The following is a 40,523-nucleotide window of genomic DNA, read 5'->3' as shown; positions in this document are numbered from 1 at the left end:
CGCCGTCCCTCGCGCTTGGACAGGTGGTGCAGGTCCGCCATGAGGAGCATGTTCTCCTCGCCGGTGATCAGCCCGTCGACCGCGGAGAACTGCCCGGTCACACCGATCGCCGCACGTACGCCGTCCGGTGACGTGGCGAGGTCGTGTCCCGCGACCTGTGCCTGCCCGCCGTCGGCGCCGATGAGGGTGGAGAGGATCTTCACGACGGTGGTCTTGCCGGCGCCGTTCGGTCCGAGCAGTGCGAATACGGACCCGGCCGGGATGTGCAGATCGATGCCGTCGAGGACGGTCTTGTCGCCGTACGACTTGCGCAGACCGATCGCGGAGACGGCGGCGGGCGGCGGGGCGCCATCCCCCCGCCTGGACGTGGGCATGACAGAAGAAGGCATGTGGTCCTCCCGTTCGAAGGCTGAAGCGGCTGGGGGGCGGGTGAGCTGGGGCCGGTACTTCGGGGGTCAGTCCTTGGCGCGGCGGACGTCGATGTTGCCGTACCGGGTGCGGGCGCGGACCTGGACGGTGTCCTCGGTCTCCTCCGGGGCTTCGGACGAGGCGAGCGAGTTGCGCACCTGGCCGGAGCCTGAGCCGACGTCGAGCCAGGCGGCCGTTCCCTTGCGGATGCCGACCTCGATGGAACCGTAGGAGGTCTCCAACTGGACGTTTCCACGGGCCACTTCGCCCACGCGCAGGGTTCCGTGGGCAGTAGTGGCGGTGACCGAGTCCTCGGCGCGCCGGATCTCGATGTCGCCATTGGCGCCGCTCACGCGCAGCTCGCCGGTCGCGGCGCCGACGGTCGTGGTGCCGTGCGAGTTCTTCAGGACGGCGGAGCCGTCGACGACTCCGACGCGCAGGCTGCCGGAGCTGGTGGTGATCTCGGCCCTGCCCTCGACCCGGTCGACGCCGATCGAGCCGTGCGACGTGGTCAGTTTCAGCGGGCCGGTCACGTCGAAGCGGACGTCGCCCGTGGAGGTCTTCACGCGGACCTCTCCGAGCTTGCCCTCGCCGATCACATGGGCCCAGGAGCCCGTCAGGTCGATGCGTGAACCCGTGGGCAGTTCGACCGTCACGTCGACGGCGCCGGTGCGTCCGAGGCCGAGCAGGTTGGACTTGGGCGTCCTGACGGTCAGTTCGCCGTTCGCGTACGTGACCTCGGTCTGGTCGGCGGTCCGTACGTCCCGGTCCTTCCTGGGGTCGCGGGGCCGCACCTCGACGACGGTGTCGCGACGGTCGGTCGCGGTGAACTGGATGGAACCGGCCTCCACGTGCGCCGTGGCCGATACCGGTTCGGGAGTGTCGTAAGAAGGCATGGCTGTGCTGTCCTCCTGGGTCTGCAGGGCGTCCCCGCTGGTGGGACGTGGTGTGGATGAAGGGAGTCGGGCGCGGGCCGGGCGGGCTGGCTAGCGCACCCAGCCCGTGAAGCTCTGTCCGACGGTGCGGGTCCTCTCCGTCGCGCGCGGCTGGGCGCCGCCGTCGACCGCGGCGGACACGGCTCGCACGAGCCACGCGTTGACCGACAGGCCCTCGCGGCTCGCGGACTCCTCCGCGCGCGCCTTGAGCTGGGCCGGCAGACGCAGGTTGATCCGGGCCGTGCCGCCTTCGTCGGCGTCGGAGGGCGCCTGCACCACGGGCGGTTCGGCGGGCGGGGCGGCCGCTTCGACGGTGCCGCTGTCGGCGGGCGGCAGCGTCACGACGAAGTCGGGGTCGAGCCCGCGAAGCCGTACGTCGACGGAACCGGGGGCGAGTTCGCGGGTGATCTCGTCCATCGCGGCGGAGAGCACGTTGAGCATGGTCAGACGGGTCGCCGACTCGAGGGGGGCGGTGAGCCGCTCTGCCAGCTCGCGTGCTGCTTCGCCACCGGCTTCGGCGGCCACCGCGAGTTCGCGGCGGAGGTTGTTGACATACGGCGTGAGGTCCATGACATCAGTATGGTGCCACTTTGGCGCCATGGGCAAACATCGAGGCGGTCTTTTTGTGTCGGCAGCGGATGAGAAGGCTCTGAACTGCTGAAATGCAAGGGTGCCCGAGTCCTTCGGTTCGCCGCCACACGCCTTCGTGCGCCGCCGGGGGTGGGCAGTGACGCCGTTCGGCGCCAAGTGGTGCCACATGGTGCCACCCGGTGCCGAAGGTGCCGCGGGTGCGGCGGAGCGGCCCTTGGGAGCGGGAGCGGTCCGGGGTCGTCGATAAATGCTTCGACACCGGTCCCGGTGATCGGGGACGCTTCGCGCGATGACCAGAACCGATGACACGCCAACCGCGTGGGACGAGCGCACCCAGCTCACCACGTTCCTCGACTACGCACGTGACACCGCCCGCGCCAAGTGTGAGGGCGTCTCCGCCGGCGACGCGCGCAAGGCGCTCCTGCCGGGCTCGCCGCTGATGACCCTGAGCGGCCTGATCAACCACCTCCGCTGGGTCGAGTACTACTGGTTCCAGGTGGTCTTCCTCGGCGAGGAGGACGGGGGTCCGTGGACCCGGGAGGACCCCGACCGCGAGATGCGCATCGCCGTCGACTTCCCGCTGGCGCAACTGCTCGACGAATACGCTGAACAGAGCTCCCGCTACCGCGAACTGGTCGCCGGGAGCGCACTGGACGAGAAGGCGCAGCGAGCCGTCCGGGACGGCGTCCACGTCGACCTGCGCTGGATCCTCCTCCACCTCACCGAAGAGACGGCCCGCCACAACGGCCACCTGGACATCCTGCGCGAGATGCTCGACGGCACGACCGGCGGGTAGTTCCGGCCGCCGCGGCGCGGCCGACGCTTGGGCATTGCCTTCATTTCTCAATCATTGCAACGCGTCGTTGCATTCAGATTCAGTCCATTGCACTGATTCAGGTCATCTGGCCTGCGTAAATGTAGATCAGTGGATTGACCGAATTCTGAATGCAACGTAGCTTTCGGCTCACGTTGAACATGTGGTGCCGCGAGATGAGGAATGGTCATGAGTGAATCCGTCCACACCGTCACGGAACTTCCGGCGGAGCGCCGGCCGGGCTGCCCCTTCGATCCGCCGGCAGAGCTGATCGACGCCCGTGCGCACAGCCCCATCAGCCGCTACACCCACCCCGGCGGAAAGCCCGGCTGGCTGATCACCGGATACGACCTGGTCAGGTCGGTCCTGGCCGACCCGCGGTTCAGCTCGCGCAAAGAGCTCCTGAACGTGGTCGACTTCGAGATCCCGCCCGCGCCCCCCGGTGAGTTCCTCCTCATGGACGAACCGCAGCACGGGCGCTACCGCAAGCCGCTGGTGGGCAAGTTCACCGCGCGACGGATGCGGCTGCTCGCCGAGCGCATCGAGGAGATCACCACCGGCTGCCTGGACGCGATGGAGAAGGCGGGGCCGTCGGCCGACCTGGTCACCGCGTTCGCCAAGCCCATCCCCACCATCGTCATCTGCGAGCTCCTGGGGGTCCCGTACGAGGACCGGGCCTCCTTCCAGGAGCAGATCGACAAGTTCATGAACGGGGAGACGGGCGACGAGGAGCTCCTGGCGGCCTACACCGCGACCCAGGAGTACCTCGCGCAGCTCGTGGCCGCCAAGCGCGCGAACCCCACCGACGACGTGCTCAGCGAACTCACGGACAGCGACCTGACCGAGGAGGAGCTGAAGGGCATCGCCCTGATCCTGCTCGCGGCCGGTTTCGACACCACCGCGAACATGCTCTCCCTCGGGGTCTTCGCGCTGCTGCAGAACCCGGAGCAACTGGCCGCGCTGCGCGACGATCCCGCGCTCATCGACACGGCCGTCGAGGAGCTGCTGCGGTACCTGAGCGTCGCCAAGTCGTTCATGAGGACGGCGCTGGAGGACGTCGAGGTGGGCGGGCAGACCATCGAGGCCGGCACGACGGTCGTCCTGTCGTACAACACCGCCAACCGCGACCCCGAGCGCTTCCCCGCTCCCCACGAGCTCGACCTCCGCAGGGAGGACGGTGGGCACCTGGCCTTCGGCCACGGCATCCACCTGTGCCTGGGCGCGCAGCTGGCCCGCATCGAAATGCGGGTCGCCGTGAACGCGCTGCTGCAACGATTCCCGACGCTGCGCCTGGCCGTACCGGCCGAAGAGGTGTCCCTGCGCCCCGAGAGCGCGGACATCTACGGGGTCAAGAGCCTCCCGGTCACCTGGGACGCGTGACCCGGCTCCGGCCGTCCCGTCAGTACACGAGCTTGTACGTCACGTCCTTGGACACCGGTGCCGGTGCGGTGTCGGTGTACAGGAGCCGGATCGTGGAGTACCGCTGGACGCCGGGGTGATCGGGCCAAACCTGCGGGTTGCTCAGGGTCACCGACACCGGGTACGGGCGGAAACGGCCGGCCGCACAGTAGGGGCGGCAGTCGTTGACCATGTCGACCCCGGTGGCCGTCGCGGTCTTCGCCCCCCAGCTGTCCCAGCGCAGACCGACGAGGCGGTTGTTGCCGTCGCCACAGGCCAGGATGTATTCCTCGGGGCGGATCTGGGGCTGCGAGGAGCAGTCGACGACCACGACGGGGGCCGCCGGATCCAGCGGCCGGGGGGCCGCAGGGCCGGCGGTGTGCGCCGACGCCGGGACCACGGTGGCGGCCAGGGCCGCCGCCGTGCACAGCAGGGTGGCCGTCCGCACCCCGCGCCGGACTGCGCGCGTGGAGCGGTCGGCTGCTGGAACGTTCACGGAAGACCTGCCTCCCCGCCATCGGTGTTGCGGCCATACCCAGCTTCCCCCATCCGTGTGGAGCGCGCACCCGCAGCCGGCCGCGGCCCGCCGGGGCGGGCGGGCCCGGATGCCTCCTGCCCTCCGGGCGTGGGGCTCGTCCCTTAGGGTGGCCACCGGACGGACCGTGCACCGCAGGTCCGCGGACAGGCGTGGGGGACGGGGGAGTTGGTGGATCTTTTGCGGCCGGGGGACCCGCCGGAGATCGGGGGCTACCGCCTGCTGGCGCGCCTCGGTTCGGGAGGGATGGGCGAGGTGTTCCTGGCCCGGACGGCCTCCGGCCGGCCGCTGGCCCTGAAGACCGTGCACCGGGAGCTGAGCCTGGATCCGGACTTCGCCGGGCGGTTCGCCCGCGAGATACACACCAACGACCGGGTGCGCAGTGCATGGACGGTCTCGGTGGTGGATTTCAGCCCGTCGGGGGAGCTGCCGCAGTGGCTGGCGACGGAGTACATCGCCGCGCCGACGCTGGGGGACTGGGTCCAGCGGTACGGGCCCCTCGCCGCGCCGGCCGTGACGTGCCTGGCGCGGGAGCTGGCGGCCGCGCTGGTCACCGTACGGGCGACCGGGGTGGTCCACCGGGACATCAAGCCGGCCAACGTGCTGCTCGGTCCGGAGCGGCCCTTCCTCATCGATTTCGGCATCGCCCGCGCGGTGCGCGACCCGCGCCACACGCAGACGGGCACGGTCATCGGCACGCCGGGCTACCTCGCGCCTGAGCAGGCGACGGGCGCCGTGGCGTCGGCTCCGGCGGACGTCTTCTCCCTGGCCGCCGTCCTCGTGTACGCCGCCACCGGCCGCAGTCCGTTCCTGGCAGCCGGCGAGGACCTGGGCCTGCCGGCCCTCCTGTACCGGATCGTCCACGACGAGCCGGTCCTCGACGGCCTGCCGGAGCCGCTGCTGCCCCTGGTACGGCAGTGTCTGGAGAAGGATCCGGAGCGGCGCCCGACGGCCGAGGAGGTGCGGGCGCGGCTCGGCGAACCGGCCGAGGAGGAGTGGGCCGGCGTGGTGCCGGCGGCGCTGGTGGCGGACGTCGGCCGCCGGGAGACCGAACTGCGGCGGCTCCTGGCCGCATCGCAGCCGCCCGTCCAGGCCCCTGCGGGGACCGCCGCTTCGCCGGTTCCCCCGCTCCCGCCGCAGCCCGCCCCCTTCGGGCCGGCGGTCCCGTCCACCGCGCCCGCGGCTCCCCGGGCCGTGCCCGGCCACCCGCCGGGCCCGAGGGGGCGGGCCTCCCGCCGGTCCCTGGTGATCGGCGCGGCCGCCGGTGCCGCGGTCCTCGCGGTGGTCGTCACGCTGGTGGTCCGGTACGCGGGAGGCGGCGACGGCGGCGCCGGGGCCGCTCCCTCCGCCCGTTCGTCCGGACCGTCGTCGCCCGGAGCGTCGTCCGGGCAGTCGTCGGCGCAGCCGTCGTCCGCGGCGGCGTTGCCCGAGTCGTGGGCCGGCACCTGGTCCGGCACCGGGCCCGGGACGCCGGAGGCGGACGGCATCTCGCGTGCGAGAACAGGTGAGTTCGCCGTCACCGTCACCCTGCACGCCGGGGTGGTGGGCGAACTCGTGGGACGGCAGGTCAGCGACGTCAAGGAGGTCTCCACCGGGCGGAACCTGGGGTGCACGGAGGCCCTCGAGCTGCGGCAGATCGGCCGCGACACCGCGGTCTTCGCGGCGGTGACCAGCCACCCGACCGATCGCACGGCCACCTTCGACTGCCCCCAGGGCAACCTCTACGTGCTGAGCCTGGCGGCGCCGGACCGGCTGACCCTCGAGTCGGAGGGAGCGCAGTCGGCCGGCGCTCCCGCCTCCCTCACCCGCCGGCCCTGAACCACCGGCCCGCCCGCTGCGCGGCGGGCGGGGACCGGTGTCGTGGGTCCGGCCGGAGCGGCGTCCGCCCTTCCGGGGGCCGTGTGCCCTCCGGGGGACCGCCCGCCTCAGGGGGCGTTCGCCCTCCGCGGGCCGTCAGCCGGTGCAGCCCGGGACCGCCCCGGCCGGGCTGCAGTTGTTCGGCTGGTTGTCGCGGATGGCGTCGCCGTTCACGGTGAGGGCGCCGGAGGCCTTGAAGATGCCGCCGCCGTCGCCCGCCCTGTTGTGGGTGACGGTGTTCGCCTCCAGCGCGGTGGTGCCCAGCCCGGTGGTGCCCCCGGCGAGGTAGAGGCCGCCGCCCTGGGCCGTGCCGTCCTTCGCGGCGACGGTGTTCCGCAGGACCTCGTTGCGCCGGGCGGTCAGGGTGCCGCCGTCTGGGTTGTCGATGCCGCCGCCCTGGGCCGTGCCCTTCGGTGCGCTGACGGTGTTGCCGACGATGTGGCTGTCGTTCAGGTCGAGGGTGCCGAAGGGGCCCACGCGGACGCCGCCGCCGCGCGCGGTGCCGCCCTCGGCTACGGCCCGGTTGCCGCTGATCCGCACCTTGCTCACGGTCATCAGGGCGTTGTTCGCGATGCCACCGCCCTGGGCGGTGCCGTGCGGAGAGTCCGACGTGTTGTCCGTGATGGCGCCGCCGGTCACGGTCAGCCTCCCGGGCAGCGGGATGCCGTTGGAGACGGCGGCACGTGCGAAGCCGCCCGGGGCGAAGGAACGGTTCCTGCTGATGACCGTGGACTCGATCGTCGTCGGGGCGAAGCTGATGATGCCGGCCCCGAAGGCGAAGCTCTGCGTGTCCGCGGTGACCGTCGCGGTGTTCCCGGTGAGCCGCGAGCGGGTGACCGTCATCGGGCCGTCGTTCACGATGGCGGCGCCCGCGGCGCCACCACCGTTCTCGCTCCCGCTGTAGACCACGCGGTTCCCGGCCACCTCGGTCTCGCTGATGCTTCCCGGCGGGATCCGTCCGGGGCGGGCGGACAACCCGTCCGGGTGGGCGGACGACCCGTCCGGCCGAGAGGGCGACCCGTTCGGGCGGGAGCGCAGCCCGTCGGGGCGGGCGGGGTCCTGCACGGAGCCGGTTCCCGATTGCGTTTCCTAGGACCATTAGGTTAAAACTAGAGCTACTAGGATCTTGAGGAGGGCGCATGGCGCGGGCAGGGCTGACGGCGGAGCGGGTGACGGTCGCGGGCGCCGAGCTGGCGGACGAGGTCGGGCTGGACCGGGTGACCATGTCGCAGGTGGCGCGCCGGCTCGGCGTGAAGGACGCCAGCCTCTACACGCACGTCCGAGGCCTGGAGGACCTGCGCGGACGGATCGCTCTGCTGGCGGCGGACGAGAAGACCATCCGCATCGCGGAGGCGACCTCCGGACGGGCCGGCAAGGACGCGCTGGTCGCGTTCGCCGATGCCTGGCGGGAGTACGCCCACGCGCACCCGGGCCGCTACGCGGCGACGCAGACCCCGATCCGGATCGACCCCGTACTGGCCGCCGACGCTCCCGGACCACGGCGGGCCGTCGAGCTGACCTACGGCATGCTCCGCGGCTACGGACTGGCCGAGCCCGACCTGACCGACGCCGTCCGGCTGCTGCGCAGCACGTTCCACGGGTTCGTCGCCCTCGAGGCCGCGGGCGGCTTCGCCCGCGAGCGTTCGCCCCAGCAGTCCTGGGTCCGCGCCCTCGACGCCCTCCACACGCTCCTGGAGCACTGGCCCCCGTCCCGAGAAGGAGACCCCGCATGACCGCCCCGACCACCGGCCGCCTGCGCGTGAACGGCGCGACCCTCCACTACGAAGTGCGCGGCCACGGCCCGCTCCTGCTGCTGATCCCCGGCGGGTCGGGCGGCGCGGCCTCCTTCGACGGCATCGCCGACCTCCTGGCCGCCGACCACACGGTCGCCTCGTACGATCCGCGCGGCATGTCCGGCAGCACGCTCGACGACCCCCGGGCCGAGCAGCACGTGGCCGAGCACGCCGACGACGCCCTGCGAATACTGGACCTGCTCTCGCCCGGTGAACCGGCACGCGTCTTCGGCTCCAGCTCGGGTGCGATCGCCGCCCTGCACCTGCTCACCGCCCGTCCCGAACGCGTCGAACGCCTCGTGGCCCACGAGCCGCCGGTGGTGGAGGTCCTGCCGGACGCCCCCGCACACCGCGCGCTCGTCGCGCGCGTGCAGGCGACGTTCCACGCGGAGGGGCTCATGCCGGCGATGGCCGTCTTCGCCGAGGGGCTCAGGAAGGACGGCGCCACCGCCGGGCAGAAGGCCGAGGCCGGCCTTCCGTCCCAGGCGGCGGCGCGGGCCGAGCGCACGATGGCCAACCTGCCCTACTTCGTCGGGCGCATCGTGCCGGGCTTCATGTCCTACGTCCCCGACACCGACCGGCTGGCGGCCCTGTCGGACCGGCTCGTGCTCGCCTGCGGCCAGGACTCGCGCGGTGAACTGGCCTACCGCCCGGCCGCCTTGCTGGCCGAGCGGTTCGGCCGGGAACTCGTCCACTTCCCCGGCGGGCACACCGGCCTGACCACGCACCCCACCGAGTTCGGCGAGCTCCTCCGGAAGACCCTCGACGCCTGACGTGCGGTGCGCGGCAGGCGATCAGCCGGCCACGAGCGCGTCCCACTGGTCGCGGGTCGGGCCGTCGGGCTCGGGCGAGAAGTCCGGGCGGGCCGCCAGCCAGGCCGTGACGCGTCCGTCCACTTCCTCCGAGCCGTAGGCCTCCTGGGCCGGCCGCAGGAGGTGGCGCACCTGGGCCCGGGCCCGCATGACGACCGGATCCTCGAAGGCGCACACGGCCAGCGCCGCGGCCCGCCGGTCCGAGAGGGGCGAACTCTCCGCCAGGCGCCGCTCGTTCGCGCGGTCGGCCGTCACCTGCGCGTCGTACCACGGCCGGAGGTCCTCCGCCGTCCAGGAGTGGTAGACGGCGGGGTCCGCGGCGATCAGGTCGGCATGCGCGGCGAGGTGCTGGGCGGCGCGCAGGCCGAGGGCCACGCCGTGACCGAGGGTGGGGTTGGTGTGGATGAGGCTGTCCCCGGCGTTGACCAGGCCGGTGACGACGGGTCCGTCGGCGTCGGTGAGGGAGGTCCAGCGGTTGTCCAGCCCGGCCATCGCCAGTACTGCGGACCGTGGTTCGGGATCCAGGTCGAGCCAGGCGGCGGTGGCGGGGAAGCGGCGGGCGGCGGCCTCGAACACCTCGGGATCGGTGAGCGCGCCTCGGGTCGGATCGCCCGTGGAGAGTACGAGGTGCAGCGCGAAGGTGTCGTTGTCGGACGGGAAGACGCCCGCCAGCGCGAACGGCGAGGCGGAGCCGGTCTTCACCCGCCCGGGGTCGCGCGGGCCGTCGGCGCGCAGCCGGTACCAGCGGCACAGGTACGCGATCCCGGCGCGGTGGCTGTCGACCACGGGCGGCCGACAGCCGGCTCCGACCAGCCAGGCGGGCACCGGCGAGCGGCGGCCGGAGGCGTCGACGACGAGGTCCGCCGGATGCGTCTGCCCATCCGCCTGCACACCGGTGACCCGGGCGGGACGGCCCTCCTCGATCGCGAGACCGTGCACCCGGCAGCCGCGCCGGACGTCCACGCCGGGTTCGCGCCGCACGGCCGCCGTCAAAGAGGCCTCCAGCACGATCCTGCGGGTGCGCAGGGTCACCAGCTCCTCGTCGCCGTCCCGGTGCGGCGGGTGCTCGCCGAACCAGTCGAAGTCGTGGTACTCCCGGGCCCCGCGTGCCAGGAGGTCCTCGTAGACGTCGGGGGTTTCGGTGAGCAGCACCGTGCGTACGGGTGCGAGGAAGGAATGGGGCTGGAGGGCCTGCGGAACCCGGGGCCGCTTCCAGTCGTAGAAGTCCTCGTCCAGGTCGTCTCCGGCCTGCCGCGCGTCCTGCTCGAACAACGTGACCGTGTGGTCCCGCCGACCGAGCATGAGCGCTGTTGCCAGCCCGCTGATACCGCCACCGATGATCGCAACCCGCGCCACTCGATCTCCTCTTCGCGTCGTGTTGCGGGACGAGCCTACTGCCTGATGATCTCCGCTCGTCAACCGGAGCCGTCCGTCGCGGTGTTGAAAGCGCCACACTGTGTTCCGGGCCGCAGTTCCGGCGTTGCCCCTCCCCGATCGGCATGTACCTGGCAGCATCGGCACCACCGGACAAGGGGGGTCCCATGCGGGTGCGTGCCCGATTGCTCACTGCCGTCACCACAGCCGCCGTCACCGGGGCGCTGCTCACGGGGTGCGGATCGACCCCGGCGGAGGAGCTGGAGGACTGGTGGTCCGGGGGTGGTGAGAGCAGGATCAAGGCCCTCACAGACACCGCGGGCCGGGTCAACGAGGTGAGCATGCGCCCGATGGACACCTGGGGCACCGCCTGCCAGGAGCTGCTGGCAGAGGTGGCGAAGGCCAAGAAGCTGGACACCCTGCCGAGCGACAACGCCCGGGGCTTCTGGAAGGAAGCCCTGACCGCCTTCGAGCACGGCGGCAGCGAATGCGCCGACGGGGCGGGCGAGAAGGACCAGCCCCGTGCATCCGCGGGTATCCGCGAGGTGCAGACGGGCATCAGCCGGCTGGCGTCCACCGTGTCCATGATCAGGAACGACCTGAAGGCCAAGTGACCGCGCGGCCGGATGACCGGGCGCCCGGTCGGTCGGGCGCCCGGCTGACCGGCTGCCGGGCTGACCGACTGGCCGACCGGCCGACCGGCCCCGCGGGATCACCGCCGCGGGGACAGGAACTCCCGGAACACCTGCGCGGAGCGCGGGTTCTCGCCGCACTGCCACACGCCGTGCGGGCAGTAGTCGGTGATGCTGTGGTACAGCGGTTCGTGCTCGGCGATCCATGCCAGCATGCGCCGCACGTACTCGGGGTTGTCGCCGTTGCGGAACAGCCCCCATTCGGGGTACGAGATCCGCTTGCGGTGCGCCTTCGCGAAGTCGACCTGCTGCTGGAGCCCGTACGGCTGGTGGACCTGTTCGTCGAAGTCGTCGCCGGGCGGCTGGTCGTAGCTGTCCATGCCGACGACGTCGACCACGTCGTCGCCGGGGTAGCAGCTGGTCCAGGCGATCGCGTCGCCGCCGCGGTTGGGGGCGAAGTCGAACCGGAACCGCTGGCCCTTCACCGAACGCATGGCACCCACGATGCGCCGCCAGTACCTCTTCCAGTTCTCGGGGTCGGGCCGGCAGCGGTGGGTGTAGTTGAAGCCGTTCATCTCCCAGCCGAGCACGATCACCGTGTCCGGCACCCCGAGCCCGACCAGCCGCTCGGCGAGCCGTCGGAAGTGGAGGTCGTACTCGCCCCGCGCGCCGGCCCGGATCAGCTCGGCGACCCGGCCGTCGGGGACGCCCGCCTCGTTGCGCTCCAGCATGGGCACGTTCAGGACGAACAGCCGGTCGGCCCGCGCCTTGCGCCACTGCGCCCAGGTGCGCAGGGAATCGGGCGCCCCCTCGATGTTCTCCCAGGTGTCCCCGGGCAGGTAGGTGTGCCCGGCGCGCAGTTCCGTGCCGCCGAGCCAGCGCGAGAACTCCTGCATCCTCTCGACGCCGGGCGAGCCGTAGTGCAGGTAGGCGCCCACCGCGACCTCGCTTCCGGCACTCCCGCCCGAGCCCTCGCGCGGCCGCGCCGCGTGGGAGCACCCGGCCACGAGCAGACCGGCGGCGACCGTACTCGCACAGGCGCGCACCAGCCGGCGGCCCCGACGGGACATGGCGCCTCCACACGCTTCGCGGACCGACGTACCTGGCTGCGACGTTAGCCACCCGGCCGCCTCCCGGCCTGCCCGGTGCCCCCGCGCTGAGCCATTGGCGGCACCCGATCACCCCGGCTTGGCCCGACCGGGCGAAGGCCGCGACGCTCATGTCCGAGCGGCAGCAGGCCTCGACGCCGCCCCTCCTCGCGACGGCTCGGTCAGGGGCCGGTGTGCACGTCCGAGGCCGGGGCCGGCTCGGCCCGGGCGGCGATCAGGGGGCCGAGCAGGCGGGTGCCCGGTCCTGCCTGGCCGCCGGGGCCGGGCAGTTGTGTCGTACCGGCCACCGTGAGCGGTTCCCGGCAGGCGTCGCAGGTCACGACCGGCGTGGCGAGGTGCCCGCAGGCGTCGTGGCGGACGAGGGCGGGAATACCTGCGGCGGGTGCTCTCGGAGCTGGGCCTCGCAGCGGCCGGCAGCCGGGCGCTCGTCGTCGGCAGCGGGCGCGGCCTGCCGGCCCGGGGTCTCGCCCGGCTCGGATTCGAGGTCGTCGCCGCCGACCCGTCCCCCGCCGCGACGGCCCTCGCCCAGGACGCGGACGACGGTCTCGGCCTCACGTACGTGACCTCGCCCGCGGAGCAACTCGCTCTGCCGGACGGCTCCTTCGACCTCGTGCACTGCGCCGACACCCTCGAGATCACCGAACGGCCGGACGCGGTCCTCGCGGAGGCGGCGCGCGTACTGCGGCCCGGCGGGGCCTTCGTCTACGACACGGTGAACCGCACCCCCGTGGCCCGCCTCATCTACCTCGGCGCCTTCCAGGCCTTCCCGGGCACCCGGATCATGCCCCGTGGGCGCTACGCCGCCGACCGGCTGCGCCGCCCCGAGGAGCTCGCCCGGGCCCTCGACCGGGCAGGGCTGTCCGCTCAGGACGTCTCCTCGTTCAAACCGCGCGACGTACGCAGTCTCGTCCGCGCGACGCGCGGGCGCAGGCGCGGCACCCTGACCGACGAGCAACTGCCGGACCTGGTCCACATGGTGCTGGTCCCGGGAGGCAGCCCGGTGATGACGTACCTGGGGTACGCGGTCCACCGGGGCTGACCCGCACGCCGGCCCCGCCCTCCCCGGGGCGGCTCAGAACCAGTGCAGGCAGAACGGCGAGCGTTCGGTCCGGAACAGGGCGTCGGCGAGGGCGGCCGCGCCCGGCCGGTGGGCCCGGACGTGTCCGGCACGTACGAGGGTGCTCGGGGCGGTCCCGCCGAGGTAGACGGAGCCCAGGTCGCTCACGTCCAGGGACAGATCGGGCTCCCGGTCCGTCGGAACGCACTCGGCCTTGCCGTCCCGGACGGTCAGCAGGTAACGGCCGTGCTCGTCGAGGAACCGGTCCTCGACGTCGAGGACGATCTCGCCGTCCGTGAACCAGCCGCGCGCGGTCAGCGCACGCGGGACGTCGAGCAGCCGTACCCAGAGCCAGTCGCCGACTCCCGTCACCTCGCCGCCGCGGAAGTCCTCGAGCTGCCAGCGCAGCGGGTGATCGGTCGGCACGTGCTTGAACGAGACCTGGCCGACGAGGTCGTGCTCGAGCAGGAACCGGGCCAGGGCCGTGTAGACGGCGTCGTCGGCGGCGATGACCTCGTCGACCTTCATGGTCCTCGTGCCTCCGGACTCGATCGTGTAGCTGGCGTACCCGTCCGGGACGCCGTCGGCGTCCCGGTGGACGGCGACGTACCGCGGCGTGGGGGAGATCGGGGGCTGTCCCGCGCGCAGCGACCACCAGCGGTGCGGGCGGGAGAGCGCGCCCGGCTGCGTACGGCGGTACCGGTCGTAGACGTCCTCCATGACCTCGCCGCAGTCGGAACTCCGCACCACCTCGATCGGACCGGCGGCCGCGCCCGGGGCCCGGTCGTCGGAGGCCGCCCGCGCCCGGGGAAGGGCGAGGGCCGCCCGATGACGCTGCACCGTCAGCCCGGCCGTGTACGTCGCCGGGCCGTAGCCGAACCTGCGGTAGATCAGGGCCTCGGAGGCCAGCAGCACGGAGAGGAACTCGCCGCGGGCGCGCAGCCCGGTGAGCTGATGCCGCATCATCGCGCTGAGCACGCCCCGGCGCCGGTGCGAGGGCAGGACGCCGACGGCGGTCACCCCGGAGACCGGGACGAGGGTGTCACCGGGCAGGGTCAGCTCGAAGGAGTACGCACTCGCCGTGCCGACGGGCTTCCCGTCGGCCGTCACGGCGAACAGGCCGCGGTCCTCCTCGAGCGCCGACCACCACTGTCCGCCCCCGTCGACCGGGGGTTCCGGGAAGAGGCCGAACGCGGTGAGCATCGTGCTGACGAAGACATCGAAGTCCTGGTCGGTCGTGGGACGAATGTCCATCGCTGCCGCTGCCTCCCTGAATCGGGACACCACGCCCCGTGGTGTCCCGCCACAGTGCAGCGCCGACCCGCGACCGGGTCAACCGAATTACGCCCCGTCGGGGATCGGAACGTGGGGTCCGGCACCGGCGCGCCGTCCGGGTCCAGCAGCTCGGGCATCTCCGCGCCCTCTCCCCGCATTCCGCGGGCATGACCCGCTCGGCGATGCAGGAGGCCTCGCGCAGACTGGTGGCCGAGTTCGCCCGCCACATCGAGGAGAACGGCATCACCTTCGGCGCTCCCCGCTGACCGCAGGACGCTCAGCTGCCCTCCGGCCCCGTCCGGCAGGGGAGTTCGACCCGGACGGTGAGACCGCCGCCGGGGCGAGGGGTCGCGGTGACGGTGCCGTGGTGGTTGAGGGTGATCGCGCGGACCACCGCGAGGCCCAGCCCGGAGCCCCTGCCGTGGGGGTGCGGGCCGCGGCGGAACGGCTCGAAGAGGGCGGGGACCTCCGCCCGGTCGAGGACCGGCCCGGTGCTGACGACCTCGGCGAAGGCCACGGGGAGGGCGGCGCCGGGGACCGTGGCCGTGCCGGGGGTGATCGTGGCGCTGCCGCCGGGGTGGTTGTGGCGTACGGCGTTGGCCAGCAGGTTCAGCACGGTCTGCCGCAGCAGTGCGGGACCGCCCGTGACCGGTGCGGCCTCCGCCCGTACGGTGACCCGTACGCGCGCGGTACGGGCCTCCTCGGCGAGGTCGTCGGTGGCGCCGACGGCGGCGTCCGCGAGGTCGAAGGGCTGCGCCGCGAGCTCCTCGCTCTCGCTCCGGGCCAGCGTGAGCAACGCCCCGACGAGCTGCTCGGTACGGGCGTTGGCCTCCAGCGCCCGGTGCAGGGCGGGCTCCAGGCCGTCCGGTACCCGGCCCTGGGCCAGGGGGATCTCCAGGGCGGTGCGCTGCACGGTCAGGGGGGGTGCGCAGCTCGTGGGAGGCGTGGGCGGTGAACTGGCGCTGGGCGGTGAAGCTGCGGTCCAGGCGGTCGAGCATGGCGTCGAAGGTGTCGCCGAGCTCGCGCACCTCGTCGTGCGGCCCGGTGAGGGCGAGCCGCTCCTCCAGCGTGCTGCCCGCCCCGATCCGCTGCGCCGCCGCGGTGACCTGGGTGAGGCGGTGCAGCGAGCGGCGGGCGGCCCACCAGGCGAGCAGCGCGGCGAGCGCGGTCAGGGCGGCCAGCAGGAGCGAGGAGCGCAGCAGCAGTTCGGACAGGACCCGGTCCTGGAAGTCGGCGAACGCCTCGGCGGCGGGCGTGGTCTCCATGGCGGGCAGCGAGCTCTCCGGCTGCAGGGGCTCGGGGGTCGGCAGGGGCGCGGACGTCGCGGGCTCCAGCACCGACGCGTCGAGCACGAGGTGGCGGTTGCGCTCGATGAGCTGACGCGAGCCGAGCCAGTTCAGCAGGAGCAGCGCCGCGCGTGCGACGGCCGAGGGCCCGCAGGCGGGCGATCAGCTCCAGGTACGAGGAGGGCTTGGCCATGTAGTCGTCCGCGCCCTGGCCGAGCCGCCCCTCCGAGCTGCTGACGGCGCGCAGCGAGGCGAAGGGCGCACTGACGGGCCTCGTCCTCGCGCTCGCCGCGGTCGCCCTGCTGGTGGGCGGCGTCGGCATCGCCAACACCATGGCGGTGGGGGTGATGGAGCGCCGCGGCGAGATCGGGCTGCGCCGGGCACTCGGCGCGCGGGGCGGGCAGATCGCCGCGCAATTCCTGCTGGAGGCCGCCCTGATGGGCTTCGTCGGCGGCCTCGCCGGGCTGGCTGCGGGTGCCCTCACGGTCTACACCTACGCCCTCGCCCAGGGTTGGCCGCCCTCGATCCCGTTGCACATCCTCGTCGCAGGCCCCGTGGTCTCGGTCCTGGTTGCCGCACTGGCGGGCATCCACCCGGCCACCCGAGCAGCCCGGGCCTCCCCGACGGAACCCCTCCGCTCGGCCTGACGCCACCGGCGGCGAACCGATGACGGCGGGCTGGGGCGCCATGACGGTTCCGAAACTTCCGAATGAACGCTCGGCTGGGGATTCCCGGCCGAGCGTTCTGCGTGGGCGGGCCGTGTGGTCCGGTGGCCGGGGCGCCGTGAGGCATGATGTTCGCCATGACGACTTGAAGAGCACCGGCCGGGCGTCGCTGGGACTGGCGGAAGGTCGTGAATTGGGACACGGTTCCCGACGGCGATCGACGGGTCTGCGTCGCCTGCGGAACGCCCGCCCGCTCGTACCAGTACCGCTTCCATCCGCCGGAGTCCTTCCTGTTCGAGCGCTGCATCGGGCTCGCCTGGTGCTCCGCCTGCCGGATCTACACCACCAACCTGGTGTACGTCCCGCGCAAGCGAGTCCTGGCCGACTCCCTCGCAGCGCTTCCCGCTGAGCAGCAAGAGCGCCTTCTGCGTTCGGAAACGCGATTGGTCGACTTCCTGGACCGCCGGGCACGAGGCGGCGGCGGTGGCTCGACTGCGGCCGCCCCGAGGCGGGAAGGCGGGATCCGTTGAACAGCGAGCAGGAGCGGGGCTGTCCGGGAGGACGCACCACGTGCATCAATCGTTGATGCTGCGCGTTCCCTGCTCGGGGGCCGGTTCGGGCGTGGCGGCGGTCGCGGCGCGCGGGGTTCGGGCGGGCACGCGCGGGGCCTCGTCGGGGTCGTAGGTGTGACGGTAGAGGCCGGAGTACAGGCGGGTTTCGACGTCGCGGCCGGCTTCCTTGTTGCGGTGCTCGACCGTCCACTCGACCCACTGCATGAACTCGACGTCGTGCATGGGCTGCGTGACCGTCCTGTCCGTCCACTCGCCGGCCGGACAGTCCCATTCGCCGACCTTGACCGGGTCACGGCCCGCCGGCCGCATGGTGACCTTGACCTGGCCCCCGCCGGCGTTGGCCCACGTCAGCAGCCTGATCTCGGCGACTGCATGCGTGGCGGGACCGTAGCCCCACCAGGCGGGCTGGTATGCCGTGTGCGCGGTGTTCTGCCGCTCGGTGGGGTGGAGCTGGATCGGCAGCACCGGCCTGCCGAGAAAGCGGTCGCTGAACGCGTCGTCCATGACGAGGACACGGTCGGGGGCGCCGAGGTCGCGCGACCACATGCGGATCATCTGGTCGCCTTCGAGGATGTCGTCGCCGACACTCAGGGCGCGGGTTCCGGTGGCGCGCCGGACGACCACTCCCCAGTCGCCTTCGGGGGTCTGCCCGACCTTGAAGGTCTCGGCGCCCGTCGGGGTCTGGGCTATGAGCTGTCCGCCCTCGCCGATGGTGATGTCGCCGTGCAGGATCGTGTCGAGCGCGGGCCGGATGTTGGCGCGGCCGGTGAGCTGCTTCACCTGCCGTTCGAGCTGGGCGATGCGGTCGAGTACGTCCTGTGGAACGTGGGGCATTGCGGAATCTCCAGGTAGAGCCGCGCGGTCGTCGGGCTTCCGCGCTCGGGGGTTGATGACATGCCGACCAGCCGGCCACGCGAGGGCGGGCGCGAAGGGGGAGGGCCGGGTGCTGCGGGTCGCGGGGGCGGGTGCGCGTGCGCTCGCGCCGCCCAGGCGCCCGGAGCGCCTGTTTCCGGGCATGCCGGGGTCGGACCCGACCCTAGGTCACGGAAAGGTAACGAGGCAAGTGGGGGTGTGCGGTGCGGCGGTGCGCGGTGTGTGCGGACGGTCCGTCGTCGCGTCCTGACGTGCCCGGCGAGCCCGCCCCGGCGCTCGACCCTGACCGGCCCTCTGGCCTGGGGTGACCGCTCGGCCGTGCGCGCGGGCGCGGGACGGCGGGACCGGTCGGCACGTCGTGTCGCTCGGGGCTCGGTCAGCCGGTGGTACGGGCGGCAGCGGCTCCCGGCCCGGCCGGGGCCAGGACGGCCGAAGCGAGGTGTTCGCGGAACCAACGGTGCCCCGGGTCGGCCGAGTTGCGGGGGTGCCAGGCCATCCCGAGGTCCAGCGGTTCCAGGTCGAGGGGGACGGGGAACGTCCGCAGGCCCATGGCCGCGATGGTGTCCGGGAGCCAGTCGGTCAGGCTGAGCGCGACGAGGTCCGTCTCCCGGGCGAGCATCATCGCGCTCGTGTGGCTGGGCACGACGACCGCGGTGCGGCGGCGCAGGCCGAGTGCCGCGAGGGCGGTGTCGATCGGACCCAGGCGCTTGCCGAGCCGGGAGATGCCGATGTGGTCGGCTTCGGCGAACCGGCGGGCGTCGATCGGCCCGTCGAAGAGGGGATGCCCGCTGCGGGCGATGCCGACCAGCGGTATCCGGGTGAGCGCCCGGGTCCGGATCTCCGGGTCCAGATGTCCCAGGACGCCCAGTTCGACGTCGACCCAGCCCTGCCGCAGCCCGGGCCCGCCCTCCACCGCCTCCGGCAGGAAGACGACGTCCACCTGCGGGGCCTCGGCATGGATCCGCTCGGTCAGGGTCCCGGCCACGCCCACCAGGAGCAGGTCGGTGGCCTGCACCGTGAACGTGCGCTGGAGGTGCGCGGCGTCGAACCCGGCACCGGGCCGCAGGACGTTGTCGCAGCCGCGCAGCAACGCGCCGACCTCCTCCCGGAGTTCGGTGGCGCGCGGGGTGGGGACCAGCCCCTGGCCGGCCCGGACCAGCAGCGGGTCGCCGACGGTGCGGCGGAGGCGGGCCAGGGTGCGGCTGACGGCCGCCGGCGAGGTGCCCAGGCGCTCCGCGGCGCGCGTCACGCTGTTCTCCTGGAGCAGGGCGTCAAGAACGCGCAGCAGGTTGAGGTCCATCGATGTCCATCTCCTGAACTGCAGTTTTGCGTTTGCGGCAATGATTGGCTGTCAATCTTTGCATTGCTGTCGCAGTCACCGGAACCGGAGAGTGGAGATGCCCGCGAAGCCGCGTGGCTTTCCCGTTCCGCCCCTTTCAAGGAGCCGCTGTGCAGCAGTCCCCCCGTGCCGGCCGAGAAGGCGACGTGCTCGCCGTCGTCAGCCAGAGCGGACCGACCGTCTCGTTCTTCGACGCCGCCACCGACCGTCACCTCGGCGACGTACACGTCCCCGCCGAGCCGCACGAGTTGTGCTACGACCCCACGCAGCGCCTGCTGTGGTGCACGCTCACGTACCACTCGGGCTACTACCACGCGAACGCCGGCCGCCGCACCGAGCTGGCCGTCATCGACCCCGACAGCCGCCGTATCGTCGAGGTCGTCGACCTCGCCCCGGAGCACGGGCCGCACGGGCTCGCGCTGGACACGGCGCGCGGGCGGCTCTACGTCAGCGTGGAGAGCGGCGAGGACCGGCCCGGCGGTGTCGTGGTGATCGACACGGCTACCCGTCGGCCCCTCGGCAGGATCGACACGGACGCGCCCGGCCCGCACTGGTTCGCGATCGATCCGGAGGGGCGGACGGGGTACGCCACCAACAAGGAAGCGCCGTTCGTGTCCGTCGTCGACCTCGAGCGGGGGGTCCTCACCGCGAAGGTCGAGGTCCCGGGCAGCGAGGGGCTCGCGGTCTCCGCCGACGGCGCGTACGCCTTCGTCGCCGCTCCGTACGGCAACTTCTCCGGCGGCTCCGGGGAGCAGCCGGCTCCCGGTATCCGCGTCATCGACCCGCGGACGGCGTCCGTCGTCGACACCCTGCCCACGGAGAACGTCATCCTGCCGGTGCACATGACGTCGACGGGCAAGTTGCTGGCCGGAGAGCTGCGCATGACGGCCGAGCCGGGTGCGCAGCTCGGACGCCACGCGCCGGGCCGCCTCACCGTGTTCTGTGCCGACACGCGCAAGCGGCTGGGCGAGGTGGAGGTCGGGCTGTTCCCGCTGACCATCACCTCGTCCCCGGACGGCCGTCTCGGCTACGTGGCCTGCGTCGTCTCCTCCACCGTCGACGTCATCGACCTCGAAACGCTGGAGCGCGTGGCCCGGCTGGACATCGCCAAGGGCGGCGAAGCCGGCGCCCACGGCATGGCGTACGTCCCGCGCCGCGCCTGACCCCCGGGGCGACTGACCGCGCCGCGACGGGCCGCGGGGCAACCGTGGGCGTGCAACTCGCCGGTCTCGTGACGGTCATCCGTCGAAGCGGAGCCAGTCGATGGGCAGGCCGGCCAGTGGGTCCAACGCGCTTCGATGGCTGGCACCGGCCCAGGCGTCGAACTCGACGCCGTTCTCGCTGCCCACCCGCATCACCAGGCCGGGTGCCACGTAGAACTGCGTGGGAACCCAGGGCCAGAAGGGGCGCAGCGGAACGGGGTGGAGGGCTTGGGTGAGCTGCTCGACCTGCGGTGCATCAAGTCTGCGGGGCAGAGCCAGGTACTTGGCGCCCATGCAGGCCTCGAAGAGGGAGAACTGGATCAGGAAGCCGCTGAGCGGTTCCTGCTCGGCGATCGGTTCCTGATCGAACTCACCGAACCAGACCGTTGGGTCGGCTTCCGGTTCGTCCAGGGTCCAGAGGAGCGACCAGGAGAATCCTCCTTGGCACTCGTCGCCGAAGACCCGCATCTCCCCCCGCAGGTCGGTGCGCCGGCTGGTTTCGGACAGGATCCTGTTCTGCACGCCCAGGACGTCCGGGCGCCGCTCGGCGAGCCGGTGCAGTTGCCTGAGTCCGTCGGGCAGGTGTGGGGCGGTGCGGGTCGTGGCGCGTCGGGCCCCGTCGCTCTCAGACGTGGTGAGGGGCGGGTACCAGCCGGTGATGAAGTCCTCGAGCGCCGCCGACCGGTCGCCGTTGACCTGCCTCAGCCACTCCAGGCCCGGCAGGTCATCCGGGGGGAGCGGCGGACGGACCCGGTCGAGGAGGTCCCTGCTCAGCGGGGAATCCAGGCGGAGTTCGCAGTCGGTGAGCACGCCGTCGGCCGTGCCGCCCCGACCCACCCGGCCCGTGCCCAGGTGGACGGTGTCGCCCTCCACATCGACCGCGATGTGGATCGGAAGGAGGCTCCCGTCGTCGGCGCGAGAGGAACCCATGAGCCGCTCGGTGACCGCCGCCGGCGCGGGCCCCAGCAGGCGAACCTCCGCCGCGTTCCACACGCCGCTCCGGCCGGGATCGTCTCCCGCCTTCACGACGACCGCCATTCCGGCCGGGCCCATGACGACGTCGGCACCGCCCACGGTGAAGCGCGTGACGGGCGCCGGGCTGCCGACGAGCACGGGTATGCGCTCCTCGAACAACAGCGAGGGGGTGGAGTAGGGGGCCTGACCGGTCATCACGTCACCATCTTCGATCATTCCTGATCTCGCCCGGTGCGCCCCCCGGCCGCGGCCGCCACAAGATCACGTCAACTGGACGCACTACGCCTTCTACGGCGCCGACAGACGGCACACGGCCCTGGACTGGCTCGTCGACCAGATCAGGGAGATCGCGCGAATCCCGGCTCCGGACGCCGACGGAGACCGCATCAGGAGGTTGTTCCTCGCCAGCCACGAGACCGACGGCACCGCCGAATGGCAGGTCCGTGGGGGCCGGCCTCGACGACCGTCACTTCCCAGCCGATGAGGTGCAGCCCGCACGGCGTGACGGACGTCGAGTGCGCTAGTCGGCGAGGCCGTCTCGTGTGTTCACGCCCGTCAGTGCGCCCGGGCGTCGACTGACGGAGCCGGAGCCAGGGGCGGTGGGGGCAGGGACGGCGTGGACGGCTGCTTCGGGTCGGACAGTGCTCCGGCGAGGACGAGGCCGAAGCCGACCAGGTGGAAGGGGAGTGCCATCGCCGCGATCACGTGCGGCGCCATGTACGGCCCCAAGGCGTCCATGAGTGGTCCCAGGCCCACGAGCATGCCGAGCGTGGACACGACGGGCCCGGGCAGCATGACCAGGCAGCCCACCATGGCGAGGCGGGCGTTGCGGCCCCGTCGGCGGATCGCCAGGGCGGCCATGACGGCCCCCGCCACGGGCGTGAGGACCGCGATGGCCATGAGGAGCAGGCCGACGAGACCGGCGACCATCTGGTTGTCGTGCAAGGGGCTCCATCCAGGATCGTGCGTACGCGGACGCCGTGCGGCGCGAAGATATCCGACCGGCTGCCGGTGCGGACAGCGGATTACCGGCCGGAGCCGGGCCGGCCGTCACCGTCGCCCCTGAAACACATCAGGAGAGCACCCATCGGGGCGGGTGTCCCGGGTCGGTCGGGCAGGTGAAGACGTGGAGGTCCCGGTCACGCCCGAAGCGCAGCCGCGCGGGCTGTGCGACGGACCGGCCGCCCCGGATCGAGGCCATCCCCTCCAGGGACGGATCGCGGTCTTCCAGCGGCATCCAGCTGTGCGAGTCTGGGTCCATCTCGTCGCCCCCGGCTGTCAGCAGGAGCCGCATCGGGGCTGCACAGGACGCGCACGTGATGTCCATCGGGCCCGTCGACGCCCAGCTGGGAAAGCCGCCGACCCGCCAGCCGGGCGGGATCGAGAGGGCGCCCTGGTAGGTGGGTGCGTCCCGGCTGCTCTCCGCCGCCCGGGCATCCTCCCAGGCGTCGATGCGGGCGATCAGAGCCGCGGGCAGCACGTCGTCCTCGGCCCATGGATACGTGTCCACCTCCTCGGGGTGCACGACACAGGGTTCGGGGAGCTCGTCCTCCCACCGGAGCAACGGGATTTCGGGCGCGGCGGCAAGGAAGTGGCCCGCGCGCTCGGTCTGCGCGGCGCGCCGCCACTGCAGGAGGTAGCGGCGTTCCGCGGATCTCCTGCGGTGCGTATCCCTCGGCCTCGGGCTCGTGCGGCTCCCGGCAGACGGGCCACGGCTCGTCGCCCGGCCACAGCAACGGCCCGCCGACATGGCTGTCGTGCCGCCCGGGCCGCCCCGGCCGCGGGTGCAGACGTGTCGTCCGCCCCCGATAGGCGGCCAGTTCGGGGAACACGGCCTCCACGTCGACCGGCCTGGCCGGCGTTGTCCTGGTCATAGGCGGAACGTACGTCGGCCCGCGGGCGGCGCGCGAACGGTTTGCCGTGCCCCCGCCAGGAATTCGCCGCGGCGCGTCAGAAGATCGGATAGCGTGCCGGGCCATGGGTGAGCTGATGGTGATCAGGCACGGGCAGACCGAGTGGAGCATGTCAGGACAGCATGCCGGCCGGACCGACGTGCGGCTGACCGATGCCGGTGAGACGGCGGCCAGGGCTCTGGCGCCGAGGCTGGTGCACCGCCGGCTGGCCGCCGTGTTCAGCAGTCCGCTGAGCCGCGCCATGCGGACGGCCGAGCTGGCAGGGCTGATGGGCGCCGAGCCCGATCCCGACCTGCTGGAATGGGATTACGGCGGCTACGAGGGCCTGACGGCCGATCAGATCCGCGCATCGAGGCCGGGCTGGGACCTGTGGCGGGACGGCGTGGTGCCCGGCGATGCCGATCACCCCGGCGAACGGCTCGAGGAGGTGGCCGCGCGTGCGGATGCGGTGCTGGACCGCGTTCGTCCGCTGCTGGGCGAGGGCGACGTCGCCGTCGTCGCGCACGGCCATCTCGCGCGCGTGCTCACCGTCCGCTGGCTCGGACTCGACGCGTCGGCGAGTCGACTGCTCGGACACCCGCATCCCGGCACCCTCAGCGTCCTGGCAGTGGAGGACGGGCAGCCGTGCATCTCCGCCTGGAACGTTCCGTAGCGCAGTCCCCGTAGAACCGGGGTGACCGGCGGGTAATCCGGGGAGACCCCGGGCCCGGAAGAAATCTTCGAGGGAGATGTCGAGAATCCGGTGTCGGCTCCGTCCCAGGTGTGAGCGCGGCCAGAATGGACGCGTCGGAACGGATCGAGGAGAACCGTCATGGCCAAGTACCTGCTGCTGAAGCACTACCGCGGCGCCCCGGCCCCGAGCAACGACGTCCCCATGGACCGGTGGACCCCGGAGGAGGTTTCGGCCCACATCCAGTACATGCGCGACTTCGCGGCGAAGCTGGAGCAGACCGGCGAGTTCGTCGACGCGCAGGCGCTGGCGCCCGAGGGCACGTGGGTCCGGTACGACGGGGAGGGGCGCCCGCCCGTCACCGACGGCCCGTTCGCCGAGACCAAGGACCTGATCGCCGGCTGGATGGTGATCGACGTGGACACCTACGACCGGGCCCTGGAGCTCGCGGCCGAGCTGTCGGCGGCCCCGGGCGCCGGCGGCGCGCCGATCCACGAGTGGCTGGAGCTGCGCCCCTTCATGGCCGAGCCGCCCACGATCACGGAGTGACCGGCCCCCGATGACCGGCCCCCACCGCGGCTCCCGCCCGGAACCCCACCCCGGCTCCCGCCCCGCCCCGGACCCCGTGGTCCCGGGCGGGGCGCCGGAGCCCTCGTCGCCCGGGCCCGCATCCGCCGTCGACGAGGCCCTGCTGCGGGAGCTCACCCCGGCCGTTCTCGGCGTCCTCGTCCGGCGCGGCGCCGACTTCGCGGCGGCCGAGGACGCCGTGCAGGACGCCCTCCTCGACGCCGTCCGCGTCTGGCCCGCCGATCCGCCCCGCGACCCGCGGGGGTGGCTCGTCACCGCCTCCTGGCGGCGCTTCCTCGACGCGGCCCGCGCCGACGCGGCCCGCCGGCGCCGCGAGGACCTCGTCGACCGGGAGCCGGAGCCGGGCCCTGCTCCCGACGCCGACGACACCCTCAGCCTCTACTTCCTGTGCGCGCACCCCACCCTGTCCCCGTCCTCGGCCGTCGCGCTCACGCTGCGGGCCGTCGGCGGGCTCACCACCCGCCAGATCGCCCGCGCCTACCTCGTACCCGAGGCGACCATGGCGCAGCGCATCAGCCGTGCCAAGCGGACCGTCTCCGGGGTCCGGCTCGACCGGCCCGGCGACGTCGGAACCGTGCTGCGCGTCCTCTACCTCGTCTTCAACGAGGGCTACTCGGGTGACGTGGACCTCGCCGCCGAGGCCATCCGCCTCACCCGCAGGCTCGCAGCCTCCGTCGACCACCCGGAGCCGGCCGGACTGCTCGCGCTGATGCTCCTCCACCACGCCCGCCGCGCCGCCCGGACCGCCTCCGACGGCAGCCTGGTCCCGCTCGCCGAACAGGACCGCAGCCGCTGGGACACGGCGGCCATCGCCGAGGGCATCGGGATCCTGCACGGCGCGCTGGCCCGCGACCGGCTCGGCGAGTACCAGGCACAGGCCGCCATCGCCGCCCTGCACGCGGACGCCCGCACCGCCGAGGAGACCGACTGGCCGCAGATCGTGGAGTGGTACGACGAACTCGTCGGCCTCACCGGCAGCCCCGTCGCCCGCCTCAACCGGGCCGTGGCCGTCGGGGAGGCCGACGGGCCTCGCGCCGGCCTCGCCGCGCTGGCCGGACTCGACCCGGACCTGCCCCGGTACACCGCCGTCGCCGCCTGGCTGCACGAACGGGACGGAGACCGCGCCGGCGCTGCCCGCCTCTACGCGGAGGCCGCCCACAAGGCACCGACCCTGGCCGAACGGACCCACCTCACCCGGCAGGCGGCCCGCCTCAACGCCGAGGCGACCGGTCCCCGGTGAAGCGGGCCCGCGAGGGCCGGGGCGTACGCGCCGCGCCGACGTGAGGATCAGTCCGTGAGCGCGGAAGGTATGTAGTGGGCGGCGTAGGCGCGCAGTTGGGGGTCGCTCAGGCTGTCGTCGCCTCCCGTGCCGTTCACGACGTGCCACAGGCGGTTCTCCAGCCAGTACCGGTGCGCGAACGCCTCGAACGACGGGGCGCACCAGCGGATCTCCGCCCGGTGGGCCTCCACGTCGACCGGCTCGTCCCCGGGCAGGGCCCGGGTCTCGTACTCGTACTCGTAGTCCAGCGGGGAGACCACGACGAAGGCATCGCCCGAGGGACGCAGGTAGAGGTACCAGAACAGGCAGTCCTGCTGGTCCCGCAGGAAGCGGACGAGGAAGGCCCCCGGCTCGACCGGGCTGGGCAGCGGTTCGGAGATGCTGGTCCAGCAGGCGGTCACCGAGACCTCGTCGAGCACGAGGTGGTGCGGGCTGCTCTGGAAGGCGGTGAAGTCCGAGGGCAGGCCCAGCCCGTGCGCGGCGAGGGCCTCCGCCGCCGTCCGCAGCGGCGCGGCCTGTTCGGGCAGCGGGCCGCCCGCACCCTCACCCTCGGTGAGGCCGCCGAGCCACTCGAAGGCGCCGGTGTACCGGGACGGGTCGAGCGGCGGGAGGGTGTCGTGCGCGTAGTGGTCGTAGGTGTGGTCGCCCGGGCGATATTCGCCGAGGTCGGTGGCGTACCACCCCTCCTCGAACCCGCCCGTTGCCGCTGATGCGGACACGCCCTGGCTGCCGGCCATGTGAACCCCCTGTTGGTGACCGTGTGTGAGACTGATGCCAGCATTGCACCCGCCACTGACAGAGCGGCCTGGCCGCGTCCGCCATCCGGGCCGTGCACGAGCCCACCGTTGACCGGCTGCGCGAGACCGGCGTGCCGGCTCGTCAGGACTGTCCCAACACCCTGCGTCTGCGCTCGGCCGGAGTCTCCCCGCCGCGCACGTACTTCCACTCACGCACCAGCTCGGCCGTGTCGATCCTGCACAGGACGCCCCTGTGGTCGATTCCCTGCCAGCGGTGGTCTTCTTCGTGGCCATGGCGGGTCTCGGCCTCCACGAGGACGTCGGAGGCAGCGGGGGATGGGACTTCAGGGGCTGGTCGAGGCGCAGATCGGCGGCGATGGCCTCGGCCTCGGCGTGGGGCACGGTGAAGGACAGGAGACAGCTGTCGGCGTCCCAGCCGTCCACGCCCGCCCCCTTCACGTCCTGGGCGTCCGCCGGAATCTGCACCCGCAGGTCCGCAGCAGCTTCCTTCCCGCCCACGCCCTCCAGCCACTTCGGGGCGACGGCCCGGTCGTCCTTCGGCTCCGGCACCCGGCCGACGGCGATGCCCACCCCTACGGCTGTCATGGCCGTCACTGCGACCCCGACCACGGCCGTTCTGCGTTTCACCGGTTCTCCTCTCGGCCGGCGCGCCGCGGTCAGGCCTGCACGGTCGGGCGGACGACGATCTCGCTGATGTCCACGCCGTCGGGCTGTTCGATGGCGTAGCCGATGGCGGAGGCTATCGCCGAAGGCGGCATGGCGATTTCGTCGCGCTGCCGGGTCATCGCGGCCGCGACGTCGGGGGCGGCCCCCTTGCCGATGCCCTCGGTGTTGGTGAAGCCGGGTGAGACGAGGGTGACGCGCAGGTCGGGTCCCGATTCCTGGCGCAGACCCTCGGTGAGCACCTTCACCGCCGTCTTGGTGGCGGCGTAGACCGCCTGAGGGCTCTTGACGACGTAGGCCGCGGTGGAGCCGACATTGACGAACTGGCCGAAGCGCTGTCGGCGGAAGACGGGCAGCGCCGCCGCGATGCCGTTGAGGAGGCCGGTGATGTGGGTGGAGACCATGGCGTCCCAGTCGTCCTGGCGGAGGTCGTCGAACGGCGAGACGGCCATCGTTCCCGCATTGGAGACGAGGACGTCCAGCCGGCCGTACCGGTCCACCGCCGTGTCCGTGAGGCGGTGGAGGTCTTCGCGGCGGGCGACGTCGACGATGACACCGGTGGCGGTGCCGCCCTTCGCCTTGATGCCGTTCACGACGGCGTTCAGCCGCGCCTCCCGCCGGGCCCCGAGCACGAGTCGGGCGCCCCTCTCGGCGAGGTGGGCCGCGGTCGCCTCGCCGATACCGCTGCTGGCGCCTGTGATCGCGATGACCTTGCCCTGAATGCCCGACATGACCGGCTTCCTTTCGCGGGGTGCGTGCGGTGAGCGATGCGAGTGCGGTGGCCTACAGTCAAAGCGGAGGCGTCCCCGTTTGGCTCAACGCTAAGTGGAGGCGTCTCCGGTTGGCAAGCGGGCAGGATGCCGCGACGGGAATGGCAAGAGGGAATGGCACGAGGGGATGGCACGAGGGGATGGCGAGTACCGATGACCGACGGAGCGCATCGACCGTTGCGGGCTGACGCACGGCGCAACAGGGAGAAGATCCTCGCGGCTGCCGTGCGCGTGTTCACGACGGACGGGCTGGACGCACACCTGGAACGCATCGCCAAGGAGGCGGGCGTGGGCAGTGGGACGCTGTACCGCCACTTCCCGACGCGCGAGGTTCTGATCGAGGCGGTCTACCGCAACGAGGTGGCCCGCCTGTGCGACGCCGCCCCCGCTCTGCTCGCGCAGAAGCCGCCGGCGGAGGCCCTGCGCGCGTGGGCGCACCTCTTCCTGGACTACGTCACCGCCAAGTACGGCATGATCGACGGCCTGCGCGCGATCGCCGCGACGGGAAGCAATCCCTATGGCCACAGCCGGGAATTGATCCAGGCCGCCATCACCTCGCTCATGGACGCCTGCACGGCCGCCGGGGTGATCCGTGACGACATCCAGCCGACCGACATCATGGCTGCCCTGGAAGGGATCGCTCTGACCTCTGCCGGTGCCGAACACCGGCGGCGGGCCGAGCGCCTCCTCGACCTCACCCTGGACGGCCTCACGGTCCGCCCGTGATCTCCGGTTCGGGTGACGCTCACATCCGCCAGTGCTGGCCGGTGTAGTTCCCGCACGGGTTGAGCAGCAGGGTGAGGTTGACTGCCGGCGGCCCGTTGGTGTCCAGGCACAGGCCGCTCGTCGGGTTGGCGAACCGGCTGCTGCCGGCGTCGTACTTCCATTGTTGGCCGCTGTAGTAGCCACAGGTGTTCAGCACGACCGTGACGCCGGTGGCGGGGCTTCCGGCGGTGTCGAGGCACAGGCCGCTGGGAGTGTTCGTGAGGTGCAGGCTCGTCTGGTCGTAGCGCCAGATCTGACCGCTCCAGTTCCCGCACGCGCGGAGCACCACTTCGAGTCCGGGCTGCTGGGGGCCGTTCGTGTCGATGCACAGGCTGCTGTGGGTATTGGTGAGCGCACCCGTGGGCGCGGCCGGTGATGCCGGCGGGGGAGGGGCCTGGGCCACCGACGGGGTGGAGGGCGCCGACGTCTCCGGGGTGGCCGACGGTGGTGTCGTTCGGGGAGAGGGGGACCGTGTCGCCGAGGGTGGTGGAGCGGGAGACGGCGTCGTGCTCCCCGAACGGTCCGGAGCCGCGAGTCCGCCGGACGGCGTCGAGTGCCCTTGACCGGGCAGCACCGTCCAGAGGATCCCCGCGGCCGAGAGCAGGAGCGCCGCCGCTGCCACGGCGGCGGTTCGTGTGGTGCGCTGGTCTGGGCGCGGATTCGGCGGCGCGGGAGGTCTGTGCATCTGCCATGCGGAGGCGAGCATCGTGGTGACGGCATCGGCACCGGCATCGACGAGGGTCCCGGGATCCTCGGCGCCGGTCAGTTCGGCGAGGATGTCGCCGGGACCGGGACGCCGCTCGGGCGTTCGGTCGAGGGCCGACGACAGCAGTGTCCTGAGCGGAGCGGGAACGCCGTCGAGGTCGGGTTCGTCGTGCAGGACCCGGTAGAGCACGGTCTCGAACTGCCCGGTGCCGAAGGGCGGCCGTCCGGTGGTGGCGTAGGCGACGGTCAGCGCCCACGCGAACACGTCGGCCGGTGGGCCGGCCTCTCCTCGCAGCTGCTCCGGTGCCATGTAGCCGACGGTCCCGACGGCGACCCCGGTGCGGGTCACGGCGGTTGCGTCGGCGGCCTGGGCGATGCCGAAGTCGATGACCTTCGGGCCCTGGTCCGACAACAGGACGTTCCCGGGCTTGAGATCCCGGTGCACAAGGCCGGCCCGGTGGATCGCCACGACCGCCTCGGCCAGCCCGACGGCGAAGCCGTGCGCCATGTCGCCGTGCAGCGGCCCGTGCTCGGCGACGTACTCCGCCAGCGTGGGGCCTTGTACGTACTCCATGACGACGAACGGGGCACTCGCCTCGACCTCGACCGCCAGCACCCGTGCCGTGCACGTCCCCTGCACGCGCAGTAATGCCGCGGCCTCGCGCCGGAACCGTGTCCGGAACTCGGGGTCCGAGGCGAGCTCTTCGCGCAGCCGTTTGAGGGCGACGAGCCGGCCGTCGGGACCTTGGGCGAGGTAGACCACACCCATGCCGCCGGCACCCAGCCGACCGACGAGCGTCAAGTCGCCGATCTGCTGCGGGTCTCCCGCGCGCAGCCCGCTCAAACTCACCTGGCTCCCCCTGAGACGTAGGTCGTCGCGGACCGCGGGCGGCCTGGAGGTCTCGCCCCGCCGTGATCGCCCCCGCTCCGGCTCAGGCTCAGCATGCCGTACACCACCACCGCTCGGCGCGCGATCCGTCGATGCTGACACCGAGCTGTAGCAGAGGCTCGGGACGGTGGGCTTCAGGCCAGTTCGGCCCAAGGGCCGGTGGTCTCGTCCTTGGGGATCCAGAGCAGGGGCTGGCGCAGGCGGCAGTGCTCCTCCACTCCCTCTTCCCAGGGGAACCGCCCGGCCTTGTCCGGCCAGAACAGCTGGGTGATGGGCAGCGGAGGGGTCTGGTAGAAGTCGATGCCCGCGCCGAAGAAGTCGTGGTACCAGCTGGGATGCACGGGCTGGACGGCCACGTCGTAGCCGTTGAGGACGTCCGCGCGGCGCTGGCCGGGCTCGAGCGGGATGCCGTCGCGTATGGCGGCCCCGGCGGCGTTGGCCACGCGCATCGCGGTCTGGGACGGCAGGCCGAAGACGCTCACCTCGGGGCTGCGCAGGGTGTGCCAGAGGCCGATGGAGTAGCCCCAGTCTCCGGGGGAGTCGCCGCCGGCGACTCCCATGACGTGCCACCCGTAGCCGGTGACGTTCTCGGCGATGCGCCGATCGCGTTCATCGGACACGGGCCCGCCCCATTCGGTCGGGGCGCAGAGCAGGCAGAAGCAAGGGGAATCGTTCACCCGTGGATGGCAGATGGCGGATCTCGGCCTCGGCGTTGAGGGTGGTGTGGCCCCAGGGTTCGCCTCCGTGGCTGCCGGGCGCTGCCAGCCGCCCTTTACCCAGGTGTGCTCCCTGCAAGATCGTGCCAGCATGCAGGGCATGACGACCTTCCGAAGGGCCTGTGCCGCGTAGACGGCCACGGCAGCTGAGAGCTGCCCCGCGAGGGCTGCGGCGCGCCCTGCACGTCCGGCACACGCGCCCCTCCATCGACGGCCTGTCCGGTCGGGCGGTGGGAGAGGTGTTCCGGCTCGAACTCACGCGGAACCATCTGAACGCGGGCGATGTGATGCTCGCCCTCCACCGCTGGCAGCAGTTCGTCCGCAGCCCGGATCTCCGGATGTGGGACGAGTGCGACCGGGGCAGCGTGCACTGGTACTGCTGCGGCAACCCGCTGGAGGGCCGACGGCTCCTCGACGCGGTGGTGCAGGCCCTCTCACCGCGAAGTGCCCGCGAACTTCGCGCGGTCATCGACAAGTCCGATGCCCTGGCGGTTCGTTCTGCCGCAACGGCGGCTCTCCTTCTGGCCCCCGGACCGGGAAACGTCTGAAACCGGGGCCCTCGGGACCGTTCGGAACGGCATCGTGTAGGGCGTCGGCGAGGTCGCGCCGCGCCTCTGGCCGTGGTGCCGGAGTGCCTGGACCGGCCCCCTTCCGGCAGGCGTTCACGGACCCGAACAGGAGATCGGCACATAGGTTCTGACCTGGCGTTTTTCTGGAATTCGCCTAGGCTTCGGGGGTCTGCTCGACACCGCCGGACGGGGATATCGTGCGTGAGGAAACCAACAAGTACGACGCCAGCCAGATCAAGGTGCTGGAGGGGTGGGAGGCCGTTCGGAAGCGGCCCGGGATGTACATCGGCTCGACCACCGAGCGCGGCCTGCACCAGCTGGTGTACGCGGTCGCCGACCGGGCGGTGAACGAGGCCCTGGCCGGGCGTGCCCGCTCCGTGGAGATCACCCTCACGCCTGACGGAGGCGTGCGGGTCGCCGACGACGGGCCGGGTGTTCCCATCGAGGACTCGGAGGGCGCCGACAGCCCCGGACTCGAAACCCTGCTGACGCAGATGCGGTTCGGGGCGCGGGCGGGCGGCCGTCACGACGTTGCCGTCGGCGGCTCCCTGAGCGTGTGGCCGTCCGTCGTCAACGCCCTGTCCTGCCGGATGACGGCCGAAGTGCAGCGCGAGGGAGTCCGCTGGGTGCAGGAGTACGCGCGCGGTGAGGCCGTCAACCCGCTCACCGAAGCGGGGAAGGCCGCCGCGAGCGGGACCGTGATCGCCTTCTGGCCCGACGCCGACATCTTCGGAGCCTCGGAGTTCTCCTTCGAGGCGCTGGTCGGGCGGTTCAGGGAACTCGCCCTGCTGAACAGAGGACTGGAGATCTCGCTGACCGACCAGCGCCGCCCCGGCGGGCCCCGCTCGGTGCAGTTGAGGTTCGACGGAGGGGCGCGGGACTTCGTCGCCCTCCTCGACGCCGACGAGCAGCCGGCTCCCACTCCCGCGGACACCCTCGGTTTCGAGTACGAGGACCCGCGGATGGCGGGAACGGTGGAGGTCGCCCTGCGCTGGTGCGGCTCCCATGAGGAACGGCTCCTGGGCTTCGCCAACAGCCGCCCCACCACCCTCGGAACCCATGTGGAAGGCCTCCGCGACGGAGTGGCGGCCGCAGTCGAGGCCTACGCAGGGGAACGGCTCCTGCCCACGGCGATCGGCGAGGGCATGACGGCCGTCGTGTCGGTGAAACTGGACCATCCCGAGTTCGGGGGCTGCACGCACAGCGAGCTGGGAGACCCCGTGGTGCGCGACTGCGTCAGGGAGGCGGTTCAGGAGCGACTCGGCAGGTGGCTGGAGGAGGACCCGGAGCGGGCCGCGGCCGTCGTGGACCGGATGGTCGAGCGCACGCGCCTCGGGTGACCGGCGGCCCGGGCCCCGCTCCGTGCAGCGAGGGGACGCCGGCTCAGGCCCGTGGCGCGATCGCTTCGAGTTCGCCGACCGTGCCGGACATGATGGTCCGGACGTGTTCGGTGATGTGCTCCGCAGGCCAGTCCCACCAGGCGAGGGCCAGCAGGCGGGCGATCTCGTCGTCGCTGTAGCGGGTGCGGATGAGCCGGGCCGGGTTGCCGCCGACGATGCCGTAGTCGGGGACGTCGTCCACGACTACGGCGCCGGAGGCGATGATCGCGCCGTGCCCGATGCGCACTCCGGGCATGACCATGGTCTGGAAGCCGAACCAGACGTCGTTGCCGACGACGGTGTCGCCCCGGCCCGGCAGGCCGGTGATCAGGTCGAAGTGCTCGGCCCAGGAGCCGCCCATGATCGGGAAGGGGAAGGTGGAGGGGCCGTCCATCCGGTGGTTGGCCCCGTTCATGATGAACCGCACCCCGGTTCCCAGCGCGCAGAACTTCCCGATCACCAGTTTCTCCGGCCCGTAGTGGTAGAGCACGTTGTGGGTCTCGAACGCGGTCGGATCCTCCGGGTCGTCGTAGTAGGAGTACTCCCCGACCTCGATCAGAGGCGAGGTCACCAGCGGCTTCAGCAGGACCACGCGCGGCCGGCCGGGCATCGGGTGGAGCACCGTCGGGTCCGCGGGAAGGCGATTCATGGCAGTCACTCTCGGTCGGTGATCGCAGGCGAATGCCCCATTCTGCGCGGGCCGCACGACACCGGGACGGCCGGCTCCACGGCCGCCGCGTCGGAACCGGCCGAAGCGCGGGCCGGCGGGCCTGCGGTCAACCGGCCGACGACACCGGGCCGGTGGACGAGCCGCTGCCGGGTCGTCGCCGTACGCCGCTCCTCACGTGGAGAGGTCGATCCGCACCGACTCCACCCAGGCCGGGGGCGCGGGCGGATCCTCGCCGACCAGCGCGGCGATCAGCCGGCAGGACGGCGTCTCCTCCGGCCACGGCGTGTACCCGTCGGTCAGCATGATCACGACGTTCGGCCGGTCGGGCAGGGCCAGCGCCGCGCCGATGCCGACCCGCATGTCGGTGCCCCCGCCGCCGGCCAGGGTGACCTCGCCCGCGCTCCGCACCCGGGTCACGGCGTGTACGTCGGCGTCGCAGGCGAGGACCGCGACCCGGTTGCCGCCCACGCCCACCTCCCGCAGGACGCCGGTGACTTCGGCGAGTGCGGCCGCGAGGTCGTCGGGGCCCATCGAGCCCGAGGTGTCGATGACGACGGCCACCCGCGGCAGCGGCCTGCGCAGGCTGGGCAGCACCACCCGGCCGCCGAGGGCGGGAGTGCGCCGCGACGGGCGGCGGTACGTGTAGTCCACCGCGCCGGCCGCCCAGGCCGCGGCCTCGCGGACCGCCCCCGACAGGACCTGGCGCCAGTCGACGGTGGGCTCCAGCAGTTCCTCCGCCCACCGGGTCCAGCCCTCGGGGACCCGGCCCCGGGCGCGCTGGTGGGCCCGTACGGCCTGGGCGGTCTGCCGCCGCAGGGCCTCCGCCTCCACTTGGCCGACCCGGGCGGGCCCGCCGTCCTCGCCCAGCTCCCAGGGGCCGGGGGAGCCGTGTGCGCCGGAGCCGCAGTCCGGCCCGTGCGGCGTCGGGGGGATGGCGGCCAGGTAGGTCTCGAACATGCCGCCCGTGGGCAGCCCGTAGAGCCGCGGCTCCATCCGGCCCTCGGGCAGCGCCAGCCCGTCGGCGAGCAGGTCGTCGTTGATCTCGCAGTCCTGCGCGATGTTGACCCGGACCCGGTCGCGCTGGTCGGCGGCGGGCAGCCGCTCGGCGCGGCCGTGGTGGTCGCGCAGCAGGTGGGCCACCTCGTGGATCCACACCCCGGACAGCTCGACGACCGGGGTCGCCTCGACGAAGGCGGGGGAGACGTAGCAGCGCCAGTGCCGGTCGACGCCCATCGTGCGCACCCCGTCCGAGGGGACCACGGTCAGGGCGTACAGCGCGGAAGCGAGGTACGGGCGGGCCTCGGCGGCCTTGTAACGGGCCGCCAGCAGCTTCGCGCGGTCCAGCTGCGGGCGCACGGCCGGGCCCGGCTCAGCCGCCGCCCGGCAGGGAGCCGGACAGCTGGAGCAGTTCCACGAAGGCGTCGATCCCGGCGGGTACCGGCCAGTCGAGGTCCCGCATCGCCGCGAGGTCGGCGGCTGCGCGGGCGGCGACGTCGGGCACGCCCGCGTCCACGGCCTTCGCCAGCACCGCCCAGCCCGCCTCCCAGCGGGGGCGGGTGAGCTCGCTCTGCACGGCGGCGACCACGGCGATGAGGAAGGCCAGCTGCCGGTCGCCGCGCTCGGGCAGCGCGAAGGCGTCCGGGTCGGCCAGTACCCGGTCCGGGTCGGGCAGGTCGAGGTGTTCCAGGTACGACAGCAGCTCGATACCGGCGGCTTCGCCCACCGCGCCGGTGAGGGCGGCGGCCAGGGCCTCCCGGCCCGTCGAGGCCGCGTACCCCGTGGCCAGCAGCCGCAGGGCCATCTCCCACGTGCGCGGGGAGGGCCAGCCGCGGCCCCGCGCGGCCGCGTCGGTCGGCATGTGGTGGACCAGGCCCGGCCGGGCGGTCAGGAAACCGGACACGGCGCCGCGGGCCCGGGCGACCGCACCGGAGGCCCTGGCGGGATCCACGGCCGGGATCGCCACCTCGGGCCAGGTGCCGGCCATGCCGCGGGCCACGGTGCGCGGGTTGTGCGTCCAGTCGAGGTGGACGAAGCGGTTGGCGAGCGGCGGGCTGAGGTGCCAGCCGTCGGCGGCGCTCGCGGGCGGGTTGGCCGCGGCCACGATCCGTACCGCCGCCGGGAGTTCGAGGCTGCCGACCCGGCGTTCCAGGACCACGCGCAGCAGGGCCGCCTGCACGGCCGGCGGGGCGGAGGACAACTCGTCGAAGAACAGCAGCCCGTGGCCCGTGCGGGCGAGGCGGACCGCCCAGTCCGGCGGGGCCATGGGGACGCCGGTGGTGGCGGGGTCCTCGCCGACGATGGGGAGTCCGGCGAAGTCGGAGGGCTCGTGGACGCTGGCGATGACGGTCTCCAGCCGGACCCCGAGCGCGGTGGCGAGCTGCTCCATGCCGGCGGACTTGCCGATGCCGGGCTCACCCCACAGGAGGACGGGCTGATTGGCCGTCACGGCCAGTGCGAGCGCCTCCAGTTGGGGGTTGGTGGCCGGCTCGGTGCGGGTGGCGGCGAGCCGGGCACCGAGGGCGTCGGCGGCGGCCAGGGCCCGTGAGGGCTGCGGCTGGGTCGCACTCATGCGTCGTCCCCGTCCTCGTCGTCCTCTTCTTCGTCCTCGTCCTCGTCGTCCTCGCGGTACTCCATGTGCTCGTCGAACCAGTCGGCGCCGATGCCCGGGAACTCCTCGTCGACGCGCTCCTGCAGGAAGGCCAGGTCCTTGCGCTTGTAGCGGCGGACCTCCTGGGACAGCGAGAGTTCCATCTCCTCGGTGACGTCGATCCGGGAACCGGCCTCGAGCAGGGCCCGGACCAGATCCGCGGAACCGCCCCAGTGCACCGCGGACAGCAGCGCCGTCCGCTTGTTCTTGTCCCGGGCCTCCAGGTCGAGTCCGGCCGCCAGCAGCCGGGGCAGGAGCACCTCGTGGTCGAACAGGTGGAGGCAGTGCAGCAGGCCGCGGCCGCGGGCGTCCCGGATTCGGGGGTCCATGCCCGCGTCCAGCAGGGCCTCCACACCGGGGGTGTCTCCGTGCTGGACGCGCAGGAACAGCTCACGCCGCTGGGCCTGGAGGGCCCGGGGCAGCCGCCCCTCGCCCGTGGTCCAGCTCTGCTGCACGGCGAAGCATCCGGACACCGCGCCGCCGAACGCCCGCATGGTGCGCTCGCGTTGCTGCTCCTCCGGGGTGTGCGGCACGTCCAGTACGCCGTCGCGCGAGCGCACCTCGTGCCACCCGCCGCGGCAGCGCACCCGTACCGGCCCGCCCGCGTCGGGGCCGGCCGGGCCCTCGGCGGCTCCGGCGTCCGGGAACAGCGCGGCGGCCACCAGCGGGTGCAGCTCGCGCGGGGTGATCCGGCCGGTGCGTACGAGTGCGAGGTCGGGCAGCGGCTGGTAGGCGTACCGGGGCACGGGCGGGACGGCGAGTCCCTCGTTCCGGCCGACGATGCGGGCCCGGAGCCTGTCGGGACCGGCGTGTTCCAGCAGCAGGTGGGAGTACCAGCCGCTGGCGATCCGGTACCGGTCGCCGGCTCCGGCCGCCACGAGCCGCGTCACTTCCGGCGCGAGCCGGGAGAGCGCGACCCGCACCCGCCCGAAGGTGGTCTTCGCGTCCGTCGGGTCCCCGTAGGCCGGAGCCGGAGGGTCGGTCAGATCGCACTCGATGCCCGCGGCCGCGTAGGCCGCGAGGGTCTCCCCGTCGGCGCGCAGGCGGGAGATCCGCTCGCGGAGCCCCTCGGGAACGGCGAAGTGCGCGCCCAGGTCGGACGCGAACCGGGCGTCCCAGAACGGCCGGACCGCGTCCCAGTGCTCCCGGACGAAGCCCTGCCCGGTGTACGAGTTGCGCTTCTCGGCTGCGAGCAGCGGCGCACAGTGCAGCTGCAGCCGTTGCGAGCCCTCGGTCAACAGGGGCGTGGTGACCGACAGGGCCGGGCCGTCCGGGCCGCCGTACGTGGCGAGCACGATGCGCAGGTCGGTGGTGAGGGTGGTGCGGCCGCCCAGGTACCGGGGCAGGTGCCAGCGCAGCAGGTCCGGGGCGAAGTGGCGCAGGTCCCCGGCGATCGCCTCGGCGACCGCGGCGCCGTGGCGGGCCTCCAGCGCGGGCAGCTCGAACAGCACGTCCACGCCGGCGGCGGCGCAGGCCGCCCGCCAGTCACCGGCCAGCCGGTGCGCGGTGGCCTGCTCGATCATCCAGCCGGGCACGGCGTAGCGGCGGATCCGCCGCCATGCCGTCCAGTCCTCGGGGCGGAAGCCGTCGGACAGTTCGATGTCCTCGATGCTCACCGGTACACGCTGCCGATGGCGCGCAGGTCCGGGTGGGCGGCCCGGGCGGGGCGGAGCCGTTCGGTGAAGGAGCGCTTCACGCGGCGGGGCAGGCCGGGACCCAGCCCGACGTACTCCAGGGGGCTGTCGGCGGGCACCGCTGCGAGCAGGCACTTCGCGCCGCGCCCGGTGAGGCCGGTGTGGCGCAGCTCCAGGCGGCGCAGCGGGCTGCCCGGGAGGGCGGAGGCCAGGGCGTACGCCCCTTCGTCGCCGGGGTCGTTGCCGGGGGCGCCGAGGCTGCGCTCGGACATGGTCCGTCCGAGGTCCAGCGCTTCGATGCTGCTGAGGGACGCCGCCAGGGAGCGCGCTCCGGCGGCCCCGATGCCGTTGCCGCCGAGCCCGAGGCGGACCGGGTGCGCGGCGTCCGCCGCAGCGGTGGCCAGGGCTGCGGCGCCCTCGTCACCGAGGTGGTTGGCCGGGACGTACAGCTCGCGCACGCCGGCATCCCGGATCAGGGCGGCGAGCAGCGGGGCGGCGTCGGGGCCGAGGCCGTTGCCGCCGAGGAACAGCCGTTCGAGGGACTGCCCGCGGTCCAGCAGGGCGTCGAGGAGGAGGCGTACGCCGTCCGTACCGAGCCCGGTGTTGACCAGGTCGAGCGTGCGCAGGGAGGTGTTGCGGCGCAGCAGCGCGGCCAGGGTGCGGGCGCCGTCCCCGAGGATCGGGTTCCGTTTGAGCCAGAGGGCACGCACGGTGGTGTCGTCGGCGAGCGCGCCGGCGAGGGCGCTCACTCCGTCGGGGCCGATGCGGTTGCAGCCGAGGTACAGGGTGTGCAGCCCGTGGCCGCCGGTGAGGGCCCCGGCCAGGGTGCGGGCGCCCGCGTCGCCGATGGCGTTGGTGCCGAGGAGCAGGTGGGTGGCGTGGGCGGAGGCGGCGGCGGCCGGAAGCAGCCGGGCCGCGCCGTCAGGTCCGAGCCCCTGCTTGCAGAGGTCGACGCGGCCGTCGGCGCGCAGGGTCCCGAGCGGGAAGGCCTCGTCGGTTTCGACGGGCCGGTCCGCGGCGAGCCGGGCGAGCAGCGGGTCGAGGCCCGCCGGGTCGGCCGGTGGCAGGTCGGGGTGCTCGATCGCAGGGCACCGTACGGGTGTCGGCTCTGTCATCACCACTCCACCGGTTCCTTCGCCGGTGCCCGGCGTCCATCACGACTTGAGACGAGAACTGCATGAGTAGGCGCAAGACCGGTCGGATTCGAACCGACGTCCTCCAGCTCGATGCGTGGGCGCGACGACCTCTGCGCTACGGCCTTGCTGTCGGCGATCATACCCATCCGGCGGCCGAAAATCGATCACCAGTTTGGGTGCTGGAGTGCCGATTGCCCTGATGGAAGCGGATCTCGTCGCCTTGTGCCGATTTCATCGAACTCCGTTCATTCCACGGCGAGTTGGCCTGCGGGGGATCCGGTCCGGGGTCAGACCCAGGTGTAGTTCTCGTCGGTGACGGCCTCCAGCGCGGCGTCGGCGACGGTCGCGCGGGGGTCTTCCAGGGCGGCGAGGGCGGGACCGACGGGCGGGAAGACCGGCAGCTCGGCGGCCTTGCGGTAGTCGATCCACTCGATGACGCCGATCTCGTGGCTGCCGTCGGGGAGTTCGTCCAGCTCCCGCTCGGCCAGGCCGGCCCGCACCTCGGGCGTGATGTGCAGGCGGTAGACCAGGTGGAGCTTGCGCGGCGGCGGGGTGGGGCCGGGGCGGCTGACGCGTTGGTCGACGACCCACAGGAGGTCGCCGCCGTTGGCCCGGTCCACGTCGAGGTCGAGCTCCTCGGTGAGCTCCCGGCGCAGGGCCTGCCGGAAGTCCTCGCCGTCCTCGACGTTGCCGCCCGGCGGGGTGTAGTGGGTGGAGCCGGGGCGGTCGCGCCGGATGAGGGCGACCTCGTCGCCGCAGAAGACGAGGGCCCCGACGCGGACCTTGATCCGGGAGAACGGGGGCGCCGGTTCGCTGGGCGTGTCTGTCATGCGGCCAGTATCACGGCCCGCCCCCGGTGCCCGCGCGGAAATTCGTCGCCGCACCGGCCGTGCGGTCGGGTCAGCCGCGGTCGCCCAGGTCCAGGCGGTCGAGCAGCCCGGAGGCGGTGAAGGCGGCGACCAGTTCGTCGCGTCCCTCGGTGAAGTGCCCCCAGCTGTCGTAGTGCACGGGAACCACCCGGCGGGCGCCGAGGATCCTGGCCGCATCGGCCGCCTGTGCGCTGTCGAGGACGATCAGTGCGCCGTCGAAGAGCTGGGTGAAGCGCGGTGCTCCTGCGAACAGGATGGCGGTGTCCACCGGGCCGAACCGTCCGGCGATCTCCTCGACCAGGCCGAGGGAAGCGTTGTCGCCGCTGACGTAGACGGTGGGCAGGCCCTGTCCGGTCAGGACGAAGCCGACGACCTGGCCGGTGAACGGCTCGACCTCCTCG

Annotated in this window: 42 protein-coding genes and 2 pseudogenes (1 of these 44 cut by a window edge); 16 read left to right on the top strand and 28 right to left on the bottom strand. The window is 72.9% G+C overall.

The window, feature by feature from the left end; all coding sequences use genetic code 11:
- The 3 genes from ACIGFK_RS37400 to ACIGFK_RS37390 form a co-directional block, all read right to left on the bottom strand.
- Positions 1–374: ATP-binding cassette domain-containing protein (locus ACIGFK_RS37400; RefSeq protein ID WP_400055448.1), on the bottom strand; the 374-nt coding region annotated here is incomplete at its 3' end.
- An 81-nt stretch (positions 375–455) separates the two neighbouring features.
- Positions 456–1,304, bottom strand: a complete 849-nt coding sequence (locus ACIGFK_RS37395) for a DUF4097 domain-containing protein (protein WP_376657750.1) — start codon at positions 1,302–1,304, stop codon at positions 456–458.
- 90 nt (positions 1,305–1,394) lie between these two features.
- Positions 1,395–1,913 (bottom strand): toxin-antitoxin system HicB family antitoxin, encoded by a 519-nt coding sequence (locus ACIGFK_RS37390; RefSeq protein ID WP_376657749.1) that lies wholly within the window; start codon positions 1,911–1,913, stop codon positions 1,395–1,397.
- A 310-nt stretch (positions 1,914–2,223) separates the two neighbouring features.
- Between ACIGFK_RS37390 and ACIGFK_RS37385 the strand changes: the two genes are divergently transcribed.
- Both ACIGFK_RS37385 and ACIGFK_RS37380 read left to right on the top strand, forming a co-directional pair.
- Entirely contained in the window at positions 2,224–2,730 is a 507-nt protein-coding gene (locus ACIGFK_RS37385; protein ID WP_386469663.1) for a DinB family protein, read from the top strand.
- A 207-nt stretch (positions 2,731–2,937) separates the two neighbouring features.
- The gene (locus ACIGFK_RS37380) at positions 2,938–4,128 is read left to right on the top strand and encodes a cytochrome P450 (RefSeq protein ID WP_376657747.1); all 1,191 of its coding nucleotides are present in this window, start codon (positions 2,938–2,940) and stop codon (positions 4,126–4,128) included.
- A gap of 19 nt (positions 4,129–4,147) precedes the next feature.
- Here the strand turns inward: ACIGFK_RS37380 and ACIGFK_RS37375 are convergent, their stop codons facing one another.
- The gene (locus ACIGFK_RS37375) at positions 4,148–4,642 is read right to left on the bottom strand and encodes a hypothetical protein (protein WP_376657746.1); all 495 of its coding nucleotides are present in this window, start codon (positions 4,640–4,642) and stop codon (positions 4,148–4,150) included.
- A gap of 210 nt (positions 4,643–4,852) precedes the next feature.
- On the opposite strand from ACIGFK_RS37375, the gene ACIGFK_RS37370 reads away from it, so the two are divergent.
- The gene (locus tag ACIGFK_RS37370; RefSeq protein WP_386469657.1) at positions 4,853–6,499 is read left to right on the top strand and encodes a serine/threonine-protein kinase; all 1,647 of its coding nucleotides are present in this window, start codon (positions 4,853–4,855) and stop codon (positions 6,497–6,499) included.
- 135 nt (positions 6,500–6,634) lie between these two features.
- Here the strand turns inward: ACIGFK_RS37370 and ACIGFK_RS37365 are convergent, their stop codons facing one another.
- The gene (locus tag ACIGFK_RS37365) at positions 6,635–7,603 is read right to left on the bottom strand and encodes a hypothetical protein (RefSeq protein ID WP_400055438.1); all 969 of its coding nucleotides are present in this window, start codon (positions 7,601–7,603) and stop codon (positions 6,635–6,637) included.
- A 74-nt stretch (positions 7,604–7,677) separates the two neighbouring features.
- Here ACIGFK_RS37365 and ACIGFK_RS37360 point away from each other — a divergent pair, with 74 nt between their 5' ends.
- Entirely contained in the window at positions 7,678–8,271 is a 594-nt protein-coding gene (locus ACIGFK_RS37360; protein ID WP_400055436.1) for a TetR/AcrR family transcriptional regulator, read from the top strand.
- A complete protein-coding gene (locus ACIGFK_RS37355; RefSeq protein ID WP_400055434.1) occupies positions 8,268–9,104 on the top strand; it encodes an alpha/beta fold hydrolase in 837 nt (278 codons plus the stop codon). The genes ACIGFK_RS37360 and ACIGFK_RS37355 overlap by 4 nt, the downstream gene beginning before the upstream one ends.
- Before the next feature lie 21 nt (positions 9,105–9,125).
- Here ACIGFK_RS37355 and ACIGFK_RS37350 read toward each other — a convergent pair whose 3' ends face one another.
- On the bottom strand, positions 9,126–10,499 hold the full coding sequence (locus ACIGFK_RS37350) for an FAD-dependent oxidoreductase (protein WP_400055433.1): 1,374 nt from the start codon (positions 10,497–10,499) through the stop codon (positions 9,126–9,128).
- A 185-nt stretch (positions 10,500–10,684) separates the two neighbouring features.
- Between ACIGFK_RS37350 and ACIGFK_RS37345 the strand changes: the two genes are divergently transcribed.
- A complete protein-coding gene (locus tag ACIGFK_RS37345; protein ID WP_400055431.1) occupies positions 10,685–11,131 on the top strand; it encodes a hypothetical protein in 447 nt (148 codons plus the stop codon).
- A 98-nt stretch (positions 11,132–11,229) separates the two neighbouring features.
- On the opposite strand, the gene ACIGFK_RS37340 is transcribed toward ACIGFK_RS37345, so the two are convergent.
- On the bottom strand, positions 11,230–12,219 hold the full coding sequence (locus tag ACIGFK_RS37340; RefSeq protein ID WP_400055429.1) for a glycosyl hydrolase: 990 nt from the start codon (positions 12,217–12,219) through the stop codon (positions 11,230–11,232).
- Between the two features lie 200 nt (positions 12,220–12,419).
- The gene (locus ACIGFK_RS37335) at positions 12,420–12,545 is read right to left on the bottom strand and encodes a hypothetical protein (RefSeq protein ID WP_376657738.1); all 126 of its coding nucleotides are present in this window, start codon (positions 12,543–12,545) and stop codon (positions 12,420–12,422) included.
- Positions 12,546–12,640: 95 nt separating this feature from the next.
- Here ACIGFK_RS37335 and ACIGFK_RS37330 point away from each other — a divergent pair, with 95 nt between their 5' ends.
- Entirely contained in the window at positions 12,641–13,297 is a 657-nt protein-coding gene (locus ACIGFK_RS37330; RefSeq protein WP_400055427.1) for a class I SAM-dependent methyltransferase, read from the top strand.
- 33 nt (positions 13,298–13,330) lie between these two features.
- On the opposite strand, the gene ACIGFK_RS37325 is transcribed toward ACIGFK_RS37330, so the two are convergent.
- From ACIGFK_RS37325 to ACIGFK_RS37315, 3 genes and pseudogenes are all read right to left on the bottom strand, one after another.
- Positions 13,331–14,569: a GNAT family N-acetyltransferase gene (locus tag ACIGFK_RS37325; protein WP_400055426.1), complete on the bottom strand. Its 1,239-nt coding sequence runs from the start codon at positions 14,567–14,569 to the stop codon at positions 13,331–13,333.
- Positions 14,570–14,867: 298 nt separating this feature from the next.
- Entirely contained in the window at positions 14,868–15,503 is a 636-nt protein-coding gene (locus tag ACIGFK_RS37320) for a sensor histidine kinase (protein WP_400055424.1), read from the bottom strand.
- 127 nt (positions 15,504–15,630) lie between these two features.
- Positions 15,631–15,855 (bottom strand): annotated as a pseudogene (locus ACIGFK_RS37315) (two-component sensor histidine kinase); the annotation flags it as partial.
- Between the two features lie 251 nt (positions 15,856–16,106).
- Here ACIGFK_RS37315 and ACIGFK_RS37310 point away from each other — a divergent pair.
- Together ACIGFK_RS37310 and ACIGFK_RS37305 are read left to right on the top strand one after the other, a co-directional pair.
- Complete coding sequence (locus tag ACIGFK_RS37310) at positions 16,107–16,523, top strand: ABC transporter permease (protein ID WP_400055446.1); 417 nt, start codon at positions 16,107–16,109, stop codon at positions 16,521–16,523.
- 206 nt (positions 16,524–16,729) lie between these two features.
- A complete protein-coding gene (locus ACIGFK_RS37305) occupies positions 16,730–17,071 on the top strand; it encodes a hypothetical protein (protein WP_400055422.1) in 342 nt (113 codons plus the stop codon).
- A 45-nt stretch (positions 17,072–17,116) separates the two neighbouring features.
- Here ACIGFK_RS37305 and ACIGFK_RS37300 read toward each other — a convergent pair whose 3' ends face one another.
- A complete protein-coding gene (locus ACIGFK_RS37300; protein ID WP_386469632.1) occupies positions 17,117–17,947 on the bottom strand; it encodes a hypothetical protein in 831 nt (276 codons plus the stop codon).
- Between the two features lie 415 nt (positions 17,948–18,362).
- Complete coding sequence (locus ACIGFK_RS37295) at positions 18,363–19,286, bottom strand: LysR family transcriptional regulator (RefSeq protein WP_400055421.1); 924 nt, start codon at positions 19,284–19,286, stop codon at positions 18,363–18,365.
- Positions 19,287–19,435: 149 nt separating this feature from the next.
- Here ACIGFK_RS37295 and ACIGFK_RS37290 point away from each other — a divergent pair, with 149 nt between their 5' ends.
- On the top strand, positions 19,436–20,488 hold the full coding sequence (locus tag ACIGFK_RS37290) for a YncE family protein (protein ID WP_386469627.1): 1,053 nt from the start codon (positions 19,436–19,438) through the stop codon (positions 20,486–20,488).
- A 75-nt stretch (positions 20,489–20,563) separates the two neighbouring features.
- Here the strand turns inward: ACIGFK_RS37290 and ACIGFK_RS37285 are convergent, their stop codons facing one another.
- From ACIGFK_RS37285 to ACIGFK_RS37275, 3 genes are all read right to left on the bottom strand, one after another.
- Positions 20,564–21,697 carry a hypothetical protein gene (locus ACIGFK_RS37285; protein WP_400055419.1) on the bottom strand — a complete coding sequence of 378 codons (1,134 nt, stop codon included), beginning with the start codon at positions 21,695–21,697 and terminating at the stop codon, positions 20,564–20,566.
- A 360-nt stretch (positions 21,698–22,057) separates the two neighbouring features.
- Positions 22,058–22,447 (bottom strand): hypothetical protein, encoded by a 390-nt coding sequence (locus ACIGFK_RS37280; protein WP_400055417.1) that lies wholly within the window; start codon positions 22,445–22,447, stop codon positions 22,058–22,060.
- Positions 22,448–22,574: 127 nt separating this feature from the next.
- Positions 22,575–23,012, bottom strand: a complete 438-nt coding sequence (locus tag ACIGFK_RS37275) for a hypothetical protein (RefSeq protein WP_400055415.1) — start codon at positions 23,010–23,012, stop codon at positions 22,575–22,577.
- A gap of 467 nt (positions 23,013–23,479) precedes the next feature.
- Between ACIGFK_RS37275 and ACIGFK_RS37270 the strand changes: the two genes are divergently transcribed.
- The 3 genes from ACIGFK_RS37270 (at position 23,480) to ACIGFK_RS37260 (ending at position 25,913) form a co-directional block, all read left to right on the top strand.
- Positions 23,480–24,067 carry a histidine phosphatase family protein gene (locus tag ACIGFK_RS37270; RefSeq protein ID WP_376657729.1) on the top strand — a complete coding sequence of 196 codons (588 nt, stop codon included), beginning with the start codon at positions 23,480–23,482 and terminating at the stop codon, positions 24,065–24,067.
- A gap of 159 nt (positions 24,068–24,226) precedes the next feature.
- Positions 24,227–24,634 (top strand): YciI family protein, encoded by a 408-nt coding sequence (locus ACIGFK_RS37265; RefSeq protein ID WP_376657728.1) that lies wholly within the window; start codon positions 24,227–24,229, stop codon positions 24,632–24,634.
- Between the two features lie 10 nt (positions 24,635–24,644).
- Positions 24,645–25,913 (top strand): RNA polymerase sigma factor, encoded by a 1,269-nt coding sequence (locus ACIGFK_RS37260; RefSeq protein WP_376657727.1) that lies wholly within the window; start codon positions 24,645–24,647, stop codon positions 25,911–25,913.
- A 47-nt stretch (positions 25,914–25,960) separates the two neighbouring features.
- On the opposite strand, the gene ACIGFK_RS37255 is transcribed toward ACIGFK_RS37260, so the two are convergent.
- Positions 25,961–26,689 carry a hypothetical protein gene (locus ACIGFK_RS37255; RefSeq protein ID WP_376657726.1) on the bottom strand — a complete coding sequence of 243 codons (729 nt, stop codon included), beginning with the start codon at positions 26,687–26,689 and terminating at the stop codon, positions 25,961–25,963.
- A gap of 677 nt (positions 26,690–27,366) precedes the next feature.
- Entirely contained in the window at positions 27,367–28,104 is a 738-nt protein-coding gene (locus ACIGFK_RS37250) for an SDR family oxidoreductase (RefSeq protein WP_400055412.1), read from the bottom strand.
- Between the two features lie 192 nt (positions 28,105–28,296).
- On the opposite strand from ACIGFK_RS37250, the gene ACIGFK_RS37245 reads away from it, so the two are divergent.
- A complete protein-coding gene (locus tag ACIGFK_RS37245) occupies positions 28,297–28,869 on the top strand; it encodes a TetR/AcrR family transcriptional regulator (RefSeq protein WP_376657724.1) in 573 nt (190 codons plus the stop codon).
- A 19-nt stretch (positions 28,870–28,888) separates the two neighbouring features.
- Here the strand turns inward: ACIGFK_RS37245 and ACIGFK_RS37240 are convergent, their stop codons facing one another.
- Together ACIGFK_RS37240 and ACIGFK_RS37235 are read right to left on the bottom strand one after the other, a co-directional pair.
- Positions 28,889–30,463 (bottom strand): serine/threonine protein kinase, encoded by a 1,575-nt coding sequence (locus ACIGFK_RS37240; protein ID WP_400055410.1) that lies wholly within the window; start codon positions 30,461–30,463, stop codon positions 28,889–28,891.
- 173 nt (positions 30,464–30,636) lie between these two features.
- On the bottom strand, positions 30,637–31,122 hold the full coding sequence (locus ACIGFK_RS37235) for a DUF4262 domain-containing protein (RefSeq protein WP_400055409.1): 486 nt from the start codon (positions 31,120–31,122) through the stop codon (positions 30,637–30,639).
- Between the two features lie 326 nt (positions 31,123–31,448).
- On the opposite strand from ACIGFK_RS37235, the gene ACIGFK_RS37230 reads away from it, so the two are divergent.
- Together ACIGFK_RS37230 and ACIGFK_RS37225 are read left to right on the top strand one after the other, a co-directional pair.
- Entirely contained in the window at positions 31,449–31,766 is a 318-nt protein-coding gene (locus ACIGFK_RS37230) for a hypothetical protein (RefSeq protein WP_376657721.1), read from the top strand.
- 218 nt (positions 31,767–31,984) lie between these two features.
- Positions 31,985–33,127, top strand: a complete 1,143-nt coding sequence (locus ACIGFK_RS37225) for a DNA gyrase subunit B (protein ID WP_376657720.1) — start codon at positions 31,985–31,987, stop codon at positions 33,125–33,127.
- 43 nt (positions 33,128–33,170) lie between these two features.
- On the opposite strand, the gene ACIGFK_RS37220 is transcribed toward ACIGFK_RS37225, so the two are convergent.
- The 8 genes and pseudogenes from ACIGFK_RS37220 to ACIGFK_RS37185 form a co-directional block, all read right to left on the bottom strand.
- Entirely contained in the window at positions 33,171–33,815 is a 645-nt protein-coding gene (locus tag ACIGFK_RS37220) for a CatB-related O-acetyltransferase (protein ID WP_376657719.1), read from the bottom strand.
- A 192-nt stretch (positions 33,816–34,007) separates the two neighbouring features.
- On the bottom strand, positions 34,008–35,192 hold the full coding sequence (locus ACIGFK_RS37215; RefSeq protein WP_400055406.1) for a VWA-like domain-containing protein: 1,185 nt from the start codon (positions 35,190–35,192) through the stop codon (positions 34,008–34,010).
- 13 nt (positions 35,193–35,205) lie between these two features.
- Positions 35,206–36,405, bottom strand: coding sequence for an AAA family ATPase (locus ACIGFK_RS37210; protein ID WP_376657717.1), 1,200 nt, complete (start codon positions 36,403–36,405; stop codon positions 35,206–35,208).
- A complete protein-coding gene (locus tag ACIGFK_RS37205; protein WP_400055404.1) occupies positions 36,402–38,099 on the bottom strand; it encodes an ankyrin repeat domain-containing protein in 1,698 nt (565 codons plus the stop codon). The genes ACIGFK_RS37210 and ACIGFK_RS37205 overlap by 4 nt, the downstream gene beginning before the upstream one ends.
- Complete coding sequence (locus tag ACIGFK_RS37200; RefSeq protein ID WP_400055402.1) at positions 38,096–39,232, bottom strand: gala protein; 1,137 nt, start codon at positions 39,230–39,232, stop codon at positions 38,096–38,098. Before ACIGFK_RS37200 ends, ACIGFK_RS37205 begins: the two co-directional genes overlap by 4 nt.
- Positions 39,233–39,305: 73 nt before the next feature.
- Positions 39,306–39,378 (bottom strand): annotated as a pseudogene (locus ACIGFK_RS37195).
- A 162-nt stretch (positions 39,379–39,540) separates the two neighbouring features.
- Positions 39,541–40,083 carry an NUDIX domain-containing protein gene (locus ACIGFK_RS37190; protein ID WP_400055400.1) on the bottom strand — a complete coding sequence of 181 codons (543 nt, stop codon included), beginning with the start codon at positions 40,081–40,083 and terminating at the stop codon, positions 39,541–39,543.
- A 70-nt stretch (positions 40,084–40,153) separates the two neighbouring features.
- A protein-coding gene (locus ACIGFK_RS37185) for an MBL fold metallo-hydrolase (protein ID WP_386469597.1) crosses the window boundary here: on the bottom strand, positions 40,154–40,523 show its 3' end. 419 nt of this gene lie beyond the right edge of the window; 370 of the gene's 789 nt are visible here — the last part of the coding sequence; its start codon lies beyond the right edge, outside the window; the stop codon is at positions 40,154–40,156.

The organism is Streptomyces sp. NPDC085524 (assembly GCF_044541755.1).
In the GTDB taxonomy this organism is placed as follows: Bacteria; Actinomycetota; Actinomycetes; order Streptomycetales; family Streptomycetaceae; genus Streptomyces.
The sequence above is the reverse complement of the archived record's forward strand: the minus strand, read 5'-3'. Positions and strand labels throughout refer to the sequence as shown.

Coding starts and splice junctions, on each gene's coding strand:
- ACIGFK_RS37200 (WP_400055402.1), bottom strand. CDS start 39,232: ATGACAGAGCCGACACCCGTACGGTGCCCTGCGATCGAGCACCCCGAC.
- ACIGFK_RS37345 (WP_400055431.1), top strand. CDS start 10,685: ATGCGGGTGCGTGCCCGATTGCTCACTGCCGTCACCACAGCCGCCGTC.
- ACIGFK_RS37300 (WP_386469632.1), bottom strand. CDS start 17,947: ATGCCCCACGTTCCACAGGACGTACTCGACCGCATCGCCCAGCTCGAA.
- ACIGFK_RS37190 (WP_400055400.1), bottom strand. CDS start 40,083: ATGACAGACACGCCCAGCGAACCGGCGCCCCCGTTCTCCCGGATCAAG.
- ACIGFK_RS37265 (WP_376657728.1), top strand. CDS start 24,227: ATGGCCAAGTACCTGCTGCTGAAGCACTACCGCGGCGCCCCGGCCCCG.
- ACIGFK_RS37220 (WP_376657719.1), bottom strand. CDS start 33,815: ATGAATCGCCTTCCCGCGGACCCGACGGTGCTCCACCCGATGCCCGGC.
- ACIGFK_RS37295 (WP_400055421.1), bottom strand. CDS start 19,286: ATGGACCTCAACCTGCTGCGCGTTCTTGACGCCCTGCTCCAGGAGAAC.
- ACIGFK_RS37270 (WP_376657729.1), top strand. CDS start 23,480: ATGGGTGAGCTGATGGTGATCAGGCACGGGCAGACCGAGTGGAGCATG.
- ACIGFK_RS37380 (WP_376657747.1), top strand. CDS start 2,938: ATGAGTGAATCCGTCCACACCGTCACGGAACTTCCGGCGGAGCGCCGG.
- ACIGFK_RS37210 (WP_376657717.1), bottom strand. CDS start 36,405: ATGAGTGCGACCCAGCCGCAGCCCTCACGGGCCCTGGCCGCCGCCGAC.
- ACIGFK_RS37255 (WP_376657726.1), bottom strand. CDS start 26,689: ATGGCCGGCAGCCAGGGCGTGTCCGCATCAGCGGCAACGGGCGGGTTC.
- ACIGFK_RS37260 (WP_376657727.1), top strand. CDS start 24,645: ATGACCGGCCCCCACCGCGGCTCCCGCCCGGAACCCCACCCCGGCTCC.
- ACIGFK_RS37385 (WP_386469663.1), top strand. CDS start 2,224: ATGACCAGAACCGATGACACGCCAACCGCGTGGGACGAGCGCACCCAG.
- ACIGFK_RS37360 (WP_400055436.1), top strand. CDS start 7,678: ATGGCGCGGGCAGGGCTGACGGCGGAGCGGGTGACGGTCGCGGGCGCC.
- ACIGFK_RS37285 (WP_400055419.1), bottom strand. CDS start 21,697: ATGACCGGTCAGGCCCCCTACTCCACCCCCTCGCTGTTGTTCGAGGAG.
- ACIGFK_RS37355 (WP_400055434.1), top strand. CDS start 8,268: ATGACCGCCCCGACCACCGGCCGCCTGCGCGTGAACGGCGCGACCCTC.
- ACIGFK_RS37245 (WP_376657724.1), top strand. CDS start 28,297: ATGACCGACGGAGCGCATCGACCGTTGCGGGCTGACGCACGGCGCAAC.
- ACIGFK_RS37340 (WP_400055429.1), bottom strand. CDS start 12,219: ATGTCCCGTCGGGGCCGCCGGCTGGTGCGCGCCTGTGCGAGTACGGTC.
- ACIGFK_RS37395 (WP_376657750.1), bottom strand. CDS start 1,304: ATGCCTTCTTACGACACTCCCGAACCGGTATCGGCCACGGCGCACGTG.
- ACIGFK_RS37390 (WP_376657749.1), bottom strand. CDS start 1,913: ATGGACCTCACGCCGTATGTCAACAACCTCCGCCGCGAACTCGCGGTG.
- ACIGFK_RS37325 (WP_400055426.1), bottom strand. CDS start 14,569: ATGGACATTCGTCCCACGACCGACCAGGACTTCGATGTCTTCGTCAGC.
- ACIGFK_RS37250 (WP_400055412.1), bottom strand. CDS start 28,104: ATGTCGGGCATTCAGGGCAAGGTCATCGCGATCACAGGCGCCAGCAGC.